This window comes from Allorhizocola rhizosphaerae (assembly GCF_003426775.1).
GTDB classification, from domain to species: Bacteria; Actinomycetota; Actinomycetes; order Mycobacteriales; family Micromonosporaceae; genus Allorhizocola; species Allorhizocola rhizosphaerae.
This window is the reverse complement of record NZ_QJUG01000061.1, coordinates 1-41,036: the sequence shown is the minus strand read 5'-3', so window position 1 is coordinate 41,036 and position 41,036 is coordinate 1. Positions and strand designations below refer to the sequence as shown.

General features: G+C 67.0%; 36 protein-coding genes and 1 pseudogene. 7 read left to right on the top strand and 30 right to left on the bottom strand.

The features are described from left to right. From DM816_RS15490 to pyrR, 14 genes are all read right to left on the bottom strand, one after another. Window positions 1-1,192 (bottom strand): primosomal protein N' family DNA-binding protein (locus DM816_RS15490; protein WP_483964155.1); only part of this gene is annotated, 1,192 nt, incomplete at its 3' end. Between the two features lie 367 nt (window positions 1,193-1,559). Further along, the gene (metK, locus tag DM816_RS15485) at window positions 1,560-2,750 is read right to left on the bottom strand and encodes a methionine adenosyltransferase (protein WP_117210938.1); all 1,191 of its coding nucleotides are present in this window, start codon (window positions 2,748-2,750) and stop codon (window positions 1,560-1,562) included. Window positions 2,751-2,857: 107 nt separating this feature from the next. Further along, entirely contained in the window at window positions 2,858-4,042 is a 1,185-nt protein-coding gene (coaBC, locus tag DM816_RS15480; RefSeq protein ID WP_117210937.1) for a bifunctional phosphopantothenoylcysteine decarboxylase/phosphopantothenate--cysteine ligase CoaBC, read from the bottom strand. 5 nt (window positions 4,043-4,047) lie between these two features. Next, window positions 4,048-4,311 (bottom strand): DNA-directed RNA polymerase subunit omega, encoded by a 264-nt coding sequence (rpoZ, locus tag DM816_RS15475; protein ID WP_117210936.1) that lies wholly within the window; start codon window positions 4,309-4,311, stop codon window positions 4,048-4,050. Window positions 4,312-4,322: 11 nt separating this feature from the next. Next, the gene (gene gmk, locus DM816_RS15470; protein WP_117210935.1) at window positions 4,323-4,913 is read right to left on the bottom strand and encodes a guanylate kinase; all 591 of its coding nucleotides are present in this window, start codon (window positions 4,911-4,913) and stop codon (window positions 4,323-4,325) included. 89 nt (window positions 4,914-5,002) lie between these two features. Next, complete coding sequence (mihF, locus tag DM816_RS15465) at window positions 5,003-5,317, bottom strand: integration host factor, actinobacterial type (RefSeq protein ID WP_117210934.1); 315 nt, start codon at window positions 5,315-5,317, stop codon at window positions 5,003-5,005. Window positions 5,318-5,441: 124 nt separating this feature from the next. Beyond that, window positions 5,442-6,281 carry an orotidine-5'-phosphate decarboxylase gene (gene pyrF / locus DM816_RS15460; protein ID WP_117210933.1) on the bottom strand — a complete coding sequence of 280 codons (840 nt, stop codon included), beginning with the start codon at window positions 6,279-6,281 and terminating at the stop codon, window positions 5,442-5,444. Beyond that, a complete protein-coding gene (locus tag DM816_RS15455) occupies window positions 6,265-7,470 on the bottom strand; it encodes an adenosylmethionine--8-amino-7-oxononanoate transaminase (protein ID WP_117210932.1) in 1,206 nt (401 codons plus the stop codon). Before DM816_RS15455 ends, pyrF begins: the two co-directional genes overlap by 17 nt. 28 nt (window positions 7,471-7,498) lie before the next feature. Then, window positions 7,499-8,452 (bottom strand): quinone-dependent dihydroorotate dehydrogenase, encoded by a 954-nt coding sequence (locus tag DM816_RS15450; protein WP_117210931.1) that lies wholly within the window; start codon window positions 8,450-8,452, stop codon window positions 7,499-7,501. A gap of 142 nt (window positions 8,453-8,594) precedes the next feature. Further along, window positions 8,595-11,909: a carbamoyl-phosphate synthase large subunit gene (carB, locus tag DM816_RS15445; RefSeq protein WP_117210930.1), complete on the bottom strand. Its 3,315-nt coding sequence runs from the start codon at window positions 11,907-11,909 to the stop codon at window positions 8,595-8,597. Continuing rightward, window positions 11,902-12,999 carry a glutamine-hydrolyzing carbamoyl-phosphate synthase small subunit gene (carA, locus tag DM816_RS15440; protein WP_117210929.1) on the bottom strand — a complete coding sequence of 366 codons (1,098 nt, stop codon included), beginning with the start codon at window positions 12,997-12,999 and terminating at the stop codon, window positions 11,902-11,904. Before carA ends, carB begins: the two co-directional genes overlap by 8 nt. Then, window positions 12,996-14,231 (bottom strand): dihydroorotase, encoded by a 1,236-nt coding sequence (locus DM816_RS15435; protein WP_117210928.1) that lies wholly within the window; start codon window positions 14,229-14,231, stop codon window positions 12,996-12,998. The genes carA and DM816_RS15435 overlap by 4 nt, the downstream gene beginning before the upstream one ends. After that, window positions 14,198-15,097, bottom strand: a complete 900-nt coding sequence (locus tag DM816_RS15430; RefSeq protein WP_117210927.1) for an aspartate carbamoyltransferase catalytic subunit — start codon at window positions 15,095-15,097, stop codon at window positions 14,198-14,200. Before DM816_RS15430 ends, DM816_RS15435 begins: the two co-directional genes overlap by 34 nt. A 61-nt stretch (window positions 15,098-15,158) precedes the next feature. Further along, complete coding sequence (pyrR, locus tag DM816_RS15425; protein WP_117210926.1) at window positions 15,159-15,698, bottom strand: bifunctional pyr operon transcriptional regulator/uracil phosphoribosyltransferase PyrR; 540 nt, start codon at window positions 15,696-15,698, stop codon at window positions 15,159-15,161. A 247-nt stretch (window positions 15,699-15,945) separates the two neighbouring features. Here pyrR and bldD point away from each other — a divergent pair, with 247 nt between their 5' ends. After that, window positions 15,946-16,434, top strand: a complete 489-nt coding sequence (gene bldD / locus DM816_RS15420) for a transcriptional regulator BldD (protein WP_117210925.1) — start codon at window positions 15,946-15,948, stop codon at window positions 16,432-16,434. Between the two features lie 251 nt (window positions 16,435-16,685). On the opposite strand, the gene nusB is transcribed toward bldD, so the two are convergent. The 7 genes from nusB to DM816_RS15385 all read right to left on the bottom strand — a co-directional run bounded on the left by nusB (window position 16,686) and on the right by DM816_RS15385 (window position 23,926). Next, window positions 16,686-17,099: a transcription antitermination factor NusB gene (gene nusB, locus DM816_RS15415; protein WP_170318822.1), complete on the bottom strand. Its 414-nt coding sequence runs from the start codon at window positions 17,097-17,099 to the stop codon at window positions 16,686-16,688. A gap of 16 nt (window positions 17,100-17,115) precedes the next feature. After that, a complete protein-coding gene (gene efp, locus DM816_RS15410; protein ID WP_117210923.1) occupies window positions 17,116-17,673 on the bottom strand; it encodes an elongation factor P in 558 nt (185 codons plus the stop codon). Window positions 17,674-17,769: 96 nt separating this feature from the next. After that, window positions 17,770-18,201 (bottom strand): type II 3-dehydroquinate dehydratase, encoded by a 432-nt coding sequence (gene aroQ, locus DM816_RS15405; protein ID WP_117210922.1) that lies wholly within the window; start codon window positions 18,199-18,201, stop codon window positions 17,770-17,772. Continuing rightward, window positions 18,182-19,222, bottom strand: a complete 1,041-nt coding sequence (gene aroB, locus DM816_RS15400) for a 3-dehydroquinate synthase (RefSeq protein ID WP_117210921.1) — start codon at window positions 19,220-19,222, stop codon at window positions 18,182-18,184. The genes aroQ and aroB overlap by 20 nt, the downstream gene beginning before the upstream one ends. Window positions 19,223-19,233: 11 nt before the next feature. Beyond that, on the bottom strand, window positions 19,234-19,758 hold the full coding sequence (locus tag DM816_RS15395) for a shikimate kinase (protein WP_117210920.1): 525 nt from the start codon (window positions 19,756-19,758) through the stop codon (window positions 19,234-19,236). After that, window positions 19,755-20,933, bottom strand: coding sequence for a chorismate synthase (aroC, locus tag DM816_RS15390; RefSeq protein ID WP_117210919.1), 1,179 nt, complete (start codon window positions 20,931-20,933; stop codon window positions 19,755-19,757). The genes DM816_RS15395 and aroC overlap by 4 nt, the downstream gene beginning before the upstream one ends. 74 nt (window positions 20,934-21,007) lie before the next feature. Continuing rightward, a complete protein-coding gene (locus DM816_RS15385; RefSeq protein WP_162907502.1) occupies window positions 21,008-23,926 on the bottom strand; it encodes an AfsR/SARP family transcriptional regulator in 2,919 nt (972 codons plus the stop codon). Between the two features lie 551 nt (window positions 23,927-24,477). Here DM816_RS15385 and DM816_RS15380 point away from each other — a divergent pair. The 5 genes from DM816_RS15380 (at window position 24,478) to DM816_RS15360 (ending at window position 30,500) form a co-directional block, all read left to right on the top strand. Beyond that, entirely contained in the window at window positions 24,478-25,467 is a 990-nt protein-coding gene (locus DM816_RS15380) for an ABC transporter permease (protein ID WP_246001956.1), read from the top strand. A gap of 45 nt (window positions 25,468-25,512) precedes the next feature. Continuing rightward, a complete protein-coding gene (locus DM816_RS15375) occupies window positions 25,513-27,240 on the top strand; it encodes an ABC transporter substrate-binding protein (RefSeq protein ID WP_117210917.1) in 1,728 nt (575 codons plus the stop codon). 81 nt (window positions 27,241-27,321) lie between these two features. Next, on the top strand, window positions 27,322-28,305 hold the full coding sequence (locus tag DM816_RS15370; protein ID WP_246001955.1) for an ABC transporter permease: 984 nt from the start codon (window positions 27,322-27,324) through the stop codon (window positions 28,303-28,305). Next, a complete protein-coding gene (locus DM816_RS15365; protein WP_117210915.1) occupies window positions 28,302-29,423 on the top strand; it encodes an ABC transporter ATP-binding protein in 1,122 nt (373 codons plus the stop codon). Before DM816_RS15370 ends, DM816_RS15365 begins: the two co-directional genes overlap by 4 nt. A gap of 18 nt (window positions 29,424-29,441) precedes the next feature. Continuing rightward, entirely contained in the window at window positions 29,442-30,500 is a 1,059-nt protein-coding gene (locus DM816_RS15360) for an ABC transporter ATP-binding protein (protein WP_117210914.1), read from the top strand. Here DM816_RS15360 and DM816_RS15355 read toward each other — a convergent pair. From DM816_RS15355 to DM816_RS15315, 9 genes are all read right to left on the bottom strand, one after another. Continuing rightward, window positions 30,478-31,284, bottom strand: a complete 807-nt coding sequence (locus DM816_RS15355) for a shikimate dehydrogenase (RefSeq protein ID WP_117210913.1) — start codon at window positions 31,282-31,284, stop codon at window positions 30,478-30,480. The genes DM816_RS15360 and DM816_RS15355 overlap by 23 nt on opposite strands. After that, window positions 31,278-32,441 (bottom strand): endolytic transglycosylase MltG, encoded by a 1,164-nt coding sequence (mltG, locus tag DM816_RS15350; RefSeq protein ID WP_162907500.1) that lies wholly within the window; start codon window positions 32,439-32,441, stop codon window positions 31,278-31,280. Before mltG ends, DM816_RS15355 begins: the two co-directional genes overlap by 7 nt. Further along, complete coding sequence (ruvX, locus tag DM816_RS15345; RefSeq protein WP_246001954.1) at window positions 32,431-32,877, bottom strand: Holliday junction resolvase RuvX; 447 nt, start codon at window positions 32,875-32,877, stop codon at window positions 32,431-32,433. The genes mltG and ruvX overlap by 11 nt, the downstream gene beginning before the upstream one ends. Before the next feature lie 10 nt (window positions 32,878-32,887). Further along, the gene (locus DM816_RS15340; protein ID WP_117210910.1) at window positions 32,888-35,062 is read right to left on the bottom strand and encodes an ATP-binding protein; all 2,175 of its coding nucleotides are present in this window, start codon (window positions 35,060-35,062) and stop codon (window positions 32,888-32,890) included. Between the two features lie 37 nt (window positions 35,063-35,099). Next, window positions 35,100-36,221 (bottom strand): hypothetical protein, encoded by a 1,122-nt coding sequence (locus tag DM816_RS15335; protein WP_117210909.1) that lies wholly within the window; start codon window positions 36,219-36,221, stop codon window positions 35,100-35,102. 259 nt (window positions 36,222-36,480) lie between these two features. Next, window positions 36,481-39,162, bottom strand: a complete 2,682-nt coding sequence (gene alaS, locus DM816_RS15330) for an alanine--tRNA ligase (RefSeq protein ID WP_117210908.1) — start codon at window positions 39,160-39,162, stop codon at window positions 36,481-36,483. Window positions 39,163-39,167: 5 nt separating this feature from the next. Beyond that, window positions 39,168-39,470: a hypothetical protein gene (locus DM816_RS15325; RefSeq protein WP_211588710.1), complete on the bottom strand. Its 303-nt coding sequence runs from the start codon at window positions 39,468-39,470 to the stop codon at window positions 39,168-39,170. 6 nt (window positions 39,471-39,476) lie between these two features. Next, entirely contained in the window at window positions 39,477-39,929 is a 453-nt protein-coding gene (locus DM816_RS15320) for a DUF948 domain-containing protein (RefSeq protein ID WP_117210939.1), read from the bottom strand. Between the two features lie 54 nt (window positions 39,930-39,983). Further along, the gene (locus DM816_RS15315) at window positions 39,984-40,757 is read right to left on the bottom strand and encodes a hypothetical protein (RefSeq protein WP_162907499.1); all 774 of its coding nucleotides are present in this window, start codon (window positions 40,755-40,757) and stop codon (window positions 39,984-39,986) included. Here DM816_RS15315 and DM816_RS15310 point away from each other — a divergent pair. Then, window positions 40,747-41,036 (top strand): annotated as a pseudogene (locus DM816_RS15310) (hypothetical protein); the annotation flags it as partial. The gene DM816_RS15315 and the pseudogene DM816_RS15310 sit on opposite strands and share 11 nt — an antisense overlap.

The window sequence follows — 41,036 nt, the reverse complement described above, 5'->3', positions numbered from 1 at the left end:
CACCGGCTCCGCCGAGCGCGAGCGGCCCCGCACAGTGCGGGCAGCGCGCCCGCTCGCGACAGTCCTGACAGGACACCGCGGGCACGTAGCCCCGACGCGGCACCTGGATCAGCACGGGATGCCCGGCCGCCAGCGACTCGCGCGCCGCCTGCCAGGCAAGGCTCGGCAACCGGGCCGACGCCGCAGCCGGATCGCGGGCCAGTTGCTTGTCATCGGCCGGCTGCACGTTGGGCGCGACCCGGCGCAGTGTTTCGCGCGGCGCGACGATCTCCTTGGCCCAGCCGGTCGCGAGCAGTTGCTGCGCCTCGGCCGTCCGCACGAACCCGCCCACCAGTGCGCCCGCGCCGGTCACCTGGGCCCGGGTCAGCAGCACCTGGCGCGCGTGCGGGTATGGCGCACGCGGCTCGGCGTGCAGGTCGTCGCCGTCGTCCCAGATCGCCACCAGCCCGAGCTCGCCCACGGGCGCGAACGCCGCCGCCCGCATGCCGATCACAGCACGCGCCTCGCCCCGGCTGGCGCGCAAAAACCGCCGGTACCGCTCGGCGGGCCCCAGCGCCGCAGCGAGCGCGACGTGCATGTCCTTGCCGATCAGGGCGGTCAGCGCGTCATCGAGCCGACGCAGATCACGCGCGTCGGCGACCACGGCCACGGCCCCACGTCCACTGTGGAGGGTCGAACCGATCGCCTCCGCGAGCCGGGCCGGCCAGTCCTCACCGGGCATCGCCGACCACACCGCGCGCGGCCCCCGGCCCTGCTCCAGCCCGGCCAGGAACGCCTCACCCGCCGGATAGCGTCCCCACCCCGCGCGCGCCGGGCGCTCCACAGTCGACGGTGGCGGCGGCACGAGGCGCAGCTGCTTTTCGACCGTCGCCTGCCTGGGTGGAACGGCAAGGCGCAGCACGTCGGCCAACCCGCCCGCGTAACGATCGGCGATCTGGCGCGCCAGCGCGGCGATCTCGGGACGCAGCACCGGCTCCGGCGACACCACCTTTTCCAGCCAGGCGAGCCTGCCGCCGTGCGCCGACTCCGCCACCCGCTCGATCAGCCAGCCGTCGACCAGCTGACCCGCGAACCGCACCCGCACCCGAGTGCCGGCCTGCGCGTCGGTGTCGAACTCAACCGGTACCAAATAATCAAAAAGCCGGTCCAGATGCGGCAGCGGCACGTCGACGCAAACACGCGCGACCGGCAGCCCCTCCGCCGGCTCCCGTTCGCGTCGCGCCTTCTTGGTCACCGCCGCATTCTCGCAGCATGGTCCGACATCCACTTATCCGCGCGACGCCGGCGCCACAAATGCCACTGCCGCGCGTGGCAACCACGCGCGGCAGGGAAGTGGCAAAGATTCCGCGAGGGCCATTTGTTCTCTGGCAAGGCGCACGCCGGGGCCGTGTGCGGGGTTGGCACACAACCCGGCGAGCAACGCAGCCAAAGGGCGAAAAGCGTCCGCGGGATTCCGCGAGGGCCATTTGTTCTCTGGCAAGGCGCACGCCGGGGCCGTGTGCGGGGTTGGCACACAACCCGGCGAGCAACGCAGTCAGAGGGCAAATGGGTCCGCGGAATCAGCTCGCGGCGGCCTTCAGGTCGGCCACCCGGTCCGTCCGCTCCCAGGTCAGGTCGGGCAGCTCGCGGCCGAAGTGGCCGTAGGCGGCGGTCTGCTGGTAGATCGGGCGCAGCAGGTCAAGGTCGCGGATGATGGCGGCCGGGCGCAGGTCGAAGACCTCGTGGATGGCCTTTTCGATCCGCTCGACCGGCACGGCCTCGGTGCCGAACGTCTCCACGTAGAGGCTCACCGGGTGGGCCTTGCCGATGGCGTAAGCCACCTGGGCCTCGCAGCGCTCGGCAAGGCCGGCGGCCACGACGTTTTTGGCGACCCAGCGCATCGCGTAGGCGGCCGAACGGTCCACCTTGGACGGGTCTTTGCCGGAGAAGGCGCCGCCGCCGTGGCGGGCGTAGCCACCGTAGGTGTCCACGATGATTTTGCGGCCGGTGAGGCCGGCGTCGCCCATGGGGCCGCCGATCTCGAAGCGGCCGGTCGGGTTGACCAGCAGCCGATAACCCTCGGTGTCCAGGCCGAGACCCTCGATCTCGGGCGCGATGACGTGCTCGCGGATGTCGGGGGTGAGCAGCGACTCAAGCGAGATGTCGGGCGCGTGCTGCGACGAGACGACGACGGTGTGCAGGCGCACCGGGCGCAGCCCGTCGTATTCGATGGTGACCTGGGTCTTGCCGTCGGGCCGCAGGTAGGGGATCACGCCGTCCTTGCGGGCGGCGGTCAGGCGCCGGGCCAGCCGGTGGGCCAGCGCGATCGGCAGCGGCATCAGCTCGGGCGTCTCGGAGCAGGCGAAGCCGAACATCATGCCCTGGTCGCCGGCGCCCTGCGTGTCGAGCGAGTCGCCGGCCTCGCCGGAGCGCTGCTCGATGGCGGAGTCGACGCCCTGCGCGATGTCGGGCGACTGCGAACCGATGGAGACGCTCACGCCGCAGGAGGCTCCGTCGAAGCCCTTCCGCGACGAGTCGTAGCCGATGCCCAGGATCGTCTCGCGGACAATCGACGGGATGTCGGCGTAGGCCTGCGTGGTCACCTCACCGGCGACATGAACCTGACCGGTGGTAATCAAGGTCTCGACCGCCACCCGGCTCTTGGGGTCCTGCGTCAGCAGGGCGTCCAGGATGCCGTCGCTGATCTGGTCGGCAATCTTGTCTGGGTGACCCTCCGTCACCGACTCCGAGGTGAACAAACGGTGTGCCACGCGATCTCCTAAGTTGGCCTTTTCAACGCTCAGCGCAGTTTAGTCGTACGTCTTCGAGCAGCCGTGGAAGCACCCCCCGTGTGCCACAGAGCGGGACCGAGGTCACATCAAAGACGTGCGACAACCCTATCCCAGACGGCATGTGCCAGGGCGTCCTTCGATTGGCGCGGAAGTTCCCGCATGGTGCCGTCGGCGTCGATGATTGTCGCTTCGTTGCCGTCCGATCCGAAGACCCGGCCCGTCCCGACGTCGTTGACGACGATCAGATCGGCCCGCTTGCGCGCCAGCTTCTCCCGCGCGTGCGCCAGCGCGTCGTGCGTCTCGGCGGCGAAGGCGACCAGCACCTGCCCCGCCTGCTTCGAGGCACCCAGCTCGGCCGCGATGTCGGGGTTGACGGTCAGCTCGATGGTGGGAGCCGTGCCGTCCGCCCGCTTCTTGATCTTCTGCTCGGCCACGGACGCGGGCCGGAAGTCGGCCGGTGCGGCGGCCATGATCACCACTTCTGCGCCCTTGAACGCCTCGATCGTGGCGTCGCGCAGCTCGGCCGTGGTCTCGACGCGGATCAGCTCGACCCCGGCGGGCACCGGCAGGTCGACGTTGGCCGCGATCAGCACGACCTGCGCGCCCCGCGCCACGGCCGTGCGGGCGAACGCGTAGCCCTGCTTGCCCGACGAGCGGTTGCCCAGGAAGCGCACGGGATCGAGCGGCTCACGCGTGCCTCCCGCGGTCACGACCACCCGCCGGCCGGCCATGTCCTGCTTCACCCCGGCGAGCACGTGTTGGGCGATCTCGAACAGCGACTCGGGCGAGGGCAGGCGGCCCTTGCCCGTGTCGGCCCCGGTGAGCCGGCCCACATCGGGCTCGATCACCAGGCTGCCCCGGCGCCGCAGGGTCGCGACGTTTTCGGCCGTCGCCGGGTGCTCCCACATCTCCGTGTGCATCGCCGGGGCGTACACGATGGGGCAACGGGCGGTCAGCAGCGTGCTCGTCAGCAGGTCATCGGCCTGCCCATGCGCGGCACGGGCGAGTAGATCGGCCGTCGCGGGCACCACCATCACCAGGTCGGCCGACTGTCCGATCCGGACGTGGGCGACCTCATGCACGTCGGAGAACACCGACGTGGCAACGGGTTGGTGGGACAGCGCCTCCCAGGTGGGAGCGCCGACGAACCGCAACGCGGCCTCGGTGGGGATGACCCGCACCGAGTGGCCCGACTCGGTCAACAGGCGCAGCAGCTCGCAAGCCTTGTATGCCGCGATCCCCCCGCTGACGCCGAGCACGACGCTGCTCAAACGGGTCAGCCCTCGGTCGGCTCGGAGGTCAGCAGGCCGCCGTTGATCTCGCGCATCGCGATGGACAGCGCCTTCTCCTGCGGCGTGGTCTCGACCAGCGGCCCGACGTATTCGAGCAGGCCCTCACCGAGCTGGCTGTAGTAGGCGTTGACCTGCCGCGCCCGCTTGGCGGCGAAGATCACCAGCGCGTACTTCGACGTGGTCTTTTCGAGCAGCTCGTCGATGGGCGGGTTGGTGATGCCCTCGGGGTTCGCGACTGTTCCAGACACAGGTAAGTCCTCTACAAGTGGTGCCGCGCGGCGGCCAAGACTGGTGAACCGAGCAATCCTACCAACTCGTCAGCAGCGCGTTCGAGGTAGTCGTTGACGACTGTCACGTCGAACTCCTTCTCGGCCGCGAGCTCCTCGTCGGCGTGCGCCAGGCGGCGGCGCAGGGTCTCGGGATCCTCCGTGCCCCGGCCCACGAGCCGCCGGTGCAGCTCCTCCCGGCTGGGCGGGGCGAGGAACACCAGTTGCGCCTGGGGCATGGCCTCGCGCACCTGACGGGCGCCCTGCAGGTCGATCTTCAGCAGCGTGGGGATGCCGGTGGCGATGCGCGCCTCGACCGGCCCGCGCGGCGTGCCGTAGAGGTTGCCCGCGAACTCGGCCCACTCCAGCAGCGTGCCCTCGTGGACGTAGCGCTCGAACTCTTTGCGGGTGGCGAAGTGGTAGTGCTCGCCTTCGATCTCGTAATCGCGCTTGCGCCGGGTCGTGATGGACACCGAGATCCACACCCAGGGCGCCTGCTTGCGGATCACCTCGATCACCGCGTCCTTGCCGACCCCGGACGGGCCCGAGAGGACGGTCAAACGGGGTCGTGACGCGAGATCCATGTTCAATTTCTACCCGATGAAGAATACGGACATGTAAGGGGCCATGCCTTTCCCAACGGAGAAGGCATGGCCCTAGTCGCGCTTGCCAGTCAGTTGCTGAACTCGGCCAGGAGCGCCTTGCGCTGCTGGTCGCCGAGGCCACGCAGGCGACGGCTGTCAGCGATCTTCAACTTCTCCATGATCTGGGTGGCGCGGATCTTGCCGATGCCCGGGAGGGCCTGCAGCACGGCCGAGACCTTGAGCTTGCCGACGACGTCGTCCGACTCGGCACGATCCAGAACCTTGGCCAGGGTGGTCTTGCCCTGCTTGAGCTGCTCCTTGAGCTCAGCGCGAGCCTTGCGGACCTCCGCGGCCTTCTCGAGCGCAGCTGCGCGCTGCTCAGGGGTCAGTGTCGGGAGCGGCACCAGTTCTCCTCAGTCCTACGGTCTTCACCAGCGTTATCGCTGGCAGACCGGAAACCTAGCGGTCAATGACCGATTCGGCAACGCCGTACGACATCGTTACGAAACATGAGCAAAGTGTCCTAGGTCACTCATGCGGACCAAGCGTTGATCTCAACTCATCGATAAGCCTGAATGTAGCGGTGCGCAACGATTGCAAATTAGGACCGGCGCCGAGTACCTCCCGGGAGTACGACGGAACCAGTGCCGAACGGTCTCCGGGGAAGATCTTTAACAGATCGGACGGACGCCCGCCCTGCGCGCCGAGACCGGGCACCAAGATCGGACCGCCCACTCCGGACAGATCATGACCGGTCTCCCCGATCGTCGCGCCGACCACCAGACCGATCCTCCCAAGGCCCTCGGAACCCGCGTTGAGCTGGGAAATCTCGTCAATGATCGACTGCGCGACGGTCCGCCCATCGGCCAGACGGGCGTGCTGCACCGACGGTCCCTCCTTGTTGGACGTCAGCGTCACGACGAAAACCCCGCCGCCGTACTTATGCGCCAAGTCGAATGCGGGCGCGAGCGAACCTACCCCCAGGTAAGGAGTCGCGGTGATCGCATCGACATAGACGGGACTGGATGGGTTGAGATACGCGTCCGCGTAGCCCGACATCGTCGAACCGATGTCGCCTCGCTTCACGTCAAGCAAAACTATCGATCCGGCCTCCCGCAACTGTCGGATAGTTGACTCAAGAATTTGGGTTCCACGAGACCCGAATCGCTCAAAGAATGCGGACTGCGGCTTGAAGACAGCCACCTGATCGCCGATTGCGTCGACAACGATTTGGCAAAAATCCGCGAGGCCGTCGACCGTGTCCGGCAGGCCCCAGGCGGCCAAAAGCTGTGCGTGCGGATCAATCCCGACGCACAACTGCCCCCGGGATCGCATCGAGTCAAGCAGGCGGTTACCGAACGGCTGCATCACACATCGCCTTACTAATCAAAGAAATTTCGTCGTCTGTACAGATATAAGGTGGCATTGCGTAGATAAGGTCCCGAAATGGGCGGAGCCATACTCCGTTCGCGACGGCCCGCGCAGTGACGTGCGCCATGTCGACCTCCTGTGAGAGCTGTATCACGCCGATCGCGCCCATGACCCGCACATCCTTGACCCCCGGCGCACCGATCGCCGGGGCCAGCCCCGTGGTGAGAAGCGACGCGATGCGCTCCACATTGGACTTCCAGCCCGACGAGAGCAGCAGCTCGGTGGAGGCGCTGGCGACGGCGCACGCCAACGGGTTGCCCATGAACGTGGGGCCGTGCGCGAGTACCGGAACTTCTCCGGTAGATATGCCGCGCGCCACCTCGGCCGTGCACAGTGCGGCGCCCAGCGTCAGGTAACCGCCCGTGAGCGCCTTGCCAACGCACATCACGTCGGGCGTGACGCCCGCGTGGTCGGCCGCGAACAGCTCACCGGTCCGGCCGAACCCGGTCGCGATCTCGTCGAATACGAGCAGGATCCCGTGCCGGTCGCACAGCTCGCGCAGCACCCGCAGATAGCCGGGGTGGTGGAAGCGCATCCCGCCCGCGCCCTGCACCACCGGCTCGACGATCACCGCCGCCAGCTCGGCGGCGTGCGCCTCGAACGCGCGGTCCAGCTCGTCCACATAGGACTGCTCGAACGACGCCGGCGGCATCCCCACGAACAACTGCCGCGGCAACACCTCGCCCCACAGGCTGTGCATGCCGCCCTTGGGATCGCACACGCTCATCGGGTGGAACGTGTCACCGTGGTATCCGCCCCGCCAAGTGGCGAGCCGGCGTTTGGCGGGCTGCCCGATGGACCGCCAGTACTGCAGGCACATCTTGATGGCCACCTCGACGCTGACCGACCCCGAATCGGCGAGGAACACGTGCTCCAGTCCGGCCGGCGTGATGTCGACGAGCGTCTTGGCCAGGCGCACGGCGGGTTCATGCGTAAGCCCACCGAACATGACGTGGCTCATCTTTCCCAGTTGCTCGACGATCGCCGCGTCAATGAAGGGCACGCGATAGCCATGGATCGCCGCCCACCAACTGGACATGCCGTCCACGAGCTCACGCCCGTCATCGAGACGCAGCCGCACACCGCTGGCCGACTCGACCACGAGCGGCGTCATGCGTCCGGGCATCGGGCCGTACGGATGCCAGACGTGACGCCTATCCAGCTCCAGCAAATCCACGAGCGCACCTCCTCACCAGGTCCGGGCCGTGGTACACGAAACCGGTGTACAGCTGGATCAGGCTCGCGCCCGCGTCGAACATGCGCATCGCGTCGTCCGGCGTCATGATCCCGCCTACTCCGATGATCGGCACGTCGGATTCCTTGCGCACGAACGTGACCACCTCCAGGGCCCGCTTGGTGAGCGGTGCCCCGGACAGCCCGCCGGTCGGGCCGTCGTGGGCGATCGTGGTGTTGGTCGCGATGACGCCCGCGACCCCGCGGTCGGCGCATACCGCGAGCACGTCGCCGATCGCGCTGTCGGTCAGATCGGGCGCGATCTTCACGAGGATGGGCTTGCCCTGGCCGGTGAGCGCGGCCAGGATACCGTCCAAAAAGGATTTGTCCTGAAGGGACCGCAAACCGGGCGTGTTCGGCGAGCTCACGTTGACCGCGAAATAGTCACCGTGCTCGCGCAGCACTTCAAACGAGGCGCGGTAGTCCTCGACAGCCCGATCCAAGGGTGTCACCTTCGACTTGCCCAGCGAGATGCCCAGCGGGATCTCGCTTCGAAAGCCCGCAAGCCGTTGCGCCAGCATGGAAGCGCCCTGGTTGTTGAAGCCCATCCGGTTGACGATGGCCTCCCGCTCCGGAAACCGGAACATGCGCGGCCGCTCGTTGCCTGCCTGCGCGTGCCAGGTGACCGTGCCGACCTCCACGAACCCGAAGCCGAGCGCGGGCCACGCGCGCAGCGCGATGCCGTTCTTGTCCATGCCGGCCGCCAGCCCCACCGGATTGGGGAAGTCGATGCCAAACACCCGGACGGGGTTTCTCACCGCATAAAGACGCTTCGGCAGGGGCAGGCGCGACAGCTGCCGCAGTGTCCACTCGTGCGCCTCCTCCGCATCCCGCCGGAACAGCACGGGCCGCACAACCCGCTCAAACACCCTCACCCCATCCGCCCCTTCACGTCGATCATGAACTTACATCCATTCTCGACGGCGTGTCGTGACGCCAACTCCATGATCGCCACCATCGGGTTGATCATGAAGTTTATGCGACGACACGCCGCCGAACATGTGCTCAAGTTCATGATCAAGCGGAAGAGGCCGAAGGCCTGCGGTCAGCGGAAGCGAGCTCAGGGCGGAGGGCGGCGTGTAGGTGCTGCAGTGGGCGGACCGTCATGTCGCCACGGATCAGCGCCTCGATGCCCATCACCGCGGCTGCGGCCCCGGGAACCGTGGTGCAGCAAGGGATGTCGGCCCCGACCGCGGCGCTGCGGATCTCGTACCCGTCCGAGCGCGCCGCCGCGCCCGATCCCTGCGGTGTATTGATGACCATCTGTACCGCACCCGACTTGATCAGCGAGACCGCGTCCCGCCCGTCGGGCCGTTCGTAGTGCTTGCCCACGATCTCGCACGGGATCCCGTGCCGCCGCAGCACCTCACCGGTCCCGGCCGTGGCAACGATCTCGAACCCGAGATCCGCCAGCCGCTTGATCGGGAAGATCATCCCGCGCTTGTCCCGGTTGGCCACCGACACGAAGATCTTGCCGCTCGTGGGCAGCGAACCGTAGGCGGCGCTCTGCGACTTGGCGAACGCGTAGCCGAAGCTCGTGTCGATGCCCATCACCTCGCCGGTGGACTTCATCTCCGGCGACAGCAACGTGTCCACCCCACGGAACCGCTTGAACGGCAACACCGCCTCCTTGACCGCGACCGGCGCGCCCTCGGGCACGGTGCCACCGTCGCCATTGGACAACAGCATTCCCTCCTGGCGGAGTTGGGCGATCGTTGCGCCCAAAGCGATCCGTGCCGCTGCCTTGGCCAGCGGTACGGCCGTGGCCTTGGAGACAAAGGGCACTGTCCGCGACGCCCGTGGATTGGCCTCCAGTACGTACAGCGCGTCGTCCTTCAACGCGTACTGCACGTTGAGCAAGCCCTGCACCCCCACACCCCGGGCGATTGCCTCCGTGTAATCGCGCACCAGTGAAAGGTGGGTGCTGCCAAGGGTTATCGGCGGCAGCGCGCAGGCGGAGTCTCCACTGTGGATGCCCGCCTCCTCGATGTGCTCCATGACGCCGCCCATGTACACCTCGCCGGTCGCGTCGCACAGGGCATCCACGTCGATTTCGATGGCATCGTCCAAGAACTTGTCCACGAGCACCGGATGCGACGGCGAGATTTCCGTGGCCCGGCCGATATACGAGCGCAGGGTGGGGTCGTCGTACACGATCTCCATGCCCCGCCCACCGAGCACATAGGACGGTCGGACCAGCACCGGGTAGCCGACCTCGTCGGCGATCCGCTTGGCCTCCTCGAACGACGTCGCCGTGCCGTGCGCCGGAGCGCGCAGCCCCGCGTCGTGCAGCAGCCTGCCGAAGGCGCCGCGTTCCTCCGCGAGGTGGATCGATTCCGGACTGGTACCGACGATCGGCACACCGGCGTCCTTGAGCCGCTGCGCCAACCCGAGCGGGGTCTGCCCACCCAGCTGCACGATGACGCCCACCACGCCCGGCCCGCCCGCGGCCAGCCCGGATGTGTGCTCGGCGTGGTACACCTCGAAAACGTCTTCAAAGGTGAGCGGCTCGAAGTAGAGCCGGTCCGCGGTGTCGTAGTCGGTCGAGACCGTCTCCGGGTTGCAGTTGACCATCACGGTCTCGTATCCGGCCTCGCGCAGCGCCATGACCGCGTGCACGCAGGAGTAGTCGAACTCGATGCCCTGCCCGATCCGGTTCGGACCCGACCCGAGGATGACCACCTTGGGCGAGGCGGAGGGCACGACCTCGGTCTCCTCGTCGTAACTCGAATAGTGGTAAGGCGTTTGGGCCGAGAACTCGGCCGCGCACGTGTCGACCGTCTTGTAGACCGGGCGCAGGCCCAGCCGGTGCCGCAGCGAGCGCACTCCGTCCTCACCCGCGAACTCCGGCCGCAACGCGGCCAGCTGCCGATCCGACAGGCCCGCGCGCTTGGCCTTGCGCAGCAGGGGAAGGTCCAGCACCGGGGCGTCCACGATTTCCTCACGCAGGTCGACCAGCCCCTGGACCTGATCCACGAACCACGGGTCCATTCCGGACTCCCGCGCCACGTCCGCAACGGATCGTCCACTTCGGAGCGCCGCCTCGACCGTGTAGAGCCGGCCGTCGTGCGGGACGCCCAGCTCGCCGTCCGGATATGGCCCCGTCCAGAAGCCCGCGAGCTTGGTCTCCATCGAGCGCATGGCCTTGTTGAGCGCCTCGGAGAAGTTGCGCCCCAAACTCATCGCCTCGCCGACCGACTTCATCGTCGTCGTCAGCTCCGCATCCGCGCCCGGGAACTTCTCAAAGGCGAACCGCGGAATCTTCACCACGACGTAGTCGAGTGCCGGCTCGAACGCCGCCGGCGTCTTCAGGGTGATGTCATTGGGAATTTCATCGAGGGTGTACCCGATGGCGAGCTTCGCCGCGATCTTCGCGATCGGGAAACCCGTTGCCTTGCTCGCCAACGCCGACGACCGCGACACCCGCGGATTCATCTCGATGACGACCAGCCGCCCGGTGCCCGGATGGATCGCGAACTGGATGTTGCACCCGCCCGTGTCGACGCCGACCTCGCGCAGCACGGCGATGCCGAGGTCGCGCATGGCCTGGTATTCGCGGTCGGTAAGGGTCATCGCGGGCGCGACCGTCACCGAGTCTCCGGTGTGCACACCCATCGGGTCGACGTTTTCGATGGAGCAGATGACCACGACGTTGTCGTGCTTGTCGCGCATCAGCTCCAGCTCGTATTCCTTCCAGCCGAGCACGCTCTCCTCGATGAGCACCTCGTGCACGGGCGATTCGCTCAGCCCTGCCCCGGCGATGATGTCCAATTGCGACGGCGTGTGCGCCATGCCCGACCCGAGCCCGCCCATGGTGAAGCTCGGCCGGATCACCACCGGCAGGCCCAGCTCGGCCACCGCCTCGTGCACCTCGGCCAGCGACTTGCAGACCCGGCTGCGCGGCGTCTCACCCCCGGCCTTCGCGACGATGTCCTTGAACATCTGCCGGTCCTCGCCGCGCCGGATCGCGTCGATGTTGGCGCCGATCAGCTCAACCCCATATTTATCCAGTACGCCGTTCTCCCACAGCGCGACGGCCGTGTTGAGCGCGGTCTGGCCGCCCAGGGTGGGCAGCAGCGCGTCCGGCCGCTCCGCCGCGATCACCTTCTCCACGAACTCGGGCGTGATCGGCTCGACGTAGGTGGAGTTGGCGAACTCCGGGTCGGTCATGATGGTCGCCGGGTTGGAGTTGACCAGCGACACCCGCAGGCCCTCGCTGAGCAGCACGCGGCACGCCTGTGTGCCGGAGTAGTCGAACTCGCATGCCTGCCCGATGACGATCGGCCCCGACCCGATCACCAGCACGTGCTTCAGATCTTCCCGCTTAGGCACGTTCGATCAACTCCGTAAATCTGTCGAACAGGTAGTCGGCGTCGTGCGGCCCCGCTGCCGCCTCCGGGTGGTATTGCACGGTGAACGCGGGCACGTCCAAACACCGCAAGCCTTCGACCACGTTGTCGTTCAGGCACACGTGACTCACTTCAACGCGCCCGAACTCGCCCTCCGACGTCGCGGGCGCGTCCACCGCGAAGCCGTGGTTGTGGGAGGTCACCTCGACCTTGCGGGTGATCTGGTCCATCACGGGCTGGTTGATGCCCCGATGGCCGTAGCCCAGCTTGTAGGTGCCAAATCCCAACGCGCGCCCCAGGATCTGGCTGCCGAAGCAGATGCCGAACAGCGGGATGCGGCGGCGCATGACCTCCTGAGCCAGGTGCATCGGGTGGTCGGCGGTGGCCGGGTCGCCGGGGCCGGGCGAGAAGAACACGGCGTCCGGCTTGACCGCGAGCAGATCGTCCATTGTGGAGTGTGCGGGCATCACGTGCGTCGTGATGCCGCGCTTGGCGAGCCTGCGCGGCACATTGCGCTTGATGCCCAGGTCCAGCGCGGCGACGGTCAGCCTGTGCTCGCCCTGAGCCTGCACCACATACGGCTGGGGCGTGGTCACCTCCGCAGACAGGTCGGCGCCCACCATTTCCGGCTGTTCGCGCACCCGCGCAAGCAACGCGAACGGGTCCGAGTCCACACTGGACACCCCCACCCGCATGGCGCCACGCTCGCGCAGATGGCGGGTCAGCGCGCGGGTGTCCACGCCCGCGATGCCGACGATGCCCTCGCGCTTGAGTCGCAGCTCAAGCGAATCCGTCGCGCGCCAATTGGACGCCATGCGGGCCGGATCGCGTACCACATAACCGGAAACCCAAATCCGGTCGGACTCGTCGTCGTCTTCGTTGACGCCCGTGTTGCCGATGTGCGGCGCGGTCTGCACGACCACCTGGCGGTGGTACGACGGGTCGGTCAGCGTCTCCTGATAGCCCGTCATCGCGGTGGTGAACACGGCCTCGCCGAACGTCTCCCCGATCGCGCCGAACGCCTCGCCGTGGAACGTGCGCCCGTCCTCCAAGACCAGGATTGCCTCGCTCACTTCTGTACCTTCCCGTCGAGCACGGTCGGGACGCCGCGCAGGTAGGTGTGCACCACCCGGCCCGGCAGGGTCATCCCGGCGTACGGCGTGTTGTTGCTGAGACTGGCCAGCTCGCTCGGCGTGACCGACCAGCGGGCGCTCGGGTCGACGAGCGTGAAGCTGGCGGGCTTGCCCACCTCCAGCCCCGCGGTGAGCCCGGCGATGCGGGCGGGCGCGAGCGACATGCGGTCCTTGATGAGCTCCCAGTCCTCACCGAACACGTCGAGCACGATCGACAGCGCGGTCTCCAGGCCCAGCATGCCCGGCCGGGCGTAGGCCCACTCGCACTCCTTGTCCTCCATGGCATGCGGCGCGTGGTCGGTGGCGACGATGTCGATGGTCCCGTCGCGCAGGCCCTCGCGCAGCGCCTCGACATCGCGCGTGGTCCGAAGTGGAGGGTTCACCTTGTACACGGGGTCGTATGAGCCCGCGCGCTCGTGTGTGAGCAGCAGGTGGTGCGGCGTGACCTCGGCCGTCACGCGGATCCCGCGCTGTTTGGCCTGCCGGATGATCTCCACGCTTCCGGCGGTCGACACGTGGCACACGTGCAAACGTGCGCCAACATGAGCCGCGAGCAGCACGTCACGCGCGATGATGGACTCCTCGGCGACCGCCGGCCAGCCGGTGAGGCCCAGCTTTTGTGAGACGTCTCCCTCGTGCATCTGCGCGCCCTCGGTCAGGCGCGGCTCCTCGGCGTGCTGGGCGATCACCCCGTCGAACGCCTTCACATATTCGAGCGCTCGGCGCATCAGGCGCGGGTCGTACACGCAGTGCCCGTCGTCGGAGAAGATGCGCACGCGCGCGGCCGAGTCGGCCATCGCGCCCAGCTCGGCCAGCCGCTCGCCGCGCAGGCCCGCGGTCACGGCACCGATCGGCTGCACGTCCACCAGTCCGGCCTCTTGACCCAGGCGGTACACCTGCTCGACCACACCGGCCGTGTCGGCAACGGGCGACGTGTTGGCCATCGCGCACACCGCCGTGTAGCCCCCGAGCGCCGCGGCCCGCGAACCGGTCAGCACGGTCTCCGCATCCTCGCGTCCGGGCTCGCGCAGATGCGTGTGCAGATCGACCAACCCGGGAAGGGCCACGAGCCCTTCCGTGTCGATCGTTTGCGCCGCGTCTTCCTTGGACACGAGCACGCCGTCCCGGATGTAGATCTTCACGACTTCCCTCCCAGGAGGAGGTAGAGACATGCCATGCGCACGCTCACCCCATTGGTTACCTGCTCAACGATGGTGGAGCGCGGCGAGTCGGCCACCTCCGGTGTGATCTCCATGCCCCGGTTCATCGGGCCCGGGTGCATGACGATGGCGTGGCCGGGCATGCGGCGCAGCCGCGCACCGTCCAGTCCGTAGCGTCGCGAGTATTCGCGCTCGGTGGGGAAATAGGAGTCGTTCATGCGCTCGCGCTGCACGCGCAGCATCATCACGACGTCGGCGTCCTTGAGCACCTCGTCGAAGTCATATGAGACCTCACCCAGCTCGACCGGCACGAGCGTCGGCGGCCCGACAAGGGTCACTTTGGCGCCGAGCGTGCGCAGCAGCAGGCAATTGGAACGCGCGACCCGGCTGTGCAGCACATCGCCCACGATCGCCACGTGCAGCCCATCGATGCGGCCCATCCGCGCACGGATCGTGTATGCGTCCAGCAGCGCCTGGGTCGGGTGCTCGTGCGTGCCGTCGCCCGCATTGAGCACGCTGCCCGCCACCCAGTTGGCGAGGCGATGCGGCGCGCCCGAGGCCGGGTGCCGGATCACCACCGCGTCCGCGCCCATGGCCTGCAGCGTCCAGGCCGTGTCCTTCAGGCTTTCGCCCTTGGCCACACTCGACCCCTTGGCCGAAAAGTTGATCACGTCAGCGGACAACCGCTTTGCCGCGGCCTCGAACGAGATGCGCGTCCGGGTCGAATCCTCATAGAAAAGATTGACCACGGTACGGCCACGCAGCGTCGGCAGTTTCTTGATCTCGCGCCCGGACACGGCCGCCATCTCGGCCGCGATGTCGAGGATTTCGGTGGCGGCGGGCGCATCGAGATCGCCCGCACTCAACAGATGCTTCAATGGCGTCCCTCCGCTTCGCTCCGCGGCGCGTGCCTGTCGATTCCCTCGGGCAAGCCCCCGCTCACGCTGCACTCTCCAGCCTGACCTCGTCTACACCGTCGATCTCGGCGAGGCGCACCTTGACCTGCTCGGACAGGGCCGTCGGTATGTTCTTGCCCACATAATCGGCGCGGATCGGCAGCTGCCGGTGCCCGCGATCCACGAGGACCGCGAGCTGCACGGCCGAAGGCCGGCCCAGGTCGCTCAGCGCATCCAGCGCGGCTCGGATCGTGCGCCCGCTGAACAGGACATCGTCCACCAAAACGACCCGGCGCTGGTCGATCCCCCCGGCGGGTTCCTCGGTGCGGCCGACCGCCCGCACGGCCTTTTGGCGCAGGTCATCGCGATAAAGCGTGATGTCGAGGGTACCCACTGGGAGTGAAAGGTTTTCAAAGGTCCGGATGCGCTCGGCCAGTCGGCGTGACAGCGGCACGCCCCGCGTCGCTATCCCGAGCAGGACCACATCCTGCGCGCCGTGGGTCTTCTCCAGGATCTGATGAGCGATCCGGTCTACTACGCGCTGGACGTCGGCGTCCGTCAAAACGATCTTTGAGTACGGCAAAGCAGACTCCTTCTCCGCCTCACGGGACGGCTCTTAAAGGAAACCGGAGCTTCGCGCTCACAGCCGGTCCACCAACAGGTCGGCCCGGTAGTCCGACGCGAAGTTTCAGCACGCCAACCGTAACACCTGGCCGATCAGCCATCCGTTGCGGCACGTTCGGGCCAATTGCCCCTTGACCGCGTGTAGGTATCGCCGTTACGGTCGTCACGCTGCGTAGTGACCACAGCTGCCCCGGGAGTGGAAGAAGATGCCATCTGATTACGCCAAGTCGTTAGGCGCGAGGCTGCGCTCCATCCGCCAACAGCAGAACCTGTCCCTGCAGGGCGTCGAGGAGAAGTCCAACGGCCGGTGGAAAGCCGTCGTCGTCGGGTCCTACGAGCGGGGCGACCGTGCGGTGACGGTGTCGCGCCTGGCCGAACTCGCCGACTTCTACCGGGTACCGGTGAGCGAGCTCCTCCCCGATGGTCCCGCCCCGCGGCACGAGCCGACCAGCAAGATCGTCCTGGATCTGGAGAAGCTCTACGACGGCGCCGCGGAAGACCTGGCCTCCGTCGCCCGGTTCGCGCGCGCGATCCAGCAGCAGCGCGGCGACTACAACGGCCGGGTGCTGTCCATCCGAGCGGTCGACCTGCAGGCGCTGGCCGTGTTCTACGACTGCACGCCGAGCGAGCTCATCGAGCGTCTGGCCGACCACGGCGTCCTCGTGGCCGACCCGCGCTCCTTCTTCGCCCAGTAAGACCCTTCGAAAGACCCTTCACCACCGAGCCGCCCCGATCTCCCCTGTTCCGGCGCGGGAATTCCCCCGGCCCGCATAAGCTGGATCAAGGTCGCGAGATCGGGGGCTCGTGGCTCCGACGGCCCGCCTGGGTGACCGGCAACAATCCGGGCAACCAGGTCACGGGCATCATCGTCTTCGATCTGCCGGACGACGTGGAACCGTCCGGCTAGGGCTTGTTTCTCACGGCGTCGAGCTGCGGCTGCAGTGACCTAGTGGCGCGGGGCGTAATCGGCGATCCGGCCGAGCAGCCCGTTGAGGAAGCGCGGTGAATCGTCCGTCGACAGCTCCTTGGCCAGCTCCACCGCCTCGGTGATGGCCACCGGATCGTCGATCTCGTCCACGAAGAACAGCTCGTACACGGCGATCCGTGCCAGGTTGCGATCGACCACCGGCATGCGGTCGAGCGTCCACCCCTCGGCATACGTCGAGATGGTCTCGTCGATGCGCTTGAGGTGCGTGTCGACGCCCTTCACCAGCGAGACGGCGTAGGGCAGATGCTCCGGCCGCGGCGACTCCAGGCGCCCGACGTAGGCGTCGAGCACCTGGGGCAGCGGAAGGTCACGCAGGTCGGCCTCGTAAAGCACGTCCAACGCCCGCTTGCGCGCCCTGCGGCGCGCGGACATGTTGGTCTTCTGGCCCTCAGCCACGACCGAGGTACCGGCCGTCGCGGGTGTCCACCTTGATCTTCTCACCGGTGGTGATGAACAGCGGCACCTGCACGGTCGCGCCCGTCTCGATGGTCGCGGGCTTGTTGCCGCCCGTGGAACGGTCGCCCTGCAGGCCCGGCTCGGTGTAGGTGACCTCGAACACCAGGCTGGCCGGAAGCTCCACGTAGAGCGGGACCCCCTCGTGCATGGCCACGATCGCCTCGGTGTTCTCCAGCATGTAGTTGGCGTTGTCGCCCACCGTCTCGGTGCTCAGGTGGATCTGATCGTAGGTGTCCATGTCCATGAACACGTAGTCCGTGCCGTCCTTGTAAAGGTATTGCATGTTGCGCTTGTCGACGGTCGCCGTCTCCACCTTGGTGCCGGCGTTGAACGTCTTGTCGACCACCTTGCCGGAGAGCACGTGCTTGAGCTTGGTCCGGACGAACGCCGGGCCCTTGCCTGGCTTCACATGCTGGAACTCCACCACCGACCACAGCTCGTTGTCGAGGTTAAGTACCATGCCGTTTTTGAGGTCGTTAGTGGTGGCCACTGTTACTAGCTCCTGATAGTCAAAGGACAGACCGGGCTTCGCGTCGTTACGGGTGACCACCTTCAGGTGGGCCGGCAATGAGGGCAAAGCTCCGGGTTAGTTTAGCCGGATGGCAATGTGCGACAGCGCGAGCCTGTAACCGTCGACACCGAGGCCGCAGATGACGCCCGTGGCTACGGCCGACACCACCGAGTGGTGCCGGAACTCCTCCCGGGCGTGGATGTTGGACAGGTGCACCTCGACCAGCGGCGCAGTGAGGATGGCACACGCGTCGCGGATCGCGTAGGAGTAGTGTGACCAGGCTCCCGGGTTGAGCACGACCGGCGCGTGCTCATCGGCGGCCTGATGCAGCCACTGGACCAGCTCGTGCTCGGCGTCGGTCTGCCGGCACTCCACGTCCAGCCCGACCTCCTTGCCCCACTGCACGCACGAGGCGGCCAACGTCGCATAGGAGGTCAACCCATAGACGTCGGTTTGTCTGGTACCCAATCGGCCTAAATTGACGCCGTTAAGCACGTAGGTCTTCATAAGCCTTCGCCAGCAGTCCCTCATCCTCGATGGTCACGGTCACCGGGTGGGCCATGTCGTCCAGCAGCACGAACCGCAGCGACGACCCGCGCGCCTTCTTGTCCACCGCCATGGCAGCGCGCAGCTTCTCCCACGGCCCGTCATAGGTGGTCGGCAGGCCCAGCGAGGCGAGCAGCGACCGTGTCTGCTCCACGAAGTCGGGCCGCCCGGTGAGCCGCCCGAGAATCGCCGCGTAGACCAGGCCCACGCTCACCGCGTGCCCGTGCGACCACCGATAGTCTTCGACCTTTTCGATGGCGTGCGCCAGCGTGTGCCCGTAGTTCAGGATCTCCCGCAGCCCCGACTCGCGCAGGTCCTGCGACACCACGTCGGCCTTGACCCGGATCGAGCGCTCGATCAGCTCGGGCAGCGCGTCGGGCTTGCCGATGAGCCCGAGAATCGCCGGGTCGGCGATGAACCCGCACTTGACCACCTCGGCGAGCCCCGCGTTGAGCTGTGCCTGTGGCAGCGAGCGCAGCGCGCTCAGCTCGCACAGCACGCCCGCGGGCGGGTGGAACGCGCCAACCAGGTTTTTGCCGGCCGCGATGTTGATGGCGGTCTTGCCCCCGATGGCGGCGTCCACCATGCCGTTGATGCTCGTGGCGATCGGCACCCACCGGACGCCCCGCAGCCACGTCGCCGCCACGAACCCGGCCAGGTCGGTCAGCGCTCCCCCACCGACGCCCACGATCGCGTCGGAGCGGGTGAACCCGGCCGCGCCCAGCACATCCCAGCACCGGCCGGCCACCTCCAGCGTCTTGCCCGCCTCGGCGTCCGGCACCTCGATCGGCGTGGCCTCGATACCCACATCGATCAGCTCGTGCACGGCGTGCGAGGCGTCATGCGACACCGAGTCGGTGAAGATCACCGCGGCCTTGGCCGCGCCCTTGAGAAAGCCCGGCAACGCGAACGTGACGTGGTCCCCCATGACCACCTCATAGGGCTGGTCGCCGCCGACCTGAATGCGCGTGATCGTCTCCATCGGACAAGAGCCTATCCAACGTCGCTGGAGTCGGCGCGGACCACGAGTCGGTCTATCTCCGCGGTCACTTCGTCGGGCGTGCGGCCGGAGGTCTCGACCACGAACGTGGCGACCTCTTCATACAGCGGGCGTCGCTGCTCCATCAGATAGCGCAGCGTCGCGCGCGGGTTGACGGCCAGCAGCGGGCGGCCCTGGTCGAGCCCGACCCGGCTGACGGCCTCGCCCAGTTCGACCGTCAGATACACCACGGTGTGGCCCTTGAGCAGGATGCGCGTCTCCTCGGCCAGGATCGCCCCGCCGCCCAGCGCCAGCACACCGTCGTGTTCGGACAGTGCATTCGCCACCGCGTAGCGCTCCAGCGTCCGGAAATGCTCCTCGCCCTCGTCCACGAAAATGTCGGGGATGGGCTTGCCCGCCGCCTCGACGATGTCGGAGTCGGTGTCGCGAAAGGACATCCCCCAGCGCTGCGCGAGCAGCGTCCCGATCGTCGTCTTGCCCGAGCCCGGCGGCCCGACAATCACAGCCTTCGGTTTCATTGAATAACCAGATTTTCCCGGTACCCCTTGAGGTTGCGCACGATCTCGGCAACCGAGTCACCGCCGAACTTCTCCGTCGCGGCCTCGGCCAGCGCGAGCGCCAGCATCGACTCGGCGACGACCGCCGCGGCCGGCACCGCGCACACGTCCGAACGCTGGTTGATGGCCGTGGCCACCTCGCCGGTCGTGACGTCCACAGTGGACAGTGCACGATTGAGCGACGAGATGGGCTTCATGGCCGCGCGCACGCGCAGCGGCTCGCCGCTGGTGATGCCGCCCTCCAGCCCGCCCGCGCGGTCGGTGATGCGCTTGACCCCGGTCGCGGTCGGCACGATCTCGTCGTGGGCGACCGAACCGCGGGAACGCGCCTGGGTGAACGCGTCGCCGATCTCGACCCCCTTGATCGCCTGGATCGACATGAGCGCGGTCGCGATGCGGGCGTCCAGCTTGCGGTCCCACTGGGTGTGGCTGCCCAGGCCCGGCGGCACCCCGTAGGCCAGCACCTCCACGATCCCGCCCAGCGTGTCGGCGTCCTTCTTGGCCGCGTCGACCTCGGCCACCATCGCCTTGCTGGCCTCCGGATCGAGGCAGCGCAGCGGATCGGCGTCGATGCGCTCCGCGTCCGCCGGCGTCGCCACCAGTCCGGGCTTCACGGCCACCGGCCCCAGCTCCACCACGTGCGACACGATCTCTATCCCGAGCGCCTGCCTCAACAGCGCCTTCGCCACGGTCCCCACGGCCACCCGGGCCGCGGTCTCGCGTGCGCTGGCGCGCTCAAGGATCGGGCGGGCGTCCGTGTGCCCGTATTTCTGCATGCCCGCCAGATCGGCGTGCCCGGGGCGGGGCCGGGTCAGCGGGGCGTTGCGCGCCTGGGCCGCGAGCAACTCCGGGTCCACCGGGTCGGCCGCCATGACGGTCTCCCACTTGGGCCACTCGGAGTTGCCCACCTGGATCGCGACCGGGCTGCCCAGCGTGAGCCCGTGGCGCACCCCTCCGATAATGGTCACGACGTCCTGCTCGAAGCTCATCCGCGCGCCGCGCCCATAGCCCAGGCGCCGCCGGGCCAGCTCGCGCCCGATCTCCGCCGACGTCACCTCGACACCGGCGGGCACACCGTCGAGGACCGCCACCAATGCCGGCCCATGCGACTCACCCGCCGTCAACCACCGCAACACGCTGATCAGTCTGCCACGCCGCCCCGGACCGGCCTCCGCCAGCCGCCCGCGTACGCAACTATGTGGCCGAACGCCTAGGCCAACCCTGACGCGAGCGCGATCCCCTTCTCCGCACGCGCCTTCTCCTCCGCATCGCCTGTTCTGCCGGCAATCTCCAGTGCTTCGTGGTGCCGCCGCAGCGCGGCATCGCGGTCGCCCGCCAGCAAGTGCGCCTCCGCGAGCGCATTGAGCGCGGGTGTCTCGAACTCCAGGAAGGACAGGCGGTTCGCCATTTCGACCGCCTCGAGCCCCAGCTTGATAGCTTCGTCATGCCGGCCGAGCCGAGAGAGGCTGTAGCAAAGGTTCGTCAACGCCATCGCCTCTCCCGCGCCGCCGCCCGCCTCGCGATACAGCGCGAGCGCGGCCTCCGTGTGTTCGATCGCCTCCGCATGCCGATCAAGCTCGGCATACATCCGCCCAAGATTCACTCGTATACCCCTGGCGTCTGCCATCGCACCAATCCGCTCTGCCTGCTCAAGCGCCAGATGCGCATGCGACAAGCCCTCCTCATGCCGGCCCAGTAGGTAAAGGTCAACGCTGATCGCGGATTGCATGTTCACCTGGCGCGAGATGTCGCCGAGCTCGCGGAACAGTTCCAAGGCCCTGCCGTGCTGATCGAATGCCTCGGACAAGAAGCCGAGCTTGCGGTTTAGGCCACCGAGACTCAGCACGCTCTTCGCCTCTCCATAGGTATCGCCGGCCGTTTGGAAGAGGCGCAGTGCCTCCCGGAAGTGGCTCATCGCATTTTCCACGTCACCAGCGATCTCGGTGGCCCAGCCGAAGTCCAAGAGTGTGTACCCTTCGGCCGAGACATCGATCATTGTCGATGCCGCCGCCTTGGCCAGTTCAAGCAGCATGATCCAGTCTTGGATCAGTCCTCGTTTGAGGAAGTAGCTCTGTAGCACGTGAACCAATTGGACGACATGCGAATGGTTAAATACCGAAGCGGCCAGACGGATCGCTGCCACCAGGTTGCTGTATTCGGCGTCCAACCAGGCCAGCGCCTCGCCGACGTCGGTCAACTGTCTGATCGAACCCCGTCGCGAAGAATCGATCAGGACCGGCACCTGATATCTGCGAAAGTAGCCGGTCGCCTGATCCGACATCGCCACATACCAGTCGAGCAAGCGCTCGATCGAGTTTTGGCGCTCGTGCGACCCATCTAGGCGCTCGCACAGTTGTGCAGCGTAGTCGTGGATGAAGTCGTGCATCGCATAACGGCCGCCCGGTAGCCCGTTGACCAGGTGAACCGCTGCGAGATGACCGAGCAACTCCGTGCAGGTGCCTGGGTCCAGATCCAGCATGGCGCTCACCCCGTCGACCGTGAAGTCAGCACCGGGCATAAGGCCAAGCCGCCGGAAGAGTTCCTGCACAGGCGCCGCCAGGGCGCGGTAGGAACGGTCGAAGACGGCCGTAACGCTGCTTTCAGGGTCGCCATCCACCGCCAGCGCGGCGATCCGGTCGTTCCCACCGAGTTCCCGCACATATGTCGCGAGGCTCGTGGCCGGAAGGTCGGCGAGGTTGGCGGCCGCGACCCGCAATGCCAGAGGCAGGCAGCCACACAGCTTTGCCAGATTCTGCGCGGCTTCGGGTTCAGCCGCCACGCGATCGGCACCGAGGATCGTGGCGAGCAGGGCAACGGCCTCCTCCGGCGGCATCATGTCGAGGACCAGCCGAGAAGCACCGTCCCGCGCGATCAGGCCGGCCAGCGAGTCTCGGCTCGTCACGAGGACCAGAGAGCCCGGACTCGCCGGAAGGAGCGGCCTGACCTGTTCGGCGGAGCGCGCGTTGTCCAGCAGGATGAGCAGCTTCTGATCCGCCACCGTGGAGCGATAGAGATCTGCCGCCTCGTCCACACCATACGGAATCTCATCGCCCGGTACGCCGAGCGCGCGGAGGAGCACCCGGGTCGCCTCGTCGGATCGCAGAGGATGGCGGGGATCGTAGCCCCGCAGGTTGAGGTACAGCTGTCCGTCAGGAAACCGCTGTGCCACCGCGTGTGCCCAATGGACCGCAAGCGCCGTCTTGCCCACCCCACCGACACCGGCAATAGCGCTGATAACCATCGTCTTTGACGTGGCGGAGGAAGCGAGGGCGATTTCGTCCAGACGGCGAAGATCACGCGCCCGGCCGGTGAAATCCGGAACGTCGCGGGGCAGGAAACGCCTGAGGACGGGCGCCGACACCGCCGTGCCGGGCGCGGCCAATGAGGGATCACTATTGAGAATCCGGCGGTGCAACTGTTCGAGCTCCCTGCTCGGTTCTATGCCCAGCTCATTGACGAGGCGTCGGCGAGTCTTGCGAAAAGCCTCCAGTGCGTCGGCTTGGCGGCCGCTCCGATACAGCGCGACCATCAGCTGGCCCACTGGGCGCTCGCGGGTCGGGTGGTCGTGCAACAGGTCGGTCAGTTCGCCGATGACCCGGCCGTGCAGACCGAGCTCCAGCTCGTGATCGACCCGCTCCTCGACAGCCCGCAGCCGTTCCTCCATCAACCCACCGCATAGAAGATCACGGACCTCCTCGCCGAAGGTTCCGGCGAGAACAGGCCCACGCCACAGCGCGATCGCCTGCCGGTACAGGTCGATGGCCGGCTTGCCCTTCAAGGCTCGCGCCTGGTTGACGAGTGTCCGAAACCGGTGTACGTCAACGGAATCCGGCGCCACGTCAACCCGGTATGCCTCGCCGGTGGTCACAATCTGTGCCGCCTCGCCCAGGGTCGCACGCAGCTTCGAGACGCCCACCTGCAGGGCGTTGCGGGCGGTGCGCGGTGGATCCTCGCCGGACCACGCGAGGTCGATCAATCGGTCAAACCGCACGGGCCGGCCGGCCTCAAGCAGCAGCACCCCAAGGAGCAGGCGCTGCCGCCGATGCCCGACATCGAGTTGCTCGCCATTGAGCAAGACCTCGAGCGGTCCAAGCAGACGAAAATCAGTGACCATCGTTCCGGCGGTCAACGAGTCCTCCCCGAAATGCCCTGGCCCGTCAACGTAAGCCGAGTGTAAGCGGCACGCCTTAGTGTCGCTGCACGTATTCCGGCGCGAGCCGGGTGCATTGGCAGCTAACGATTTGACAGGCGCGCACAACGGGGGTTTCCGGGCGTACACGGAGATTGGCGCGTTGTCGGATAGCTGGGCGTTTCCGGTCACCGGGCGTGGCCGGAAACGCCGCCCACGCCGATGCCGGATGCATCCGCCGGGCAAGTGTTATCAAGGTGTGACTTTGGATACGCGAGGGATCATCGCGCACCGTAACCTGATTGGCGACTCAAAATCGCAGGTCACGCGGCATCCGATCGCGCCGATGGCACCTGATCAGGCGTCCTGAGCGAACGTTCAGCGGACGGCAACCTGTCGTCGAAGACAACGCGTCCTTACGGCGTGGCAACGTTCAGTGACGGACCCGTTATCTGACCGATGCCAAGTTCCTATTCCGCACGAACTACCCACCGGCTAGCTTGTGCAGGAACGGGGGCTAATGATCGCGATTTTGGCGGAAGGTGCTGCGCGTGGAACCCGTGCACGTAGAGACCCTCGCGCCGGCGGACGTACCGCCGGCCATTGCCGGAAAGGCGGAGAGCAAGTCCCCCACTCGGATAGCCCTCATCCGATTGCGCCAGGATCGCACCGCGATGGTCTGCCTCGGCATCGTCGTCTTCTTCGTGCTGGTCGCCGTCTTCGCGCCCGTGCTGGCCGCCATCGAGGGCCAGGACCCCAACAAGTGGAACCAGGATCTCATCGACCGCAATGGTTTTCCGACCATCGCGATGACCGGTGATCACTGGTTCGGCATCGAGCCGCGGACGGGCCGCGACCTGTTCGCCCGCTGGGTCTACGGCGCGCGCCCATCGCTGATCATTGCCGGCCTGGCGACCTTCTTCAGCACGGTCATCGGCGTGGTGGTGGGCCTGGTGGCGGGCTTCGTTGGCGGAATCGTCGACCGCGTGCTGTCTTGGATCATCGACTTCGTCCTGAGCCTGCCCTACCTGCTGTTCGCCATCGCGGTGCCCGCCGTGCTCATCGCGCAGTTCGTTGGCGTCAACAACGCCACACCGGACCAGGTGGCACGGGTGCGGTTCATCTCCCTGATTTGCGTGCTGGCGTTCTTCGGCTGGGCAGGGTTGGCCCGGCTCATCCGCGGGCAGGTGCTGTCGCTGCGCGAGCGTGAGTTCGTCGCGGCCGCGCGCGCCCTCGGCGTACCCACCAGAAAAATTCTCTTCAAAGAACTTCTGCCGAACCTGGTGGCGCCCATCGTGATTTCGGTGTCGCTCGCGCTGCCCGCCTACATCGTGGTCGAGGCCGGTCTGACCTTCCTCGGCGTGGGACTGGTCGAGCCGACCGCCTCCTGGGGCATCACGATCGCCTCCGCGCAGACCTTCTACAAGACCATCCCGTATTACCTGTGGATTCCGGTCGCCGGTGTCACGATCCTCGTGCTGGCGCTCAGCCTGCTCGGCGACGCGGTTCGCGATGCCTTCGATCCCAAGACCCGCCGCTGACAGCGTCGGCTGAAAGAGTACAGATAGGAGAACGTCGTGAGACGTATGAGAGTGGCAGTGGCCGTGGTCGCTGCGCTTGCCTTGGCAGCCGCGGGCTGTACCCAGGCGCCGTCCGGTAACAACGGCGGTAACACCGACATTGGGGGCACGCAGGAGTTCGGCCAAGACCCGAACGCCAAGGGCCCGGCGCCCGAGATCCCAGGGGCGAAGAAGGGTGGCACGATCACCGTCTACTCAGAGTCGACGCCAAACACGTTTGACCCCACGGACATTTACTACGTTGACTCCAACGAGATCGGCAAGCTGATCTTCCGGACGCCGACGCAGTTCGCGATCCGCAACGGCAACGCGGTTCTGGTGCCCGACCTGACTGACCTCGGAACGATGTCGGCCGACGGTCTCAAGTGGACGTTCAAGATGAAGACCGGCCTGAAGTACGCCGACGGCACGGAGATCAAGGTTGAGGACCTGGCGTACGCCATCAAGCGGTCGTTCGACCACGAGGCGTACCACAACGGCCCGGCCTACCAGCTGTCCTATTTCAAGGGCGGCGACACCTACAAGGGCCCGTACAACAGCGGCGACAACTGCGAGTGTGTCGAGACTCCTGACGCCAGCACGCTGGTGATCAACCTCAAGGAGCCGTTCAACGACCTGCCCTACTACATGACCTTCCCGATGTTCACCCCCATCCCGAAGGCCAAGGACACCAAGGCGGAGTACAAGAACAACCCGGTCGCTTCCGGGCCGTACCAGTTCGACACGTTCACGCCGGGCACCGAGCTCAAGCTCAAGCGCAACCCGAACTGGGACGCCGCTTCCGACCCGGTGCGCCACGCCTACCCGGACGCCTGGGTGTTCAAGTGGGGCGAGAGCGACGTCAAGACCCAGCAGCAGGTGCTCAACAGCAACGGCGCCGACGCCAACGCGCTGAACTACGCCAACATCGACGCCTCGCTCATCCCCGAGCTCGACAAGGGCGACAAGAAGAAGCAGCTCATTGCCGGCACCAGCCCGTGCACGATCGTGTGGCAGCTGGACACCCGCAAGATCACTGACATCAACATCCGTAAGGCGATCGCCAAGGCGTTCCCGTACGACCAGATCTGGAAGGCAGCCGGCAACAACGACCTGACCGCGCAGCCGGCCAACACGGTCATGCCGCCGAGCGTCCAGGGCTACAAGAACTACCCGGCCATCGAGGACCTCGACGGCAAGGGCACGGGCGACCCCGCGGCCGCGAAGAAGATGCTGGAGGCCGCCGGCAAGGTCGGTTACGAGCTCAGCTGGTACTATAACAACGCCAGCACGCAGGCGCAGCAGGTCAACCAGGCCCGCGTGGACGCGTTCACCGCTGCCGGTTTCACGGTCAAGCCGATCGGTGTGACCGCGGCGGAGCTTCGCGCCAAGCGCGGCGACTACAACGCGCCGGTCAACATGGGCCAGACGCCCGCCGGCTGGTGCTCCGACTGGCCGACCGGCTCGAGCTGGTTCCCGGTGCTGTTCCGGAGCCAGAGCATCGCGGAGGGCCAGAGCTGGGGCATGCTCAGCGACCCCGCCCTCGACGCCAAGATCAACGACGTCGCCAAGCTCCCGTCCAAGGATGCCGCCGCCAAGTGGGCCGACCTGGACAAGGAGATCATGGAGAAGTACATCGTGATGCCGCTGTACTACGACAAGATGGCCATCGTCGTCGGCACCAACGTCGGTGGCGCCGTCGGTGACGGCACCATGGGCATGCCGTTCTTCGTGGACATGTTCCTGAAGAGCTGACCATCGTCGGATAGTGTCCCGGTCGGCACCGCACCGAGGTGCCGACCGGGCCCTTTGAGAGCCAAGCCAAGGAGTTTGCCGGTGCTCACGTTCCTTCTGCGGCGTCTGGTCAGCGCGGTGTCGGTCATCTTTCTCACCCTGATCGCCAGTTTCTCGCTGTTCTACCTCGCGCCAACCGATCCAGCAGGTGTGGTCTGCGGCCCCCGCTGCACACCGCAGCGGCTGGCGGAGATCGAGAAAACCCTCCGCGTCCACGACCCGGTCATCACCCAGTTCACCGGCTACGTGAAAGGGCTCTTCGTCGGGCGCGACTACACGACCGGCGGCGTCACGCAAGAGTGCTCCGCACCCTGCCTGGGCTATTCGTTCACGCTCGGCCAGCCGGTCACCAAGCTGATCGCCAACGCCCTTCCCGTGACCGTGTCCATCGTGCTCGGGGCGGCGTTCTTCTATCTGCTCATCGGCATCATGGCCGGTACGCTGTCGGCGCGCGTCCGTGGCACGATGCTGGATCGCGTGGTCGTCGCCGGGACCCTGACGCTGAGCTCCATCCCCTACTTCGTGGTGGCGCTGATCTCCGCGCTCTTCGTCGCGGGAGTCATCCTTCCGGGAAGCGAGTGGGTGCCAATCACCGAAAACCCGCTGGGCTGGGCGGGCGGTCTGCTCGCCGCATGGGTGACGCTCGGGATCGTGAACGCCGCCAGCTACACCCGATATACGCGAGCATCGATGATCGAGTCGCTCGGCGAGGATTACGTGCGCACCGCTCGAGCCAAGGGCATCAGCGAGAAACGGGTGGTCTACCGCCACGGCCTGCGTGCCGCCGTCACACCCGTCGCCACGATTTTCGGCCTCGATCTTGCCGGCCAGCTGGCCGGTGCCGTGTTCACCGAGACCATCTTTGGGCTTCCCGGCCTCGGCAGGCTTACCATCCAAGCGTTCAGCCAGTACGACCTCCCGGTCCTCATGGCCACCGTCCTGATTGGAGCCGTCGCGCTGGTCACCATGAACCTGATCGTGGACATCGTCTACAGCATCCTTGACCCCCGAGTGAGACTGCGATGATCGAAGAAGTGGAAAGCACGCCGGCCGTGGTGACCAAGCGCGGGCCGATCAAGGTTTCCCGGGACCGGTCCAAGCGGGGCGAGCGGCAGGCCGGCGAGGCGCCCTACCTCTTGGTCAAGGATCTCGTGGTCGAGTTCCCCACCGCCGATGGCACGGTCCGGGCGGTGCAGGGGCTGAGCTACTCGCTGAGCCTCGGGCGCACCCTGGCGATCGTGGGCGAGTCCGGCTCGGGCAAGAGCGTGTCGAGCATGGCCATCATGGGCCTGCACGACCCCAAGTCCACCCGGATCAGCGGCTCCATCCGGCTCGGCGAGCGCGAGATCGTCAACATGCCGCAGGAGAGCATGCGCAAGCACCGCGGCGCCGGCGCGGCCATGATTTTCCAGGACCCGCAGTCGTCGCTGCACCCGTACTTCACGATCGGCAACCAGATCGTGGAGGCGTACCGGGCGCACCACAACGTGTCCAAGCGGGCCGCCCGCGAGCGGGCCGTCGACATGCTCGGCCGCGTGGGCATCCCCCACCCGCGCCGGCGCCTCGACGACTACCCGCACCAGTTTTCCGGCGGCATGCGCCAGCGCGCGATGATCGCCATGTCGCTGGTCAACGACCCGAAGCTGCTCATCGCCGACGAGCCGACGACCGCGCTCGACGTGACCGTGCAGGCGCAGATCCTCGACCTGATCGTGGACCTGCAGCAGGACTTCGGCTCGGCGGTGCTGTTCATCACGCACGACCTTGGCGTGGTGGCGGAGCTCGCCGATGACGTGCTGGTGATGTATGCGGGCCGTGCGGTCGAATACGGCACGGTCAACGACGTGCTCGGCAAACCGCTGCACCCGTACACGTGGGGTCTGCTCGAAAGCATCCCCGCCGTGTCCGGCGACCCCGCCCGCCTGCACCCTATCCCGGGCACACCGCCGAGCCTGCTCGCGCTGCCGACCGGCTGCTCGTTCCACCCGCGCTGCGAGTTTCGCACCCGGGTGCCGCGCGACCTGTGCCGGCAGGACCTGCCCGACCTCGAGCCGCGCACGGCCGACACCGGCCGGATGTCGCGCTGCCATCTGCGCGAGCCGGATCGCGTGTTCGAGACCGACATCCTGCCCCGGCTGCCGTGACGTGAAGGACTGCACACGATGACGACTACCGCACTTGCTTCGCCTCAAGCGGAGGCCGTTCAGTCGACCGCGCCGCTACTGGAGGTCAAAGACCTGGTCATGCACTTCAAGGTCAAGGGTGACGGGCTGCTCGGCGGATCGGCGAAGGTCCAGGCCGTCGACGGGGTCTCGTTCGAGCTGCGCGAGGGCGAAACCCTTGGGCTGGTTGGGGAATCGGGCTGCGGCAAGACCACGACCGGGCGCCTGATCACCCGGCTGCTGGTGCCGACGGCGGGCCAGATCCGGTTCATGGGCAAGGACATCGCGCCGCTGAAGGAGCGCGAGCTGCGGCCCTACCGGCGCGAGTTGCAGCTTATTTTCCAGGACCCGTATTCGTCGCTCAACCCGCGGCACACGGTCGGGACGATTGTCGGCACGGCGCTGCGCACGCACAACATCGTGCCGAAGGACAAGGTGCTGTCCCGGGTGCAGGAGCTGCTCGAGGTGGTCGGCCTGAATCCCGAGCACTACAACCGGTACCCCCATGAATTCTCGGGCGGGCAGCGGCAGCGCGTCGGCATCGCGCGGGCGCTGGCCGTGCAGCCCAAGGTGATCGTGGCCGACGAGCCGGTGTCCGCGTTGGACGTGTCGATCCAGGCGCAGGTGATGAACCTGCTGGAGGACCTGCGCAAGGAGTTCGGCATCGCGTTCGTCTTCATCGCGCACGACCTGGGTGTGGTGCGGCACTTCTGCGACCGGGTCGCGGTCATGTACCTCGGCAAGATCGTGGAGATGGGACCGCGGAACGCGATTTATGAGGCGCCGCAACACCCCTACACGCAGGCGCTGCTGTCGGCGGTGCCCGACCTCGGCGTGGTGCGGGGCGTTCCGCCGCGCGAGCGGATCCGGCTCGTGGGCGATGTGCCCAGCCCGATCAACCCGCCGTCGGGGTGTCGCTTCAGGACGCGCTGCTGGAAGGCCGAGGAGATCTGCGCGACCACCGAGCCCCCGCTTGAGGAGAAAGCCCCGGCGCAGCGGGCGGCGTGCCACTTCGCCGAACCGCCGGAGCTTTCCATCATCGCTGAGCTGCCTTCTTGAGTAGTGCCGACCGCATCGCCTCGACGGGCGGCTCCACCCCGGTGAATAGGCGGAACTGGCCGAGGGCCTGCGCCAGCAGAAGGTCCAATCCGGACACGATGCGGGCGCCGGCCCTTTCCGCTTGTGCCGCAAGCGGTGTGGGCCAGGGATCGTAGACGACGTCGAAGAGGACGGTCCCCGGCCGCCACGCGATGGTGAGGTCGTCGGCGACACCCTTGGGCACGGTCGAGATGACGACGTCGTGCTGTGCGGCGCGGGGGGTCTCGCTCCAGCCGTGATACATCAGGCTCAGGCGCAGGTTTTCGGCCACCGGCTCGAGTTCCTTCATCACCTCAGGCCGGCGGGCGAAAAGGACCACCCGCTTGACGCCCAGTTGTGCGGCCGCTCCGAGCGCGGCCCGAGCGGTGCCCCCGGCGCCGAGGATCGCGATGGAGCGCGGCTTTTCCAAGGAGCCGAGCGCCAGCACCATGCCCGACACGTCGGTGTTGTCGGCGCGCCAGTGGCCATCGGGGCGCCGCACGAGCGTGTTGGCCGCGCCGACGGCCTGCGCGATGTCGGTGACCGAGTCGGCGACGTCCAGCGCCACCTCCTTCAGCGGCATGGTCAGCGACAGGCCGACCCACTCCGGCCCGAGGCCGGCCACGAAGCCCGCGAGTTCCCGAGAGTCGCATTCGATTGCGCTATAAGAGAATTCCAAACCCTTTTCCTGGTACCCGGAATTATGGATCACCGGCGACAGGGAGTGGGCTATCGGTTTGCCCAGGACGGCGGCCCGCTTCAGCACGCCGCCCCCGTCAGGACGCCGTTTTGACAGGCGATGCGGATGTTTGCCCGGTGACCCTCATAGGAGTCGGCGAACAGTGTCGTTCCTTGTTTGTCCACGGTCACCCAGTACAACCAATTGCCGGGGGGTGTGTCCATAGCAGCCCGCAGTGCGTTTTCGCCGGGATTGCTGATCGGCGAGATCGGCATGCCCGGACGGATGTGCGTATTGTACGGGTTGTTCGGGTTCTGGATCTCGCTCATCCGGAACTCGTTCGGGTCCTTGGCCGCCTGCCCGCTGATCTTGAAGTGGTAGTTGATGGCGGCGTCGAGCTGCAGGCACCGGCACTCGTGCTTGTCGGTGTAGGCGCGGTTGTACACGGCCCGCGCTGCCTTGCCCATGTCGGTGGGCGTGGCCACCTCGGCCTCGACGATGGACGCGGCGATCAGCGCCTCGTAGGGCGAGATCTGGCGCTCCTTCTGCACTCTTTCGGCAAACTTCAGGTCCCCGGTGACGGTGAGAAAGTGCTGCACCATGATGCGCAGCGCCTGCTCGGCGGTCACGCCGGGCGGGAACTCATACGTCGCCGGGAAGAGGAAGCCCTCCAGCGACTTTTTGGCCGACGTGACGCCGTCCTTGCGGTTGAACCACCAGCCGGGCACGCCCAGTTTGACGGGATCCTGCGCGGCCTTGCGCAGGTCGTCTTCTTTGAGGCCCAATTCCTTTGCCAGCAGCTGATAGATTTCGACCGTGATGAGACCCTCGCGGATCAGCACTCCGCGCACGACCCGGTTGCTCGGGTCGAGCAGGGCCAGCACGGCGGCCTCGCCGCTCATGCGCTTGCGCAGCTTGTAGTGTCCGGGCTGAATGCGCAGCGCGTCGGCGTTGGCCTTGCCCGCCTCCGTGAACGCCTTGTCGCTCTTGATGACCTCGGCCTCGGTCAGCGCCTGCGCGATGTCAGTCTGCGTGTCCCCCGGCTTGATCTCGACCTCGGCGGTCTCGGCTATCCCCTGCCCCTGATAGTCGGGGGTCGTCAGGGCTCCCGCGAGCCACCGGTAACCCGACACCGCGCCATAGCCGAGCGCAGCGAGCAGAACCACCGCGAGCAGTAGGGCGAACCCCGACCTGCCCCTGTGCCGCTTCACCTCGTCCTCTGGCCGAGTCAGCTCATCGAGCACGCTTCGCGTCCAACCAATGCTGCAGGATCTCGACCGCCGCCATCTGATCGATGACCGTACGCTGCTTCTTGGCGCGCATGCCACGCTCGGACAGCCTGCGACTGGCCACCACCGTCGACATCCTCTCGTCGGTCAGCACCACCGGCACCGGGGTGATCACCTCCGCCAACCTCTGCGCGTATTCCCTGACGTGTACCGCGGCCGGCCCCTCCTGCCCGGCAAGGTTCACCGGGAGCCCGAGCACCACCTCTACGCTGTCATGCTCCGCGACCAGCCGGGCCAGCTCGACCATATCAGCAGGAACATCCTTGGTGCCCGAATTGTCGCGATTTATCGTGCTCAGCGGCGTCGCGAGAATCCCGTCCGGGTCGCACCTGGCCACCCCGATGCGCACCTTGCCGACATCCACCCCGAGCCGCACCCCACGCTGCCACACAGGATCGATCTTAAGGCTCATCGTGCGTGCTGGCCGATGCGGTCCGGGCCGGCCACTGCGTCGTCGGCACGACCCATTTTCTGGTGAACCCGCCCTTGTCACGCGGCTCGGTGTCCCAACCCTGCGGGCCTTGCGGGCCGAAGATCTCGTTGAGAGCCTGCGTCATCACCGGGTAGGCCCAGGTGAACCGCTGTCCTTTGCCGACGATTTCCTCGCTTGGCGCGTACTCGGCCAGGAGTCGCTGAATGTCTCCCCACCAGTAACCACCGCTGGACATCCATCTGCGGAACGTGGGGTCCGTGCGCAGTTTCCCGATGGCTTCGGCGCGGTAGCGCTCTTCCACATCGACCGGTTCCTGGCCGTCGAGCGCGTCGTCGGCGCCGGCATCTCTGGCCGGCGCTTGATGCGCCGCTGCCGCAAAAGTGGCCCGCAGCTTCGCGGCATAGTTGTCGATCGGCTCTCCGGGATGCGCGTCGCCCAACAACTGCCCGACGGTTTTGTTGAAGTCCAACACGCGCACGGACAGCGGATACGGCCTGGCGTGCTCGTCGGTACCGGGAGCGCTGGACCAGAACACGCCGTGTCCGACGAGGGGCTCATTGAGCAGAGCGGCGAGCAGGTCGCCGGAAAAGTGCGCGTTGGCGCGCTTGAGTGCGGTCAGGTCGCCCTCGGCCAGCAGATGGAACACGAAGAAGTTGTCACCCTGGCTGACCAGCTCACTAGGGATGCTGCCGGGCTGCTGCGTGATCATCATGGCGCCGAGGTCATATTTGCGGCCCTCCTTGACCCACGCGACGAAGGGACCGTCGTCGCGGTTGCCGGCCGCGCCGAGGATCGACTGGGCCTCCTCGAGGACCGCGATGGTGGGGATGGTCTGCGGATCCGCCTCGGTGAACTGCTTCTGGTTGTGGTCGAAGATGTCGGCCAGAATGATGCCCGCCAGCTGCAGGCCCTGTAATCCACGCATCTGCGAGATGTCGACCACGCAGAGCATTCCTTTGGCCAGCGCCGCCTTGAGCGCACGCAGGAGCTGGCTGGACGGGTCATGATGGTCGCGGACTATCTTGGCCATGTTGGAGATGGCGGCGGTGAGCTCCATGTTCTGTTCAGACCGGTCGGCTTTGATCCCGAGCAGTTCGGCTACCCGAGCGGGATTTGCGTCATACCAATCCCGATAGATGATGTTGACAAGCTCTCGCCAGCGTTCGTCCTTGAGGTTCTTGAGTTTCACCACATTCTGCTGTTCCTGCTTCTCCCCGGGGATGGTGAGCCCGACGACCCGGCTCGCGGGCAGCTGGCGGATGTCCAACTTCACCTTGTCCACGACAAACGAGGCGTAGGCCTTGCTCGGCGCCTTGCGGTTGGTGAAGACCACGAGCCGATCGCGCAACTCCGGCACGTCGCACAGACCCGGGCGGCCCTGGTGGTCGGGCCAGAAGTATTCGCCATCCGGATCGAAAATCACCGTGCCGACGGGGACTTTGATGCCGTTGCGGCGAGGCACCGTGGGCTCGATCGAGTACAGCTTCGAGAAGAGCAGCTTGACCAGATTGGACTTGCCGAATCCGGCGCGGGCGAACACAAAGCTGCGCCGGGCCACCAGTTTGCTGATCTGAAACCTGGGCATGACCGCCGGCGACAGGGTGACCATCCACGGTTCGGCCGACGCTCGCTCGTCGCCGCCCGAGTACACGAACTCGCCGAACGCGAGGAACCCGATCGCCACCGCGTCTTCAGTGGTGTCGTTGGCGTTGGCGACCTCGGCAAGCAGTTGCGGGCTCAAGAAAGCCACCTGTGCACCTACATGTGGCAACCGGCGGTGGCTCGGCACAAAGATCAGTTTGGCGCCGTCCTTGCGCAGCACACCCAACACACGAATGTCCACTTTGTACTTCAGGTATTGGTCACGCAACTCATCGGGGATCGGGCGTTGATCTCTTACCGCCCGCACCGCGTAGTCCTCGCCGATCGGCGAGGTGAGCCGGCCCTGCGAGGCAATACTGGTGATCCTGCCGAATACTGCCTCGTGTTCGTGCTCCAGCTGGACCAGGACGAACTGGCCGTGCATCGGCAGCGACTGGAAGTCGTCCCGGTAGGGCATCACGATGTCGGCGTGGAATTCCATACCGCCCTCGGAGAAGCCACGGAACACTCCCACAACGTGGTCTTTTTCGAACAGGGTCATACTGCCTCGGTTCGGTGGAGGGGTCGCTCGGGAAGTGCTACTCGTATCGCCGGGCGGCGACGTCGGTCGCCAACCGCAATTGATCGATGATCGGCGCGAGCTCCGGGCCGACCTGGTCGCGAATCGCCTCGATCAGGTTGTCCTCGATGATGTCCAGGTCCAGATCGGCGACGCGGGAGTGACTGTCGGCCTGCTGGATGCTGTTGGGATAGAACGGAATCGGGAACCCGGCGACCGCATCGGCCAGCAGGTATCCGAAGACCACCTGGGCATCGGCCTTCTGGCACTCCAGCAGATCGACCGTCCACACCGGATCGCCGGAGCGGGTACCGAACCGCGCGAAGTGCATCGCACCCATGTTGAACTTCGGCTTCTCCCCGGACGAGTCATCCTCCGGGGACCTGACGTACTCCACCCACCTGATAACGTGTCGCTGCATCTCCTCCGGCACCGCGACAAAGCACGGTGAGCCGCGCTCGAAGACTCGCGACAGGGAAATCGCCAGCCGATACTGCTCTAGCACTTCGCTCTTCTTGGCCAGACCCACGAGCCAGACATGGCGGCGGTCCTCACGGTAGATGCGCTCGATGTGCTGCTTGATCAGGCGGTACATCTCGACGAACAGTGTGCCGCGGAAAACCTTGCTCCGAAGCAGGCCGTCCCGAACCAGGAGTGTGTCCTGTGCGAACCGGCGGGAACAGATCAGCTCGTAGAGCGTGGCCCACTCGCACAACTCCCGATAGACGAGGACCCAGCCCGCAGACTTCCAATTCATCATCGGCGACAGCTCATGCAGATCGTTTACCTCGAGATCTCGCATCAGCCGGCCCAGTGGCGGAAGCTTCCCATCCCTTTCCTCGAATTGTTGGCGGCTCAGCTCCCCGATGTCGGTCGAGGACGACACCACATCCAGACACAATTCCTTGCCGTAGGAGTCCACCACGCGCACGACTTGAAGGTAAAAGGGATTGAAGGTCACCTGATTATTGCCACCGTCGGCGGCCATCAACGCCACCGATGTCGCGCTGCGGGGCTTGATGATCCGCACTGGCCCCATTGCCCGCACCTGGGCCATCAGCCTGTCCAGCTCGGCCCGGTCACGGGCCGCCTGCTCGGCGATCAACCGGCGGAGCTGCGGAAACTGCTCGGTTTGGAACACACGAGACCCCCAACGCGGACAACATTGTCAATCCGACAATGGCAGGAAGTATCGTGCCATGCCGATGCGACATCGCGCAGCCGCACGGTCACGCACACGGCCTGCCGGGCGCTAGGACGCCCTGCGCCTGGCCGCCAGCCGCGGACAGTGGGGCCAAGGCGAGACGCCTGGCCATGAGAGCGGCATCGTGAACCGGCACAAAGACAGACCGCTCTCGCCGGAGCGAGAGCGGTCGTCGTGATTAGACGTCGGGTCGTGATTAGACGTTGGCTAGGGCCTGTTCGACGGCGACCAGGAGCCTGGGGGCCTCGTCGGCGGGCAGGCCGCCGCCTTGGGCGAGGTCGGGGCTGCCGCCACCCCGGCCGGAGAGGGCGCCCTTGACGAGGTCGGCGGCGGACAGGCCGCGTGCCCTGGCGGACTGGTTGATGGCCACGATCAGTGAGGCTTTGCCGTTGGCGCGGGACGCGACCGCCACGACCGCTGGGCGGTCGGACGGGATTTTGCCGCGCACCTCCTGTGCCAGGGTGCGCACGTCGTTGACTGCCGCGCCCTCGGGGGCCTCGGTGCCGACAAACGCCACGCCACGCACGTCAACCGCTTGCGCCGCGAGGGATGCGGCCCCGCCCAGCACGAGCTGGGCGCGCAGCTTCTCCAGCTCGCGCTCGGCGTCGCGCAGCTGCGCCACGGTCTGCTCGACCCGCTCGGCGACCTGCTCGTTGGGCACGCGGTAGATGTCGGCCAGCCGCGACACGAGCACGTGCTCCTTGGCCAGATAGCGGAAGGCGTCCATGCCGACCAGTGCCTCGACCCGGCGCACCCCCGACCCGATCGACGCCTCCGAGAGGATCTTGACCAGCCCCAGGTGCCCGGACCGGGCCGTATGGGTGCCACCGCACAGCTCGCGCGCGTAGTCGCCCACCTCGACGACCCGGACGTGCTCGCCGTATTTCTCGCCGAACAGCGCCATCGCGCCCATCGCCCGCGCCTCGGCCTGCGACGTGATGAACGCGCGGACCTCGAGGTCCTGCATGAGCACCTCGTTGATCTGCTGCTCCACGTCGTGCAGCACGCTGTGCGGCACGGCGGCCGGGGTGTTGAAGTCGAACCGCAGCCGCCCGGGCGCGTTCAGCGAACCGGCCTGCGTCGCCGACTCGCCGAGGAAGTTGCGCATGGTCTGGTGCACCAGGTGGGTGGCCGTGTGCGCCCGCGAGATGGCCCGCCGCCGGTCGACGTCGATCTGGGCGAACCCGGTCTCCCCCGCGCGCACCTCGCCCTCGACGATCCGTCCACGATGGACGATCAACCCGGGCACGGGCTGCTGCACGTCGAGCACCTCGATGCGTCCCGCCCCCACGGTGATCAGGCCCGTGTCGGGCTGCTGCCCGCCGCCCTCGGCGTAGAACGGCGTGGCGTCGAGCACGAGCTCGATCTCCTCACCCTCGGCCGCCACGTCCACCGCGCTGCCGTAGGGGCCGATGACCGAGCGGACCCGCGACTCGCGTGAGACCTCGGTGTATCCGGTGAACTCGACAGCACCACCGGCCTCCAGCGCGGCACGGTAGGCCGACAGGTCGGCGTGACCGGACTTGCGCGCGGCGGCGTCGGCCTTGGCCCGCGCCCGCTGCTGCGCCATCAGCCGCCGGAACCCTTCCGTGTCAACGGAAAGCCCCTGCTCGCCCGCGATCTCCAGGGTCAGGTCGATCGGGAACCCGTATGTGTCGTGCAGCTGGAACGCCTTCTCGCCGTCGAGTTCCTTGCCCTTGCGCTCCTTGACGGAAGCGATCGCCGTGTCGAGGATGGTGGTCCCGGCGCGCAGGGTGGCCCGGAACGCCTCCTCCTCGGCATAAGCATATTGCGCTATGCGGTCGAACTCGTCGGCGAGCTCAGGATAGGACGGTGACATCGAGTCGCGCGCCACGGGCAGCAGCTCGGGCAGCGCCGGGTCTTCATAGCCCAGCAGCCGCACGGCCCGGATGGCCCGGCGCATGATGCGCCGCAACACATAGCCGCGGCCCTCATTGGACGGGGCCACCCCGTCGCCGATCAGCATCAGCGAGGTGCGCACGTGGTCGGCGATGACGCGCAGCCGCACGTCGTCCGGGTGAGACTCACTGGCCACTTTGGACACTGCCTGGCCGTATCGCTTGCCGGTCAACGCGCACGCCTTGTCGATCAGCGGGCGGATCTCGTCGATCTCATACATATTGTCGACGCCCTGCATGATCGAGGCCATCCGCTCCAGCCCCATGCCGGTGTCGATGTTTTTGGCCGGAAGCTCGCCGACGACGCGGAACTCCTCCTTGCTCTTGACGTCCGTTATCTCGTACTGCATAAAGACGTTGTTCCAAAATTCGAGATAACGGTCCTCGTCGACCTCTGGGCCGCCCTCCTTGCCGTAATCCGGCCCACGATCGTAATAGATCTCCGAGCACGGGCCGGCAGGCCCGGGGATGCCCATCGACCAGTAGTTGTCCTTCTTGCCGCGGCGCACGATGCGGTCGGCCGGCAGGCCGGTCTTGCGCCAGATCGCGATGGACTCCTCGTCGTCGAGATAGACCGTGGCCCAGATGCGGTCGGGGTCGAGCCCGTAGCCGCCCTCACTGATGGGCTTGGTCGACAGCTCCCACGCCAGCGGGATCGCCAGCTCCTTGAAGTAGTCGCCGAACGAGAAGTTGCCGTTCATCTGGAAGAACGTGCCGTGCCGGCTGGTCTTGCCGACCTCGTCGATGTCGGGCGTGCGGATGCACTTCTGCACGCTGGCCGCCCGCTTGAACGGCGGCGCCTGCTGGCCCAGGAAGTACGGCACGAACTGCACCATGCCCGCGTTGATAAACAGCAGGTTGGGGTCGTCGATGGCGGGCAGCGGGGCACTCGGGACGACCGTGTGCCCGTTGGCCTCGAAGTGTGCCAGGAACCGTCGCTTGACTTCCGCGGTCCTCATCGCCTCTACTCATCCTCCTGCAACTGCTGTTTGTATCGGGCGAACCGCTCGCCCACCCCCTGCGCCCACGGCAGATCGGGCGCATCCAGCGCCTCGCCCTCGGCAAACGCCTCGCGGATCTCGGCCTCGCGCTCGGCCGCACCCTCCGCGAAGTCGTCAACGAAGTTTCGCACGGACGCGGCGAGCCCACCGATGGCGCCCTGCGCCTGCCCGGCGAGCCCCGCCGGGCTGAACCGCTTGCTCACGACGCGGACCACGGCCACGCCGATGCCTATGCCGACACCGAGCCAGAGAAGCCGACGCAACATGGCCGATCAGACCTTCCGGTTGCGCTTGCGCAGCCGGAGCTCGTCGCGCACGAGCTTTTCGTCGTCGGCCCGCTTGCGGGCGCCAGTGGCACGGCGGAAGCCGTATCCCACGGCCGCCGCCTTCACCAGCGGGTTGGCCGCGGCGGTGGTGACCACGCTGACCAGATTGGAGACATTGGCCGTCGCCGATGTGACATGCTGAGTCATCACATCGACGCGTGCCAACTGCACGTTGACACCGTCCAAAGTGGTCTGAAGCTGGCCCAGCGCGGTGTTCACGTTGTCCACCGACAGGTTGACGTTGTCGAGCATCGGCCCCGTGCGCTCGTTGACCTGGCGTAGCGCCTTGGTGGCCTCGTCGACCGTGTGCCGCAGCCGCAGGATCGGCACCCCGAGGAAGACCACCAGCATCAGGAAAGCGCCAGCAAAGATCAACGCCGCGAGCTCGCCTCCAGAAATGGACATGGCAAAACCCTACCGCCTGCCCATGACAGGCTCGCAGCAGCGTGCGTCCTAACTGGGTGAGGGTGTCGGATTCGACGTCGGGTTCAGGTCCTCGTCAGTCAATTCACCCATCTCCGGGTTGGGCGTCGGGTTCTCCCCGTTCCAGCGCAGGCGCTCGTCGGCGATCGCGTTGAACACCTTGATGGTGACGCTGGAGTTGGTTTTGCACACGTCCGCAGCGGGCGGTGCGGCCGCGGCCGACGGGTCCGCGCCGGGCGAGGGCGTGGCCGTCGGTCCGATCGTCGGACGTTTGCGCAACGGGTCCTCGGCGCATTCGGCGGGTTCGCGGATCCACAGATCGAGGGTGAACTCGTCACGCCGCCAGCAGCTGGCGTGCTCGCCCTCGGCGACCTCGGGTGGGCAGCCGGGAAGGCCGTTCAGCTGCGACCAGCCGGCGGCGATCAGCGCCTCCTGATAGACCTTGGCGGTATCGGCGATCGGCCGCGTCGACAGGGCGGTGCGCTCGCGATAGCGGCAGTCCTTTATGCACCAGCGGCTGCCGGTGATGTTGTCCTCCTTGGCGTTCACCGCCCAGCCCGGCACGCTGAGCGCGTCCAGTGAGATGATCACGGGATCGCGGGTGGCCTCGGGCAGCACGAAGTAGTAGAACGGCAGCCCACCGACCACGGCCACGACGAGCGCGATGAGTGTCCACATGCGCAGCCGCTGCTGCTCGCGAAGCTGGCGGCGCACCTCGGAGCGGGCGCCCCGGATCATGTCGACGCCCGCGGCGAGCCGCACCTTCGTTCCGGGTCCGGCCGGACCGTCGTCGATGGGCCCCATCGGCCCAAACGGACCGGATGGCCCGGCAGGGCCGCCTCCGGCAGGCGATATCGGCGCGGCCGGGCGCGGCGGAGCCGACACCGATGGCGGCGAAACCGGCGCACGCGGCGGCACGGAGACCGGCGACTGCGACATGGGAGGTGGCGAGATCGGCGGCGCCGACACCGAAGGCGGCGAAACCGGCGCGCGCGGCGGGGTCGAAACCGGCTTCGACATCGGCGGCGGCGACACGGGCGCCCGCGGTGGGGTGGAGATGGGCGCGGCCATCGGGGGCGGCGG

Excerpts from the sequence above, each read along its gene's own strand:
- DM816_RS15455 (WP_117210932.1), bottom strand. The coding sequence starts at position 7,470 with ATGCCCGGACGCATGACGCCGCTCGTGGTCGAGTCGGCCAGCGGTGTG.
- gmk (WP_117210935.1), bottom strand. The coding sequence starts at position 4,913 with ATGGATCTCGCGTCACGACCCCGTTTGACCGTCCTCTCGGGCCCGTCC.
- DM816_RS15325 (WP_211588710.1), bottom strand. The coding sequence starts at position 39,470 with ATGTTGCGTCGGCTTCTCTGGCTCGGTGTCGGCATAGGCATCGGCGTG.
- alaS (WP_117210908.1), bottom strand. The coding sequence starts at position 39,162 with ATGAGGACCGCGGAAGTCAAGCGACGGTTCCTGGCACACTTCGAGGCC.
- DM816_RS15315 (WP_162907499.1), bottom strand. The coding sequence starts at position 40,757 with ATGGGGCCCATCGACGACGGTCCGGCCGGACCCGGAACGAAGGTGCGG.
- aroB (WP_117210921.1), bottom strand. The coding sequence starts at position 19,222 with ATGGAGACGATCACGCGCATTCAGGTCGGCGGCGACCAGCCCTATGAG.
- DM816_RS15395 (WP_117210920.1), bottom strand. The coding sequence starts at position 19,758 with ATGAAACCGAAGGCTGTGATTGTCGGGCCGCCGGGCTCGGGCAAGACG.
- DM816_RS15360 (WP_117210914.1), top strand. The coding sequence starts at position 29,442 with ATGACGACTACCGCACTTGCTTCGCCTCAAGCGGAGGCCGTTCAGTCG.
- DM816_RS15340 (WP_117210910.1), bottom strand. The coding sequence starts at position 35,062 with ATGACCCTGTTCGAAAAAGACCACGTTGTGGGAGTGTTCCGTGGCTTC.
- aroQ (WP_117210922.1), bottom strand. The coding sequence starts at position 18,201 with ATGAAGACCTACGTGCTTAACGGCGTCAATTTAGGCCGATTGGGTACC.
- pyrF (WP_117210933.1), bottom strand. The coding sequence starts at position 6,281 with ATGCAGCCGTTCGGTAACCGCCTGCTTGACTCGATGCGATCCCGGGGG.
- DM816_RS15435 (WP_117210928.1), bottom strand. The coding sequence starts at position 14,231 with ATGTCTCTACCTCCTCCTGGGAGGGAAGTCGTGAAGATCTACATCCGG.
- bldD (WP_117210925.1), top strand. The coding sequence starts at position 15,946 with ATGCCATCTGATTACGCCAAGTCGTTAGGCGCGAGGCTGCGCTCCATC.
- nusB (WP_170318822.1), bottom strand. The coding sequence starts at position 17,099 with ATGTCCGCGCGCCGCAGGGCGCGCAAGCGGGCGTTGGACGTGCTTTAC.
- DM816_RS15375 (WP_117210917.1), top strand. The coding sequence starts at position 25,513 with ATGAGAGTGGCAGTGGCCGTGGTCGCTGCGCTTGCCTTGGCAGCCGCG.
- DM816_RS15365 (WP_117210915.1), top strand. The coding sequence starts at position 28,302 with ATGATCGAAGAAGTGGAAAGCACGCCGGCCGTGGTGACCAAGCGCGGG.